We start from the raw sequence: 51,170 nt of genomic DNA on the forward strand, positions 1-51,170 counted from the left end.
CTTGATGGCGAAGATGATCTGCGCCTCGGTGAATTTTGATTTCTTCATGGCAATTCGCTTTTAAGACTATACGATTATTGCCCGCTTTCTCTACTTTACAACGGTCCGGTTTTTCGGGGGGAGGTCATTACAATTCAGAGTTGACAACGCATACTCTGAGCAAGCCATACTCCATGAAAATCAAAAACCGTGTCTGGCTATCGGCAGCGACTACGACGGGGTAGTTGATCCCTTGAATGAATTCCTGATGCAAGAGACCGTTGTGCACCTGGAAGAATTCCTGGAGCGCCATGCCTATAATTATATGGGCAACAGGGGGAAAGAGATACTTAAGCCATACAATCAAATTGATTCAGATGAGATTGTGCAAAGGATATTCCATTCAAATGCCATGGCCTTCATGAGAAAGTATTTTAGATAACCTACGGACGCTCCATACTTAAAAAATTTCTAAAGGAGCCTGATTTAAAGCTCAGCCAGGGAAAACATCCTACTGCACTCATACCAATTATACTTATTTCCAACGACAGCTTCAGACCAGCCAACATGATTGGTTTTGTTCATCCATTTGCCTGCTTGGTAATCCAGGCAGAGGAGATTATACATTCCACACCAGAATAACTGCCAGATATAGTGTACGTTTTTATTGTGCTTTCTTTGTTTCCGTATTCCCAGGCTTCAGATATCTTTACATGAATACCCTTATAAGCCAGGAAGTCAGAACTTATGAAGAATATAAATTGGGCAGGAAACATAGCCTACAGCACAGATAGGGTCCATTTTCCTGCATCAGTGGAGCAGGTGCAGAAAATTGTGAAGGAATGCCGCCATGTTAAAGCGCTGGGTTCTAGGCATTCATTTAACAGAATTGCAGACAACCCGGCAAATCAACTCTCATTAATCCATTTAAACAAGGTTGTCTCTTTAGACAAAAACGCCAGAACAGTAACAGTAGAGGGCGGCATGCGGTATGGTGAGCTTGCTCCTTACCTGCATGAGCAAGGTTACGCCTTGCCTAATTTAGCTTCCTTACCTCATATTTCTATAGTTGGCGCCTGCGCTACTGCCACCCATGGCTCTGGTGTGAAAAACACTAATCTGGCTACCGCTGTTTCGGCTCTGGAATTGGTGGATGCTGCGGGAGAAGTGGTCTCTTTGGAGAGAAAAAAGGATGGGGATTATTTCAGGGGAGCTGTTGTGAATCTGGGAGCGCTGGGCATCGTAACGAAGCTAACACTCGACCTGCAGCCTGCATTTCAGGTGAAGCAGGTGGTATACCGGAACCTGCCGATGGGTGAGCTGGAGCAGCATTTTATGGCTGTTATGTCCGGAGCCTATAGTGTCAGTTTGTTCACCACCTGGCAAAACAAAAGCATTAACCAGGTATGGATGAAGCACGTTGGGAAAAGTGGCCCCGAAGGGGTGAATCCAGATTTTTACGGTGCTACCCTGGCTACACAGCATATGCACCCGCTGGAAGAACTATCGGCTGAGCATGCCACAGAGCAGATGGGTATATCCGGCGCCTGGCACGAAAGGCTGCCGCATTTTAAGATGGGTTTTCAGCCAAGCGCAGGGGAAGAGCTGCAATCTGAGTATTTTGTTCCGATGGAGCATGGTTATGAAGCCATGATGGCCATTGAGAAACTACATGAAAAGATCACCCCATACCTGTTTGTTTCAGAGATACGGGCTGTTGCTGCAGACGATCTTTGGATGAGCCCTTTTTACAAAAGAGCCTGCTTTGCCTTCCATTTTACCTGGAGGCAGGAGTGGTCTGCTGTAAAGAAGCTGCTCCCGCTAATTGAGGAAGTGTTGGACCCGTTTCATGCGCTGCCGCACTGGGGCAAGCTTTTTACCATGGCCCCAGCAGTGCTTCAGTCACGCCTAAGTAAGATGCCTGATTTTAGAGAATTAATGGGGAAGCATGATCCGGCGGGGAAATTCCGCAATGACTTTATTGCCCAGTACCTGTTATGATGGCGTTAAGGCAGGCTGCAATAACCTATGCTGAACAGGTTGTTGCAGCCTGAATAAAACTTCCTGGAATCTCTTAAAAAGGTGTAATACAATTGCGGGTAGAAAGGTAAGGGGCAGGTTAAGGTAACATGTGTGCATGTTATGGCATTAAAAATGAACCAAAACAACCCGTATCTGCTATACAGTTGATATACGGAATTGAGACTTTGCAATACTGCTTTACCGCCTCCCTGAGAACATATCTCACACTTGGACGTTTTCCCTTAGAAATAGTATCGCCAAATTTTTTAGCAATAAAACTATGCCCGAACGACAGGTATACCGCATGCCAAAAGCCGGAAACATCAGGGATCTGCGTCTGACAACGGAAGCAATGCACAACCCTGAAGCGCACGAAGTGTGTGTGAAGGTAAAGGCGGTCGGGCTTAATTTTGCTGACATCTTCGCTATGCAGGGCCTGTACAGCGCCACGCCCGCAGGTTCGTTTATTCCCGGACTGGAATACTCAGGTGAAATTACAGGAGTAGGAAGCGAGGTGACGGAATGGAAGATTGGCGACAGGGTAATGGGGGCTACGAAGTTTGGCGGCTATGTATCTTACATCAACAGCCACCACCGGTACGTAATTCCCCTTCCGGATGATTGGAGCTTCGAAGAAGGAGCCGGGTTCCTGGTGCAGGGACTCACGGCTTATTACGCGCTCACAGAACTGGGGAATCTGCAGAAAGGCATGACGGTGCTTATACATAGTGCCGCAGGAGGAGTAGGTATACTGGCGAATCGCATATGTAAAAAATATGGTGCCTATACCATTGGCACCGTGGGGCAGGCAGGTAAAGTTGATTTCCTGCGGAAGGAGGAAGCGTATGATGCTGTCATTCTTCGCGACAGCTCTTTTTATGATAAGCTGAAAAACACGTTAGCAGACCGCCCGCTTCTGTTGATTATGGAATGCATCGGCGGAAAAATTCTGAAGCAAGGCTGGAAAGCGATGGCACCTATGGGGCGGATGGTGGTGTACGGCAATGCCAGCTTCTCCAGTCACGGTTCCACTCCGAACTATCCCAGGCTCATCTGGAAGTTTCTAAAGCGTCCGAAAATTGACCCCTTGCGGTTACCCACCCAAAACAAGTCACTGATGGGCTTTAACCTCATCTACCTTTACGAGCAAACGGAGATGATGCACCAGATGCTCCACAGACTGCAGGCACTGCAGCTGAGGCCACAGCATATAGGCCACGTCTATGGTTTTGATGAGATGCACGAGGCGATTCAACTCTTTCAGAGGGGGAATTCAGTGGGTAAGGTGGTAGTAAAGGTAACAGACTGATGTTGTCATACACTCAGGTATGAAAGCAGCTAAAAACCTAGCTTAGCTGTTGCAACGGGTACAACCTTAAAACAAGAACATTACGAAAAAGTCCTTACTTGGTTTCCTCTCTCTATCTCTTCTCTGGTACAGTTGCACGGCACCTAAAACAATGGAAAAGCAACCACGGCAGGTAATCCTGTTTTCGAGGGTTGGTATGCCGACCCTGAGGGAATTATCTACGGAGATACGTACTGGATTTATCCAACCTATTCAGCTCCGTTCGATGAGCAGGTTTTTATGGATGCCTTTTCATCTCCTGACCTGGACCCGGCATGAACGGATTATAGATACGGCAGAAGTAAAATGGGCGAAAAGGGCCATGTGGGGTCCAGGCGTTCTTTAGAAAGATGGCAAGTATTATCTTTTCTTTGCTGCTAACGATTTGCATGAGGGAGAAGTAGGAGGAATAGGCGTAGCAGTGGCAGATAAACCAGAAGGACCATTTAAGGACCTGCTAGGTAAACCGCTGATAAACGAAATTGTGAATGTCGCACAACCTATAGACCAGTTCGTGTTCCAAGACGGTGAGGCCTACTACATGTATTACGGTGGCTGGGGGCATTGCAATATCGTCAGGCTGAAGGATGACTTTACGGGTCTGCTTCCTTTTGAGGATGGCACCACCTATAAGGAAGTGTCTCCTGAAGGCTATGTGGAGGGCCCTTTTATGTTTAGGCGGAATGGAAGATACTACTTTATGTGGTCGGAAGGTGGCTGGACCGGCTCAGATTAAAGAGTTGCCTATGCGATAGCTGATTCGCCCTTCGGACCGTTCAAGCGATTAGACACAATTCTACAGCAGGATCCGGATATAGCCAGAGGGGCAGGGCATCACTCTGTTATTCACAATCCTGAAAAAGACCTGTGGTACATGGTCTACCACAGAAGACCTTTAAGTGAAACAGATGGCAACCACAGGATAACCTGCATTGACAAGATGGAATTTTATGAGAACGGACACATTAAGCCATTTAAAATAATGTTCGAAGGAGTGGAAGCGCAGCCGCTGGAGTAAAAGTAGTACGTTCTATGCATGTTTATTCCGGTTTATGGCTGGAGTACCTATGGTAAAAGAAAAAGAACTGGTTAATAAAGCTTTCTGAACAAGCCGATTAACCAGTTCTTTTTCTTTTAATGATTATTCCATTCTATATACTTTCCCGGTATGGCCGTGAGGGCCCGGTGTGTCAGAGGTCATAATGTATACCTCTCCCTCGGAGTCCTGTCCAAATCCCAGTAGGAATGAGTTTAAGTCTCCGGTAGGAGTGTTCTTGAACTTTACCTGATTGAAGTCTCCTAAGACTTCACCCATTCGTGGTTCTGCTATGAACACCTTTCCATTGGGCACATGATGGGAATCGCTCCAGGTGCCAAAGATGTACCGGCCATTCCAACGAGGCAGATTGTCTCCCCGGTATACATATCCACCCACAACCACAAGGCCTACTCCACCAGGCTGTTTTGCGTTTACAAACTGGATGACTGGCTCAAGGAGTCGATCACCCCATGGGGTCACATCAGGACATTGCGCATATGGGTTTTCAGGGTCTGATGCATTGAAGCAGAGCGTACCCTCCTTTACGTTCCAGCCATAATTGCCCCCTTTCACTATCAGGTTAATCTCTTCCCTCATTTCCTGGCCGGCATCCTGCGAGTACATCGCATGGCTACCGCCCATATCGAAGGAGAAGCGGTAGGGGTTGCGTAAGCCATATGCCCAGGTTTCATCCATACCGTCTTTTCCTACAAAGGGGTTACTGCCAGGGATTCCATAAGGCTGTGCTCCGTCCACATCAATGCGCAAAATGTCTCCCTTCAGGTTCTGGAAGATATCCTGCCCATTTCCACCCTCGTTCCGATCGTACCAATCCTCCACATGCCCCATGCCCTGGTCGTCGCGGTTTCCGCCGTCTCCAATGGAGATGTAGAGATAGCCATCCATAGGGCCAAAGGCAAGTGTTCCTCCATTATGATTAGAGTAAGGATGATTTTCGTGAAGAATGATTCTCTCTGAACCTTTGTCGGCCATCATGGGGTTTCCGGATACTTTGTATTCAGCCACTACGTTGGTATGGTCCCAGTCATCGGGCGCATCTGGCCAAAGGGGGGCACTGTAATAAACAAAGAAGCGGCCATTGCTGGCGTAGTTAGGGTGAAAGGCCAAGCCTAACAACCCGCGCTCATCATAATGATCTTGCAGTTCTATTATTTTATCGGAGATGTCGAGGAAAGGCTCTTCCTGTAGGTTACCGCCTTTAATGATTCTAATCTGGCCAGTTTGCTCCACCACAAAGAGATTGCCACTGCCGTCTGGAGCTTCTGTCAAGACAAGTGGAGCTGTAAGCCCTTCTGCCATTAGTTTCAGGCTAGGCTTTTGAGCAGGAATAAAAGGGCCCTCGTCAAAATCATCGAAAAGGTGACAGCCAGGAATAGCTGCGAGAGCAAAAAAGGCGAAAACTAAAAGAATACCGGACGGTTTACGGAGGAGTGGTACCCGCTTGGACCCTTTTCTCCAGAAGTAGTTTTTCATCATGGCTTAATATTTGAAATGTTATATAAAAATGAATATTTATAATGTAGAAGATATTTCTGCTTATTGCCCATTTGTTATATTCCTGCGTTGAACTCCCTTCTGGATTTCTCTAAAATTTAATTATTATAACCAAAATCACAGCTAATCAGGAGCTTTTAGTGTGAATTTTTACTATAACCCTCTTTCGTAACATCATTGTTATTTTAATAAAAAAATTCCTTAAGTCTAATTTTTATATACGCGCCTCATCTTAAGTTGATTAAAAACCTAAGGAAAATGCAGGTTTATGGGGTAAAGCACTAAAAGATTGAAGTGAAGAAGTATAGACTGAAGGTAAAGGAATTCAATAATTTTAATTCTGTTCAAACACAGGTAGAAGCCTGAAGAATGTCATATGAAATCGCTCGTAAACAACATTATATATAAGAGTATATCAGCGCCTGTTTACAAACTTTATCTTTCCTGATCCACCTGCTGAAATAAAAGTTGGTGGCGTTTCTGTTTACAAGCCAAATTGGCATCTAAAGAAGGTCGCTAGGTTTTAGCTGATATATTTTATTATATTAGGCTTATAAAGTATACTCTTATGGCATATTTCCTGAGTTGCGACTGGGGCACTTCTTCTTTTCGACTACGACTTGTTAAAGCTGAAAGTGCTGAGATAGTTGCAGTTAGAAAGTCTGATAAAGGAATAGCCACCACTTTCAATCAACTAGCGGAAAACATTCTTAACAACCCTGAAGCGCGGCTGCTTTTCTACCTGCGCATTATTAAAGAGGCTGTTTCTGAAATAGAAAAGGAAGTAAACATTCTTTTGGATGAAGTTCCGCTTGTTATATCAGGAATGGCTTCTTCCTCTATAGGCATGGCTGAACTGCCTTACCGTAGCCTGCCGTTCAGCATAGATGGGCAGGATATAGAAACAGCCTTGTTCAAAGCAAGCGTCCGCTTTACGCATCCTGTACTACTGATTTCAGGTGTAAGAAGTGAGGTAGATGTGATGCGCGGCGAGGAGACGCAGTTAATAGGCCTAGCCACAGAAAGTACTGCTGCAAGAGGAGAAGGGCTCTATATTTTCCCCGGTACGCATTCCAAGCATATCGAGGTAAAAGACAGGCAGGTTACTTACTTCAAAACATATATGACCGGAGAGTTTTTTGAGCTTTTGTCGAAGCAAAGTATCCTGAAGGCAGGAGTAGAGCCAGCAGGCGATGATTTGGAAAACCTGGGTTGCCTGGAAAGCTTTAAAGAAGGTGTGCTCCATGGCAGAAGTCATAACCTCCTACATGCTGCGTTCCGTGCCAGGACAAATGCTCTTTTTGATAAGCTCACCCGAAAAGAAAACCATCAGTACCTGAGTGGCCTGTTAATCGGGACAGAGTTAAAAGATATAAGAACCTCAGACGCATCGCATGTGTATGTATGCAGTGACGCCAGCCTGAGGTGGAGGTACGAAACAGCGCTGGATGTTTTAGGCCTGAAGGAGAAGGTGCATGTTTTTCCGGACGGGTGGGCGGATAAAGCCGTCGTAAGAGGGCAGTTAAAGATTTATAAACAATTTACCCATACAACATGACTACAGCATTTTCATGGGAAGCTTTCGAAAAGATTCAGGTGGTAGGAATACTACGCAATGTGCCGCCACAGCACATACAAACTCTTTTTGAAGTATACTTGGATGCCGGACTTACCACCATAGAAATCACCATGAATTCTCCGGGCGCTGCAGATACGATCTCCTCACTAAATAAAATCTTTGGAGACAGGTTAAATATAGGGGCAGGCACCGTTTGTACTTCCTATGACCTTGAAAAAGCGCTTGCTGCCGGAGCCCAGTTTATAGTGACACCCGTACTGGCAGAAGATGTTATAAAAGGTTGTGTCGAAAAGAAAGTGCCGGTATTTGCAGGAGCCTATTCGCCAACTGAAATATTCAGAGCCTGGCAGCTGGGTGCAAGTATGGTCAAAGTGTTTCCGGCAGGTCAGCTTGGTGTCCAATATATAAAGGAGGTGCTGGCTCCACTCAATAATATGAAGCTGTTGCCTACCGGCGGCATCACCCAAAGTAATTTCATTGAATTTCTGGAAGCAGGCGCACAAGGGCTGGGTATGGGGAGTCACCTGCTTCCTAAACAGCTTATAGAAGAGGAACGGTGGGATGAATTAAGCAGGCATTTGACTGGGTTTGTAGAGAAGTTTAAAAAATTTAAACAAAATAAAACCTGAAGTGGGGCTGATTGAATTACCCAATAGTCTTACGCTTCTTAACATGGATAAAGCCAGTACGAAGTGAAAATATCCCCAGTGGGGGTAGGGGCCCTGTATGTGGAGATTTTCAGGTGCCGCGGAAGCGGTAGCGCCCTGGCACAGGAAAACTCCCGGCGCGATGCCCTTAAAAGGGCCTCTACTCGCACAACGAGGCCGCCAGGACCAGAGAGCACAAGTTTCTACTATGGGATTATAGGCTTGTTGCCGCTGGATAAGCAGCAGCTATGGCAGCTTATACTTTTTCAACTGAATCAATCATCGAGTGCATCTTTGACTCTTAAAAGCCGCAACGCTAGTCTCGGGTAATTGTAAAGAATAAGAAGAATGAAAATTAAAAACTACGAACTATTCCAGGTGCCGCCGCGCTGGTTGTTTTTGAAAATTGAGACGGATGATGGGATAGTCGGGTGGGGTGAACCGGTAATTGAAGGGAAAGCAGCAACGGTGAAAACAGCCGTGGAGGAGCTGATGGACTACCTGGTGGGGAAAGACCCCATGCACATCGAGGACCATTGGAACGTCATGTACAGGGCAGGATTCTATCGTGGAGGCCCGATTTTAATGAGTGCGATTGCCGGTATAGACCAGGCACTGTGGGACATCAAAGGAAAGTATTTTAATGCTCCGGTTTACCAGTTGATAGGAGGTAAGGCCAGGGAAATTATGAAGGTGTATTCCTGGATAGGAGGCGACCGCCCGGCAGACGTGGGTAACGCAGCAAAAGAAATGGTGGCAAAAGGCTTTAAAGCTGTTAAGATGAATGCTACGGAAGAGCTGCAATATGTAGATACCTATGATAAAGTAGATTTTGCTGTCGCACGTATTGCGGCCGTCCGGGAGGCAGTTGGCCCAGCCGTAGGCATAGGCATTGATTTCCATGGCCGTGTGCACAAGCCGATGGCCAAAATACTGGCAAAGGCGCTGGAGCCTTTCCGGCCCATGTTTATAGAGGAGCCCGTTCTCCCTGAAAACAATGAGGCACTTCGTGAAATAGCCAACCATGTCTCTATCCCGATTGCCACCGGGGAAAGGATGTTTTCGAAGTGGCAGTTTAAGACGCTGTTGAAGGAGGGGTACGCGGACATCATCCAGCCGGATCTGTCGCATGCAGGCGGCATTACAGAATGCAAGAAAATCTTTTCGATGGCAGAGGCGTTTGATGTGGCCGTAGCGCCCCATTGCCCTTTAGGTCCCATTGCCCTGGCAGCGTGCCTGCAGGTAGATGCCACCTGCCACAATGCCTTTATACAGGAGCAGAGCCTAGGAATCCATTATAACCAAGGCAGCGACCTGCTGGACTACCTCGTGGACCAAAGCGTTTTTGCCTACCACGATGGCTATGTGAAAATACCGGAAGGTCCCGGACTGGGTATAGAAGTAAACGAAGCGCACGTCAGGAAAATGGCGGAAACCGGCCACAACTGGAAAAACCCGCTATGGAGGCATCCGGATGGCAGCATAGCAGAATGGTAACAAGATGAGCGAAACAACCTACCTCCTGATTATTACCGTACTGTCCATTCTGTTGCTGCTGGTGCTGGTAATGCGCCTGAAAATCCATGCCTTTATCTCGCTGCTCTTAGCCAGTGCTTTTGTGGGGCTGGCGGCCGGCATGCCGTTTATGGAGCTGATAAGAAGCCTACAGGCAGGTATGGGCAGTATTTTAGGGTTTATTGCCATTGTCGTTGGGCTCGGCGCCATTCTCGGAAAACTGCTCGAAGTATCCGGCGGTGCTGAAACGCTGGCACACTATATTATTAAAGCGTTTGGCGAGAGTAGAACCACCTGGGCCCTCATGCTCACCGGGTTTATCGTTTCTATTCCAGTTTTTCTGGATGTAGGCTTTATCATCCTTGTCCCCATTGTGTATGCCCTAGCTAAAAAGTCGGGCCTGTCGCTACTAACATTTGCTATTCCCCTGTTGGCCGGTATGGCTGTTACTCATTCCTTTATTCCTCCAACCCCAGGTCCGGTGGCCGTGGCGGAAATACTGAATGCCCCCCTTGGTTGGGTCATTGGAATTGGGATAGTGGTGGGTTTGCCGGCTGCCGTTTTAGCGGGACCAGTATTTGGGAAGTACATCAGCAAAAGAATCATAGTAGGGCCGCCAGACTTTGTGGAGTATAATGCGGAGAAGGTGTTGGCAAGCCGTCAGGATTTCTGGACCATCCTGTTCATTATCGTCCTTCCTCTCTTTCTCATTTTGATTGCCACCTCCCTTGATATGGTGGTGGGGATGGGGGAGTTGTCAGGGGAAAACTATTGGGTAACGCTGTTCCAGTTTCTGGGCCATCCCTTTGCCGCACTGACGATTGCCACGTTAGTAGCAGCCTACTTTTTGGGAATAAGAAAAGGTTATAAGGCGAAACAGCTACTGGAGTTCTCTGACAAGGCTTTGGCACCTGCCGGCTTAATTATCCTCATTACAGGAGCCGGAGGAATGTATAAGCAGATATTAGTAGATAGTGGGGCCGGGGAGGCGCTGGCGCAGCTATTTATCACGTATAATATAGCGCCACTCATCATGGCCTACCTCCTGGCAGTCATTATCCGTGTTATACAGGGTTCGGCTACCGTGGCGATGATCACGTCTGCTGGTATGATGGCACCCATTATTGTACAATTGAACATCTCCGACCCTATGAAAGCCCTTATTTGCCTGGCAATAGCTGCAGGAGCCACTATCTTATCTCATGTGAATGACAGTGGTTTCTGGCTGGTGAAAAAGTACCTGGGCTTAACAGAAAAAGAGACCCTGCAGTCATGGACAGTTATGGAGACCATTATCTCCGTATCTGCCTTTGTCTTCATCCTCTTTATTTCATTTTTTATCAGATGAAATTAGTAGGCGTCTCTGTGGAAGCTTTTTGAGTGCTATGTTGACGAGAATAGGAGATAACCAATGTTTACGCTTCCGTAATCTTTTATTTAACCAGGCTTAGAAAGTATCAGCCATAACCTGTAGACACTATGTCACTTGCCGACATTATTACACAAAGAATCCAGCAGGAAGGGCCTGTGTCTTTTAGCGACTTTATGGAAATGGCGCTGTATTATCCTGAATCAGGATATTATACCTCCACAGAAGATAAAATTGGTGTAAAAGGAGACTTTTATACCAGTTCTATTCTTACTCCAGCTTTCGGGGCTATGGTAGGAAGACAAATGGAACAAATGTGGGACTTATTGGGAAGAGAAGCTTTTACTATCGTTGAGTATGGCGCAGGAACAGGTTCACTATGTCATAGTATTCTGGCTTACCTAAAAGGAAATGAGCCTTTATATGATAAGCTGGAATATTGTATCATAGAAAAAAGCCCTGCATTGCGGGAAAAGCAGGAAAAGGCCTTACCTGAAAAAGTAAAATGGTACAATTCTATTCAAGATGTTCCTCCTATTACAGGGTGTATCTTATCGAATGAGGTAGTAGATAACTTTGCTGTCCATCAGGTAGTGATGGAGGAAGAGTTGATGGAGGTATTTGTGGACTATGAACAGGGCTTTGTTGAAGTGCTGAAACCAGCCCCCAAAGCGCTGACTCATTACCTGAACGAATTAAAAGTACAATTGCCGAAAGGGTTTCGCACAGAAATAAACCTGGAGGCCACCAAATGGATATCAGACATAGCAAAAGCCCTGAAGAAAGGCTATGTGATAACGATAGATTATGGGGGACTCTCTTCGGAGTTATACCGGGAGAGCCGGAGCGCCGGCACTCTTGTCTGCTACCATGAACACCAGGTTTTTGATAATCCTTACCAGAATATAGGAGAGCAGGATATCACCACTCATGCTAATTTCTCTGCCTTAATTCACTGGGGTTTGAAGGCAGGCTTAACTTGTTGTGGTATAACCAGTCAGGGTCAATTTCTGACGGCCCTTGGATTTAGTGAGTACCTTATGAATAACACAGACCCAGGGCAGGACATAATCCAGGCGGCAAGGAAAATAGCTTTGATCAACCATACATTGCTGATAGATATGGGCAGCAAATTCAAAGTGCTGATACAGGGAAAAGAGACACCTGAACAGGATCTTACAGGATTAAAGCGTTCTTAGCCCCTCTTTGCACCAATACAGTCCCCTCACTGGTACAAGGGGTGACGCTTCAAAGGAGACTTGCTCCAGCAGTTGCAGATCTGGCATAGCTGAAGCACCTGGATGAGGCGTAAGGAGTTTCCTTTTGAGGATTTCTGAGCTAATCTGCTACCTTCTTATTCACCTGCAACTACTTCCGTTCTGTTCATACAATTAGCGTATAGTTTACATTATACAATAGTATGTGTATCTTACCCGTTGTAAATATCGTTAACATGCTATACTGTACGTCTGGTTTTTCTGGACTTTGTGAATGAACAAGACACACGGAGCAATGAACAACTTTATACCAGCTTTCATAGTAATTGCAATTCAGCTAAAAAATAATACTGCATGTCTGAAACAAAGTTTATGAGTCCCTTTCACCTGCTGCTGCTTTGCATTTTGCTTACCCTGTCTGGATGTTTTAAAAAGCAGAGTGCCGGTGAAGAAGCTGATCCTGCCGCTAATACGACAGAACAAACGAAAGAAACAGCCTCCCCGACAACAGCCACAACAGGAGAAAATGCCGCTCCCTCCAAAGTAAATGTGAACGTGTACCTGGAAATCTCGAATGGGATGAAAGGCTTTATGCCTACAGCCACTGCTGGCAAAGAGGCTACTACCTTCCAGAACAACCTGAACAAGCTCCTTTCGGAAGTGCAGGACGGACGTTACGTGGAGAACAAAGGCTTTTACCTGGCTAAAGAAGACGCGAAGAGCCGCCCGGTGCTGGACAGCGTGTCCTATAATACTATGAAAAGCTATGTTGTGAGTGGTATCAAGGATGATGTGCGTGGGACACCACTTCCGGCCATGCTGCAGGCGGCTTTACAGAAGTCCAACGACCAGGGTGCCGTGAGTATTATCATTTCTGATTTTATACATGGCCCTGACCCGCGTGACCAGGGACAGTTTATCTCCCTTGACTCCGACATCAGGAGTAGCCTGAGAGAAGCAGAACACCAAGGCCTGGCCATTGCCGTACTTGCCAACACCTCCGAATTCTTTGGCACGTATCATCCTGCCGTAAAAACACCTGAAGTAAGGCGAACGCTGAATGGTGAGGAGATACCCTATTATATGTGGGTGATTGGAAAGCAGCAGGACGTACAACTGGTTACTAACAAGGTGCTGCGTAACCTGCCGCCACAGCAGGCTTACTTTGGCTTTGAGTATGGGTCAGTACCATTCTCTGCCCTATTGAAAGAAAAAGCTTTCAAGCCTGCCGGTGTCGTGTACTGCAGCAGTCGCAACGCCGACCCATGCACCTCGGTTAACCTGCAGCCCAATAAAAATGAGCCGGTGGAGTTTACGCTGGGGCTGGACCTGAGCCGCTTACCTATGTCGATGCAAAATGTTGATTACCTGAAGCGCAACCTAAAAGTAAGCGGCAATGGGAGCAGACCAGTTTTAGTGTCTGTTACGGCAGCTGATGAGAGCATCAAAGCAACACCTGACCTGGCAAAGTATTCTCATTTTGTTCGGGTGCGGGTGCCGCAGCTTACGGCCAACTCCGGCTCTATCTCTGTAGCTTTGCCGCAGGTATCCCCGAACTGGATAAAAACCTGGTCCACGGACAACGACAATAACCCGGCAGCGGCACCGAAAAAAACCTACCAGTTCAGTAAAATAGCAGATGGTGTTCAGGCATTATACCGGGATCAGAGTGAGTACGTTTTCAATGCAACCACACAGTTCAACAAAGCAGATTAACCTATATGATACAACAGTTTTTTTCAGGACTCTATGAATTCGTTTTAGGTCGTCCTATGCCTGCCAACTTCACCAACGATTACCGCGAAGTCGTTTTCCCTAACACTGGACTGATGTTATTTATCATTTCGCTGGCGATGGTGCTTTTATATTATTATGTGCTCAACCGCATGATGAGCACCGGGCTTTACAAGCCCCGGCATTGGGTAATATTCCTTGTCCTGAATGCTGTTATTGCCTTCATCATCCCCATTGCACAAGTGAACGGGAATGAAATTGAGACACACTCTTACACGTATATGTTTGCTTTCGTGAACGTGATATACAGCCTGATACTTTTCTTCGTTTTCTCATTACTGCTAAAAAGGGGATCTGTGCAGGCATGGACAACCCCTATGAAATGGCCCAATAAAAAATAACTATGGCAAAACTTTTTGTATTCGGAATAGGTGGCACTGGCTCCCGCGTGATCCGCTCGCTGGTCATGCTGATGGCGGCAGGTGTCAGAATTCAGAACTGTGATAAAATCGTACCCATCATAATTGATCCCGATACGCAGAACGGTGACATGAACCGCACCGTGGAACTGCTCAAAACATACAAGCACATCCACGATGCGCTGGGTCGCCGCGAAGAAGGATTCTTTCACACCGACATCAGCACCCTCTCCAGTATAGCCGGCGATGGCACCTCTAAAATCAGGGATAGCTTCGTTTATGACTTCGGCGGGATAAACAAACCCTTTAAAGACCATGTAGGCTATAATCAGCTCGACATCGAAAGCCAGTCACTGATTGATCTGCTGTTTACACCTGAGAATCTGAATAACAGCCTGGATGTAGGCTTCCGTGGCAGCCCGAACGTAGGCAGTGTAGTCTTGAATGAAATCATCGATTCACCGGAGATGCGCTTTTTTGCTTCGAACTTTCAGGCAGGGGACCGGATATTTTTTGTAAGCTCAATTTTTGGCGGAACGGGTGCTGCCGGTTTCCCGCTGCTGCTGAAGAATTTCAAGGACACACGTACAGGTTTACCTAACGCTGCCAGCCTGAATGCAGCTTTGACAGGTGCGATGGTGGTGTTGCCTTACTTTTCATTGGAGCAGCCTGCAGCCGGCGTAGAAGCCGATTTTATAGATTCCAACACATTTACCACGAAGGCAAAAGACGCGCTGTCGTACTACCAGCACCACCTGAATGGCGTGAATGCGGTCTATTATATGGGCGACACGCCGGACAAGCCGATGGAGAATAATCCTGGTCGTGCCAGTCAGAAAAACGATGCCCACCTGGTGGAGCTGCTAAGTGCTCTCGCTATAGTGGATTTCATGGATTACTCAGACAATGAGCTTTCAGGAAATGAAGTATACCACGAGTATGGCCTGCGGGAAGACGTGAGCAATGTACAGTTCTCGCACCTGGACAGTGAGACAAGGGACCGCATTGCCAAGCAGCTTATCCGCTTCCATTACTTTGAGCGCTACTACACCACCCATTTGCCCGCTGATTCACAGGCGGCTTATGCCAAAGGGGTGGACCTGACCAGCGCCATCCGCAACGAGCCGGTGTTTAAGGAGCTGAACAAGTTCTTGACAAACCCGGAGTTCGGCTACCAGTCGTGGCTGCGCGAACTCAACAGCAAAGAGCGTACGTTTGATGCGCTCAACCTGAACGAGTCTGACTTCAACCGCATGGTATCGGACAAGCATATTGAGACGGGCTTCCTGAACAAAGGCATACATCAGGGATCTTTTGTGAAAGAGCTGAACCGGGCGTCTGAATCCATATCAGACAGAAATGCTTTCAAGGCAACTATAAAAGCCTTCGAAACCGCAACAGGAACGCTGGTGGAAGAGAAGCTGAAGTTTAGTTAAATCTAAAAGCTTAATCGCCCTATCAAGGGTAAATCAGTACTGCAATTTTAATGTGCAAAACCAAGGGATAGCGCCTTGTGCCGCTGTCCAACATTCTTTAACAAACTAAAATAACATGCCGAAAGTACTTCGTCTCCATAAAACTGGTTCTAACGTGGAGGGCTGGGCGAAAACCAGCCAGATCACCAGCACCGAGATAAAAGATATCACCGATGGCGCTGGTGGGAGAGCCTTAAAAATAAATGCATCTATTCCTACGCCATTCGCCCGCATGCACCTGTTCGAAACCGCTTTCGATTTTGTCAAGCGCGGCGTGGCGGATACTAACAACAGCATTTACCATAAATTCGTCACCCACTTCTGGGACCTTTGGGAGCTGCTCTACAACCACCAGAGCTACGCGCAGGCCGGGAATAAGGTCATCATCCGTCGCTGGAACAAGCACCAGCAACTGGGAGCGATGCAGGCAAACCCGAACACGAGCTTGCTGGGCCGTACGCTGGAGCTATTCATGAATGACAGACGCTTTGAAGGCATCGAAGATATTTTCCTGTTCTTCTTTGAGTCTACCAACAGCCGTGGAGAACGTCAAATGCAGCTCATCGGCGGCACGTCACCTTTAACGTTCCTGTTTGTTGCTCCAAACGTGCAGCCCCTCCGTCTGAACCGTGCCCAGAACATAGGCACCTACTTCGACCATAACTATGTGGCGCTGGAGGCGAGGGAGCGGGATTTCAAAGAGTATGTACACAAGCTTTTTGTTTCTGACCCGGCTATGATACAGGCTTTTCCGGCCGTATATAACTCGCTGGATGAGAACCTGCTGCGCAGCATCAACATGGCGGGTGCCGTTGGTCAGAATGCAATTGCATCAGAATACCTTCAACTGGTAGATTTCCAGCAGAACCCGGTGCACGTCGGTCATCTGAACTTCCTTGTGAAAAAAGACCAGACTGCCGTTACCAGCAGCGACCTTTTTATCAATCCTACCCACACTGGTTTTGCTGGTGAGCGGCCAATTGTACTGAAGCCTGAGTTGCGACTGGCGCCAAACATGAAGTATGTAAACAACCTGGCGTGGCCGGCAAATACAGTAGTTGGTTATTCTGATGAAAAACCACTGGAGAACCGTTCTTTGCCAGGTGTTGGCTTCAACTACCCATACCTTACGATCAACGATCTGCTGCAGGAAACGCTGGTGCAGGTGCCTTACGAGGTAAACACCGACCGGTTCTACAGCGGTACGGTGGTATATCAGCCGGGTGTTACGGAGAAATCGTTTAACTACCTGCTGCCGGTTACGAGCCTGTACTTTGAGTTTTTTACACCACAGGATCTGGCGAATCACCTGACTTTCCACATCGACGTGAACCATGTGCGGGTAACACTGCAGGTGCCAACAGAAAGAGGAAATGTGGTGTATGAGCGAAGCTACTATGACAACCCGCTGAACTCGAAAGATGCCAGTGGAAATGTGATTCCAGAGAAAGGCCAGATCCTGAAGTCCAGAGTTGGTTTAGGAGTATTCCCTTTCTACAAGTTCACGGATGCAGTGCAGTACAACGACTTCTATAAGGTGATGCTGGTGGACGAGGACATTGATCCGCTGATGGTGAACAAGAACCACGCCCTGTCCTTTTTTGTGGGAGGCAAGCAACTGGAGTCGAGCGGAGGCATTATTTCTGCAACGGCTCACCGCAGAACCAAAAAGAGCAACAGCAGCGCCGGCAGTACCTACTATGAGATTCGCGGCACTCACTTCGATTTTGCTGAATTGACTCATGCCGGCGTGGATCTGACAGGCAAAGCGTTAATTGTGCCGAAGTTCCAGGAAATGCAGCAGGGGATACACAGCTTCACGTTTGCCGTTGATTTTGGAACCTCTAATACACACATCGCTTATACATCCGGCTCTAACCAACCGCCGCGCGAGTTCTCCATCACAGCCAACGACCAGCAGCTGGTGATGCTGAACAAGCCTTCCGAAGATCCGGCCCTCACAGATTACCAGCGCTTCCATAAGCGGGGCTTCGGCAGATTATTTGCCGTAGAGACCTTGCTGAAGCGGGAGTTTTTACCGCTGATCATTGGCTCGGGTGGTTCTTTGTATAACTTCCCGACCAGGACAGCCACCTGCGAATCGATAGACTTTGAGAACCAGATCACGAACCTGTTTGGTAACATCAACATTGGTTTCTCCATCAATACGGAAGGTACACACCAGAACCAGTATAACCAGACATACCACACCGACCTGAAGTGGAGCGAGACGCTGACCAACACCGGCAAGCGCCGTATTGAGGCCTTCTTTACCGAAGTCATGCTCCTCATCAAGAACAAGGTGGTGCTGAACCATGGCAATGTTGCTAGCACAAAGATTGTGTGGTTTGCGCCGCTGAGCTTTGACGAGTACTCCCGCAACATGTTCCAGAACGTGTGGGACAGCGTGTACCAAAGCGTATTCAAGAATGGCAGAACAACTGTGTGCATCACTGAATCGGTAGCGCCGTTCTACTTCCTGTCCAGAACGGGTGCTGTGGTGCCTAGCCAGGATGAGAACCTGATAAACGTAGACATTGGCGGAGGCACAACGGATGTGCTGCTGTTCACAAACCGTAAGCCATCCCACAGCTCTTCCTTCCGGTTTGCCGGTAACGACCTGTGGGGCGATGGTTTTGCCACCGTGAAGACCAGCAAAGACAATGGACTGCTGCAGTATGGGGTAGACCATGTACTGCGCATTCCGTTGACCGAAGAGGGCCGCGAATACCGTAAGTTCCTGGAAACTGCCTTAGGTAATCCTGATTTCAACTCTTCTGATATCAGCTCTTTGCTGTTCAGCTACGACAAAGAGCTGAACTACAGCTCCCAATTGCTGCAGGCACGCCAGCTAAGGCTGATGTTTTACCTGCACTTCGGCGCGCTGATGTACCACCTGGCGCAGCTGGTAGCGCAATTGGATGTAAAGGTGCCACGTTACATTTCTTTCAGTGGTCGTGGAAGTTTATACATCAAGCTCCTGAGCGCAGGTAACAACCTGTCGAATGTGGAGCGTTATGCCAAAGCTATCTTCCATAAAGTAACAGGGCAGGAGCCACCTGCAAACTTTAAGCTGGTGCTGGTAGATAACCCGAAGCAGGTAACAGCCAATGGTGGAGCCATGGCGCTGGAAGGAGCAGATCTGAATGACCTGACCAACATCCCGATCATGAAACCAACAGGCTCAGCAAACAAGGAAGATGCCCTGACACCTGTTACCAAAACCCAGATAACAGGGGAGTTGCGACAGGAAGTAATGGACAACGTGATGAACTGCCTGCAGCTGCTGCTGGATGATCCGGACATATCACCACTGATGCGCTCCATGGGTGTGGAAGTGGACCCGATGCGGGTGCTTAACTTTATGCGTGCCAACCTGCAGGACAGCTATACCATGGTACTGGAAGATACCGTACGCGGCCTGACAGACAGGGAGCAACTCCACGAAACAATGTTCTTTATGCCGCTGAAGCAGTCGCTATACTTATTGTCAAAAGAACTGTACAAGCAGCAGTCACAGGTAAGCGCTATCTCTTAAGGAGCAGGGAGGAGGACGTCAAACCTCCTCCTGCACCTCCGTTTCACAATGGGAATCCCTATCATTACCCCAGCGACCTTTTATCGGGTAAAGTTGCAGCTCTTTTCCTCCCATACTTTATGAATGCATGTTTACCTGCATTTTTAACCTAATTTTACATCAAGTAGAAATTACAAGAATTTATGGATTATTTAGCAATCATAGTAAGTTTCATATCGCTTGTAGGGGCTGGTTTTGCTTTCCTTAGGGCCAGCAGCTCACACCGCATTTTAATAAAGCGGATAGAGACGCTGAAGGAAAAGAACAACGCGCAGGAGGCGAGGCTCCGTAAGCTGGAGGGTAATTCGGGCAGAGGAAACAAACCAGCCATTGAGCCGAACGAGCCTGGTCGAAGAAACCAACCGAGGCAAGAGCAGCAACAGGAGCCACGACAAAAGCAGCCGCGGCAGGAGCAACAGCAGGAACAGCGACAAAAGCAAAGAGACAGGCAGCAGCAACCACAGCAGGTTTCACCAGCATCTCCAGGAACTCAGGATGTCCCGCAACAACCTCAGCCAAGAAAAAAGAAGGAAAACAGAAGACGCAATGAACCAATGGATAGAACTAACTCACTGGAACAAGGGGAGGAGCGTCCAGTTAGAGCAGCAAAATCTATAAAGCTGGAAATTGCAGAAGGTGATTTTCTGGATAACCTGGAGCGGTCAGCAGAAAATACTCCAACGGCAGTAGTAGCAGAATCTGGAATCAAATATGCCATCATCCCGGAAGACGGTTTGATCAGGATGCACCAGCTGCAGCAGCAGCCGGACTCCGACAGCTACCTAGAGGTAGATGTTCCGGCTGATGGCAGCAACATAACAAATTATCGCTTTAACCTGGCTGGTAATCATGCTTTTGTCATCGCGCAGGGTATTGACCGTTTGGAGAATGCCTTCTCTTTCGAGAAGCCCTCTAACCGCATGGTGAGTTCAGTGGTGCAGCAGCAGGACGGGGTCCTCACTAGAGTGAACAACGGCTGGAAAATTCAGGAAAAGGCAAGAATCGATTTCAGATAAACCCCTTACATGGAAGGCATTTTTATTTTTGAGGCTCTTTTAGTACTGGCTATTCTTGGCTATCAGGTGTATGTATACCGGAACACCAGAAGTAAAATTGAGCTGATAAAGAACCTCTTTCCTTCCGAAGACCAGCTTTCAGTGGGGGAGCATCTGCTCGATAATCCCGCTGCACCTGCCTCAGTAAGGCAAACTTCTGAACAGCTATGGCAGAAACTGCTGGCAGGTCAGCCTTTCAGGGAGTTCAAGTCTTCCAATCCAGTTGTGAAAAGAATTCTTTCTTCCGAGAATGGCGTATTGCACATTGAAGCAAAGGGCGGAGCCGTGCCTTCCTATAAAACTGCTGTCGAGAAATTAGATCAGCTGGTAAAGGGAAATAACATCTACCTGGTGGAAGGAGACCCGGAGGCACTCATCACTACAGTTGGCGCAGGGGGAAAAGGAGCGGCCACTATCGACCTGATTGAAGTCCGCAACCCGTCTGATACCTTCAGCAAGATTATCCGGAACACAAACGCATATCTGAAGCGTAACAAAGGAGCCGCAGCTGACTTTGATATCCTGAAGGATGTGTCGGAGCGTTTTTCAGAAGCTTTGGATGCGGAGGTACAGTCTACCGTAGCTACACCCCTGTATATTGGTTTGCTGGGTACATTTTCCGGAGTTATAATCGGCTTATCGAGCCTTATCTGGTCAGGTTTAGGTGCCGGTGAGGCCGGAGCCGCGACAGATTCCTTTATCACGGATCAGAACATCCCGTCTTTCCTGTTTGGGGTGCTGATTGCGATGGCTGGCAGCTTTTGTGGGCTTCTGCTCACCTTACTGGGTAACAATGCCCTCAAAAATGCCCGCAGCACCCGCGACAGACACCAGAACGAATACTATACTTTCCTGCAAACACACCTGCTGCCGAAGCTGAACTCTGATATGGCTGCCAGCTTGGGCAACCTGAAGTCGGTGCTGGACTCTTTTAACAAGGACTTCCTGGACAAGGTGCTTGGCTTCCGGCCTATTGTGGACACGCTCACGGAGAACATCAGCACCCAGAAGGAATTTATAGAGAAGCTGGACCAGATTGGTTTCACACAAATGGCAAACGCGAACCTGCAGGTGTTTGACAAAATAAAGGAAAGCGAGCACCTGTTCCAGAACTTTATGCAGTACCAGGTGGCATTAAATGAATCGGTGCGAAAAGGGGCGGAGCTAACGCATAGTATAGAGCAGGTGCTGAGCAGGCTGACCAGCCTGCAGGAGGGCTTTGACCAGGTGCCAGGTTATCTGCAGAAGCACGACGAATCTATTCAACGGCAGATAAACTTCTTTGGCCAACACGAGCAGGATTTACGCAACATCGGAGCCCGTGTAGAACAATACTTTGACAAAGCCGCACTGCGGTTAACAGACCTGATGGAGGCGCGGCTGCAGCACCAGGAGCGCGATGCGCAGAACGCCTATGAGAAGTGGCAGGAGCATTTCAGGAGGCTCAACGAAGATAATGTGTACAACCGCATCCTGGAGTACATGCAGCCCTTCGAGAATCTAAACCAGCAGCAGGAAAAGCTGAATGTAACCCAACAGCAACTGTCAGGGGAAATACGCCAGACAAATGAACGTCTGCTTCAGAAAATTGAAACTGATTCAGCCATTCAGCAGCAACTCCTCAGGCAGCTTGAGGCCCTAAATGCGAATATGGTAAAAAGCATGGAGCCAGGCCCGATTAAAGCAACGTTTGATAAGCTGTTTGGCGGAGGGAATAACAGGAGGTAGGGATGAGCAAGGAAAGCAGAGATTTTTTCTGGCCCAGTTACGTTGACCTGATGACAGTGCTTTTTCTGGTGATGCTGGTGCTGTTTGTCCTCAGCTTTAAAATGTTCCAGGGCAAAGACCGGGAGAACCGCGAAAACATTGCCCGTCTGCAGGTAGAAGTACAGGAAAAGCGCAAGCTTGATGAAATCAAGGCCGCACTTGCTCGCCTAGACGACGAATACTTTCAGTACAACGAGCAATATAAACGTCATGAACTGCTGGTAGATGTTGTTTTTGAGCAAAGCAGCGCCGTTATTCCACAGCGCTCCCGAGCACCGCTCCGGAAGGCAGGGGAGAACCTGAGCCAAGTGATTAACTCCATTGACGACAAAGATGTAAAGTACCTCATCGTAATTGATGGCCGCGCCGCCAGCTTCCCGGCAGGAGACCCTCGCAACGTCAGCCAACGGGAATATGCCCTGCAGCTAAGCTACCAGCGCGCCCTGGCCCTGATGGAGTTCTGGCAAAGTGCGGGAATAAAACTGCCGAAAGACCGCATCGAGTTGGTTGCCGCCGGTAGCGGTTTTGGAGGTGCAGGCCGCAAAGGAGACATCCGCGATCGCCGCTTTGTGATCCAGATATTGCCGAAAGTAGGTACACTGGAAACAGGGGAATAATACTCGTAACATAAAGCCTCTTTCATGAAGACACAGGTGACCTATTAAGTATAACTACATCTGTTGGCACGGACTGAAGGAGTTTATAGTCTTTGGGTTGAGCTACTGGGGGTAGGGGCCCTACCAAAGCATGGAGAGCACAAACCTTTACAATGGAATACAGGCTTATTGCAGCTATCTTAGCTGAATCTACGGCAGCTTAGACAGAATTATACTCAATCAATGCTGCTGGATGCTATGGATTACGGTTCAAGAGATAGGGTATAATTCTCCGCTTAATTTGAAGGAGGCGCTATATGTATGTTATGAACCATTGCACTTCTTTTCACCCTTCATCAGATAGATTAGCAATGACACTAGGTAAAAATACTTTTGCTGTTATGCTTTAAAGGTGCTTTCTGCATTCAAATAGCCAGGCATTGAGATGATGCAAATGCCTGACCGGGCAGAAACTTGTTGTAACTTATACTTTAAAAGCTGCTCTTTGCATGGTCTGAAGCCAATCAACTGCATCTGCCCGGTTTGAAAAAAGCTGAACTTCTATTTGAGAACCAATTTTACCCCAAAGCATCGCCTCTCCTGCTGATTCACCAAATGAGCCTGGGCGGGACACATGCGCTAAAAACCTGATACCTGAAGCATAGGCACGTGGCAGCCACTCTTCCGTTATCCAGGTTACAGAGTCAGCCCATGGCCCCGAGAAATCTGTATTATCATTCAGTCTGTAAGCACAATGGGTATGCTCATGCAACTCTAAACCAGCCATAATAGCTTGCTTTAAGTCCTGCTTAGAAGCAGTGCCATTCCATGTGGCTTCCACCAAATTGGCGTCACACTTGTATTCTATTTTGTAAAATGTCCTCCCAAAGACATTTTTTACTTCCTTCAACATAAGATAGGATACAGCTTATACAAGCTGGTTTATATTACCTATAAAGCTAAAGAAAAAAACAAAAACTAAATAAAACTACGGCCATCTACTTTGATGGCAGTTAATAGCAATGCTTTGTTTCTAGGCTCATCCAATTGCTCTCTGTAGTCTCTGCATCAGCCTTTGCTGGTCAATTTGAAAGCATAGGGCGTACCATCCTTTTTCCGGGTTTCAAGGTACTAAAGTAGCACTTACTGGGGCTATATAGTATTATCACTCCACCCACCGCTATTCCGGAACACAACAGCTTTCGCATCAGGGCATGAGGATTAGCTTTCGGATTTTAACCCAGGAAAGGCCTGGGTTACCTTAAACCCTTTCAAGCATGCCTGAACGTGCCCCCTTATGACTTATATGTAAACGTGAAAAATGCACTGGTATTGAAGGAGTACATACGGACTGATGGTAGCGGAGTTGCAGGAGTATGAAGTGTTGCTAGGTAGTGCTGAGAATTTTTCAGGTTTCTTATCAGTAAATGGTATAACTAATTGTTTTCGTTGTTTTACATGCTGCTGGTGCCCGGTCCACTGATTATGAGAAAGAAGGTTGCATGTGAAATTGTCTCCTTTCGGGCAGGGACCTTTCATTCCCGTTATAGATGGTTGAACTTTCTTACCATGGGCAAGCATCCTCGCTCATGTATGCTATTTTTGGGCCTCTGGCCCAATTGGATTGTAAACCTTGCATCATTTTTAAAACTGGTTAAAAAAATGTGCCAGTAAAGCGGAGAATGAAACGGCCCTGACCGCCAGGGAACAGTTTCCGCTACTGATTACTTTAGCCAGGCACCAGTCAACCAATGTGCGTCAGCTTATTTTCTTTTCTTGCCGGAAGATTTAAATCATGCATTCCACAGGCCACTATTTTGTCGCAAAAAGCCCTTCTTTTGTCAATTTTGCACCTCCTCTTTCTGGGTTTGTCCTGCTAAATTTGTAATACTAAACTAGATATCAACATAAAAAAAGATGGACCAATGGAAACAACAGCAGCAATTACCAACATTAAAGTTAGTACTACTATTCAGGCTCCGGTAGAGAAAGTATGGAAATACTGGACTGAGCCACAGCACATCATGCAGTGGAATAATGCGTCTGGTGAATGGCATACCCCTCGGGCAGAAAACGATCTACGAGTAGGCGGGAAATTCCTTTCCAGGATGGAGGCCAGAGACGGTAGTATGGGGTTTGATTTTTCAGGTATTTATACGGCTATTCAGGAGCACAAACTAATAGAATATGCCCTTGAGGACGGACGGAAAGTTCAGGTACTGTTCGTTCCGAACGGCAGGGAAACCAGCGTTACCGAAACCTTTGCAGCGGAGCAGACCCACCCGGTTGAAATGCAGCGAGCGGGATGGCAGGCAATTTTAGATAATTTCAAAAGCTATGTGGAATCTTCAGGCAAACCGGAACGCCTGCACTTTGAGACAAGCATCAGCGCTAAAGCCGAAAAAGTATACCGGACCATGCTGGATGAAAAGCAATATGCTGCCTGGACCGCCGTATTCAGCCCAACCTCCCACTATAGCGGAACCTGGCAAAAGGGGACTAAGATTCTTTTCCTGGGAGAAGACAAAGACGGTAACACCGAAGGCATGGTGAGCAGGATTAAAGAAAACATCCCGAATCAGTTTGTCAGTATAGAGCATCTCGGCCTGGTTAAAAACGGAACTGAAGTTACCAGCGGTGTGGAAGTGGAAGGTTGGGCAGGGGCAATGGAGAACTACACCTTTTCTGAAGATGAGAACACCACCATGCTTTCAGTAGACATAGACATCAACCAGGAGTATAAAACTTTTTTTTCCGAAACCTGGCCTAAAGCACTGCATAAACTAAAAGAAATATGTGAAGCCTGATAAAAAAGGCCGGTTCCATTCATAACCCTGTCTCTTGTCATGATTTTATTGCTTTAAGCAGGCGCAGGGGCCCTTCCTATAGTTGCTGATTTTGATTAGGAAGCTGTACTGCTGCATGTGCAGACAACATACGGTCATTTCTTCACAGGCTGTTTTGAAAAGATGGCTCCAAAGCCTGTACCAACATTTTTGCCAGAAAAGTGAGGCGCCCGTTGTTTTCATGGCTATACTGATTTTCAAACTGATTCATTTTTTATATGAACAAGGCTCTTTATTGTAAGGAGCCTTGTTTGTTTATTAACCTACAGCAGGCGCTCAGTAAGCATATGTGCTCTTCAAAGAAAGAATCTTTCCCTTCCCTCCAGGATGGCTGACCGTGGCTTCACGTTACATGACCAGAGTGTTTTACCTAAGCCTCTTCTGTCTCGTTAACTGATGGCTATATTCAGCACTTTCACTCCGTACAGTAAAATTTAGCGCCCATTCAATAAACTATTGAATAATGGAAGGCAAAGAGCATAGGGACAGCAATGATCGGGACAGCTCAACGGGTATGCGCGGCGTTAACAGGATGTCAGGTCTTTTTAACATTAAATAAACGCTTATCTTTGAACCCACAGTTAATCCGAACGCAGATGGTACTCTTTGACAATAGTCTTATCAGGTTAGATTATAACCCGGCTACCGATATTATGGAAGTGGAGTACCCTAACCTGCATGACTACTTTCTCTCCGATATAAAGCGCAGCATAGACACCTTGCTGGATACCGTTAAGATCTATGATGTGAAGCGGCTCCTGCTCGACTCGACCAGAACCATCGTCTCTGTTGGCAATGTGGAGAGCCGGGAAATTGCCACCTATCTTGCTGCGGGGCTCACGAAAACCCGGGTGCAAAAGTTGGCACGGGTTAAGTCACCAAGTGCCACGGTGGAGAATACTGCGTAGCATAACATCAGGCACATCAGCGAAGTGCAGGCGCTGCCGTTCGAATTGCAGAACTTTAGCAACAAGCACAGGCTATTGAATGGCTGCTGGGCAATTCTTGATCAAGCTTTCATTTAGGCTGTGTACTTCTTATCTTGCGCCCCCACAACTTTTTGCAGGAACAAAAGAGAGATTATAAAAGAAGAGTATATGGAAGATAATCTCACCAACGAAGACAGGATGCATGGCTCTATTTTCGTGCTGCTCAAACGCTTCGTGGAGAGTTTGTACGGGTACAGCACATGGGTGAACCTGCTGGAAACGTCGGGCGTCAGGCATGCTCCCTACCATATGAACGAGATGTACCCCACCAGTGAAATCTTCGCTATTGTAGGGAAAGCCTCTGAACTGATGGGAATTCCACCGCACCAGATAATGGAAATGTACGGGGAGTCTCTTGTGCCTGACCTGCTGTTAATATACAAAAAGTACATGCGCCCGGAGTGGCGCACCTACGACATGCTGCTTAACACAGAAAAGACTGTGCATGCTGCCGTCAGGAAAGAGGACGGCAGGACATCTCCGCCCATGCTACTGGTGACAAAGAAGGGGGAGAGACAGTTGATAGTGGATTACCACTCTAAGCGCAGGATGGGTGGAGTAGCCGTGGGCATAATCAAGGGCATCGCCAGGTACTATGACGAAAGCGACAAAGTAGAGGTCACGCTCATGACGCCGATAGGAGAGGAGAGAGTTCAGATAGTAGTGGATTTCCCGCGGCTGGTTTAGTATGCGCTTTTCTAAAAACAGCCTGAGGCTTCTCCGGTAAGAATGGTGCGTTTGCCCCTTACCACCTCTTTTATTTGACGTTTCCTCTGTTGAGGCGTATATGCCTGAACTCATCAGGGGGTGAGATGTGAAAGAGGGGAACGCCGACAAATCAGGTAATAGCCTGCTGCAACTTCATTGCTTTTGCAGGAACAAGGCGAAGTTGCAGGAGAAGTTTCAGTGGATAAAGGAGAAGATGAAAGAGTGACCTGAACTCTGAGTGGCAGTATAAGAACACCTTTTTGTTTTAATCGTCAGAAATCATTTCAAAATACAACATGGCACTCTTCATGGAAGACAATAACACATTTGGTAGTAACTTTATGGAACAGGTGGCCCAACAGTTCGGGCAGGTGTATTTCAGCTATGACACCAGCAGCAGCGTCTTTACCCATATCGCCCCTGCATTCGAACAGCTTTGGGGGATAAAGCCCGCAGACGTGACCAATCCTGTTGCTTTGCTGTCTTACGTTCATGAAGATGACCGGGAGTTCCTGTCCCACCAGTACCAGAAGCTGAAGATTACGCGGGAGCAGGTTCAAGCGGAGTTCAGAATCGTGCAGGCTGACCAGCGCATCAAGTGGATTCGCCTTTCTGCCTGCTATTTAAGAAGTGAGGAGTGCCCTCAGCACCTGATTGGGGGGTATGCAGAGAACATCACAGAGGAAAAAGAGTACGCTCATAACCTCTTGAAGTACAACAACAAAAAGAACTCTACCCTGGAGATACTCTCTCATGACCTGGCTGCCCCCTTCGCCAACATACAAAGTGCCATCCATGCCCTCGAAGAGCAGATAAAACCGGAAGACCCGGACACCCGCAAATTAATAGAATTCATCCGGCAGGATGCCATCAAAGGCTCTGACATGATTCGGGACTTCGTGGACAACGAGTTCCTGGAATCCTCGCAGGTGGTGCTGCACAAAGAGCAGATGGATGTAGCCAACAGCATCTCTATCATGATGGATAATTACAAGGAGCGGGAAAAGCTGATAGACAAACATTTCAGCCTCATATCCCCTGAAAAGCCTGTATACCTCTACGTAGACACAATGAAGTTCATGCAGTGCATGAACAACCTGGTAAGCAATGCAATTAAATTCACCCACGACAATGGCCGCATCACCGTGTCGGTGGAAGAAAAGGAAGACCACGTGCTGCTGACGGTGGCTGACAACGGCATCGGCATTCCGCCAAAGATGCAGCCTTACCTGTTCGACAGGTTCACGAAAGCACGGAGGGAGGGCTTGCGGGGAGAAAAGACAACAGGCCTTGGCATGTCCATCATCCATACAATTATAGATCTGCACGGGGGGAAGATAAATTTCAAAAGCCAGGAGAATGCCGGCACTACTTTTTATATCCTGATGCCGAAAGAGTAGAGGCCCCGGAGCCGCCGGTTACGCCATGATGCTCCGAAGCTTGTCTTTAGTGAGCGGCTTGTGGAGAAAAGCGGCTGCCGGACTCTTGGCTGCCTTTTCCCTGTCCCATGGGCTTTGAGAACTGCTGAGCAGCACAATCCTGGTGTCGGTGAGGTTCATGTTCAGCTTAACGAGTTCTTCCATAAAAGTAAATCCATCCATTAACGGCATCTTGATGTCCAGCAGGATAAGCTGCGGAAGCCGCCCCTGCGAAGCTGCCTCTCTAATATGTGTCAGCCCCTGTGCTCCGTTGTAGGCAATTTCTACCTGCTTTCCTATTCCCACACTGCTAAGCAGCCGCTTTGTCAGGAAAACGAAGTTTATGTCGTCATCTATCACTAAAACTCTTTCAACTTGTTTCATACAGTTTGGGTGAGCTGATTTTTAAAAAAAGTGTTTAAGATGTTATACCCATCTGTCCAGAATCTGGAGGGGCAAATGAATGCAGGGGCAGTGGTAAATGGCGGTTACTGTTGCCCCTTGAGATACACCTTAAAGCAGGTGCCTTTTCCCAGCGTGCTCTCCACCTTAATCTTACCCCCGGTATCCTCCACCATTCTCTTCACAATGAACAGACCCAGACCTGTCCCTTTCACATCCTTCCTTAGCCTGGTATAACGCTCAAATATTGCCTCCTGCATCCCTTCCTCTATGCCACGCCCGTTGTCGCTGACGGAGAGCAGCGTGTACGTACCTGCCTTTTCTGTTGTGATGCATATCGCTGGTGCCCTGTCCGGTGCTCTGTACTTAATGGCGTTGCTCAGCAGGTTATAGATGATGCTCCTGACATTCTTGCGGGAGAGGTTAATCTCTGTTTCCTTTAATTCACATCTTACCTGCGCACCAGTTTTATGAATCTTATCCGTCAGGGCAAGTTGGGCATCCTCAATCAGGTTCCCAAAGTTCACCCGCTCTGCCTCCCTGGCGAAATTGGTGTCACTGTCCTTTATGTCTGAGAGTTCCGCGACCGTCCTGCGGAGGTTGTCCAGGGACAGGCTCAGCAGGCTCAATAGCTCCTGTGTGTTTTCTTCACTGCCGGATGTAGCCTTCAGCAAGCCAATCAGACTCTTCATATTAGAAAGCGGCCCTTTGATGTCGTGCGAAATACTGTAGATGATGTTCTCATACGTCTTGTTGAGCTTCTCATACTCCTGCAGCACCTCAACGCGGTCGTTGATGTCTATGAAGGTGATGATGACGCCATTGGTTCTGTTCTCTTTCCGGATGATGTAGGGCAGGATGTTCATCTGGTACCACTTTCTGTCGGTCGTCTGGATATCTTTTTCCAGGTCCTTGCTGCTTCCAATAACCTCTTTTATGTTCTCGATGATGGTTGGGAAACGGATGTTACTGGAAAGTTCGTCTATGTGCCTGCCAATGCCGGCCGGGTCTAGCTTAAAGTGCGTCATGGCAGGAGGGGTGAACTTGCGGAGTATCAGATTGGCATCTACAAAAAGCTGCGGAATGGTGGTGTTGCTGAAATAGTTCTCCAACTCATCGTTCAGATCAATAAGCTTTTTTTGTGATTCAGTCTTTTTGGCTGGTTGTCCCATGGAAAGAGAATTTGTACTTATGTTTCTAAATATACATAGAATAATGAAAAAATATACTGCTGCTACTCAGGAGCCAGCAAACAGAATGTTTCCTGCTTTCCTTGCAGATGAGGTGCACACCAGCTCTTATAGAGCCAAAGCAGGTGCTGCGGCAGGTATGCGTACCGGAAAAAAATAACAGCAGCAGCGCCTTTCCTGAGCGGCAGGAATTTCTTGTTGCTCGCTATGGCAGAGCGGACCCTGGAAAAAATTAAATGTTAGTCAGGCTTTGACATGTGGCTGCCACCCAGGGAGATCTTCAGCTGACTAGTCTTCAGGCACAAACAAAATTGGCCTGTTTCCGTTTTTCAATGCATACATTAACTAACTATAGACTATGATTTCAGCAAAGGGATATGCCGCTTATGATCCTGTTCAGCCGTTAGCGCCTTATGATTTTGAACGGCGTGACGTTGGAGCGCACGATGTGATGATAGAAATCCTGTTCTGCGGTGTCTGCCACTCAGACCTGCATACGGTCAGAAGTGAATGGGGTGGGGCCATGTATCCTGTCGTGCCCGGCCATGAGATAGTGGGGCGGGTCGTGCAAGTGGGAACGCAAGTAAACAGGTTTCAGGTGGGCGAAACGGCCGGCGTAGGCTGTATGGTAGATTCCTGCCGCTCCTGCTCCAGCTGCTCAGAGGGCCTGGAACAGTATTGTGAAGTAGGGTTTACTGCTACCTATAACAGTCCTGAACCTGGTATGGAAACGCCTACCTATGGCGGCTACTCGAACCGCATCATCGTGAGGGAAGACTTTGTGCTTAAGATACGGGAAGACCAGGACCTGGCGCGTGTTGCGCCGCTGCTGTGCGCCGGTATCACAACCTATTCCCCGCTTCGCGAGTGGAAGGTAGGAAAAGGCCATAAACTGGCAGTGGTAGGCTTGGGAGGCTTAGGCCACATGGCTGTGAAACTAGCTGCCTCCATGGGCGCTGAAGTTACTGTTTTAAGCACATCACCGGAGAAAGAGGCCGACGCTACAAGTTTGGGAGCACACAAGTTTGTAGTTACCAGGGATGCAAAGGCTTTAGAGAAAGTAAAGAATTCGTTTGATTTCATCATCAACACGGTATCTGCGAAGGTAAGCCTGGACATGTACGCCAGCCTGCTGCGTCGTGACGGCACCATGATACTGCTGGGTGTTCCTCCGGAAGCACCCGAACTCCACGCCGCCACATTGATATTCGGCCGTCGACGCATTGCCGGCTCCCTGATAGGAGGGATTGCTGAGACCCAGGAGATGCTGGACTACTGTGCTGAGCATGATATCCTGTCGGATGTAGAGGTTATTCCGATAGACTACATTAACGAGGCTTACGAGCGCATGCTGAAAGGCGATGTGAAGTACCGGTTTGTGATTGACCTATCGACGCTCTAAAACCAGTCCTGCAAAACCACGAGAAGGGCTTACATTATATCTGTTTGAGAAATATCTTATTCAAAAACAAAAGCCTTTCTTCATTCGGAAGGCTTTTGTTTTTATAGCAGGTGCTCTTGCAAAACCTTTTCTATAAAATAACCTCACTAGCTTTGAAGCCGTTAACAGCGACGCCTTTTCTCTATATCTATGGGTAATGCGTAATCCGCTCGGTACTCTTTTAACTTTTGCATCAGCATCAAGTACGTTTATCGGCCTGGCTGCAAGTTGTATCAGATATGTTTGCTGTACAGTTATACCCCTTCACATAAAGCTACTTCCATAAAGCCAGGTCTTTTCTATTCGTCCGCACGGAGTGAATGAGTTTCCATTTTTTTGGCTGAACGTCTGGGAGCAGGCGTTCTCTGTTGTAAACGTTGCGGTACCGCGGGCTAGAGTGCCGGGTCATCTTTTTTAAATAAACCGAAACTTAATTATTGTGTAATAAGTATATAAGGATAAATATATATAAACTTAAAAATTTAGCGTATGTGCCGGATAGCTGCTGTATAGTTCAATGTAAAACTAGTTATCCATTTGTCAGGTAACTAATCATTCTGTTCAAAGTAAAAGGCCTTTTAGTTGCTTTGCTCAATTGTATGTGATATGCTTTTTAATTCTCTCGAGTTTCTTATCTTCTTCCCCACTGTAGTTCTCCTCTACTTCCTGTTCCCGTACCGCTACAGGTGGGCTGTGCTGCTCATTGCCAGCTATACTTTTTATATGTTCTGGCGCGTGGACTATGCCATTATTCTTGTTATCTCCACCTTAATAGACTACCTGTGCAGTAGGATGATGGACAGATACACAGAAGAAGGCAAGGCAAAGCGGAAGCCCTGGCTCTGGCTGAGCCTTTTGTCAAACTTAGGCATCCTCTTCACTTTCAAATACTACAACTTCTTCAGCAGCGCTGCCCACGACCTGGCAGAGGTTTTAGGGGTGGGCTATGCTGCCCCTGCCTTTGAGTTGCTCCTGCCCATGGGAATTTCCTTTTATACCTTTCAAACCATGAGCTACTCCATCGACGTGTACTATGGCAGAATAAAGGCCGAGAAGCACCTGGGTATCTTTGCACTTTTCGTTACTTTCTTCCCTCAGCTAGTGGCAGGACCTATTGAAAGAGCAGGAAACCTGCTGGGCCAACTCAGGGAGAAACATGATTTTGATTATCATCGTGTAACGAACGGGCTAAAGCTCATGGCCTGGGGTCTGTTCAAGAAAGTTGTTATTGCAGACCGCTTGGCCGTGATGGTGAACCAAGTGTACAACAACCCGACAGACTATGAGGGCATTCCTCTTATTCTGGCAACCGTCTTCTTTGCTTTCCAGATTTACTGTGACTTCTCGGGTTATACAGACATAGCTATCGGTTCTGCCCAGGTAATGGGCTTCAGGTTAATGGAGAACTTCAGGAGGCCATACTTTTCCAGGTCCATCAGGGAGTTCTGGGGCCGCTGGCACATCTCCCTGTCTACTTGGTTCCGGGACTATTTGTATATTCCACTGGGTGGAAACCGTGTGGTGAAGTGGCGCTGGTACTATAACCTCTTCCTTGTTTTCTTGGTAAGCGGGCTATGGCACGGAGCCAACTGGACTTTTATGGTGTGGGGTGCACTGCATGGCTTCTATCAGGTGTTTGGCTTTTTAACAGCAGATAAACGAAGTGAACTGGTGAAACAATTCAGGCTTGATTCAAATAAAAGCTTCTACAGCTTCCTGCAGGTCGCGACTACATTTTCCCTGGTCTGTTTAGCCTGGATATTCTTTCGGGCAAACAGTGTCTCTGATGCCTTGTATATCTCTACCCACATGTTCACCGGGATGTCAGAATCATTGAGCGAGATGCTGACAAATGAAAGAGGCCTGAGGAGAGCGTGGGTTATGTTCAGCCAAGCAGACCACGTCTTTATATTGAGCTGTATGGCACTAGTTGTGTTCGTTATGCTGGAGTTGCTTTCTGAAACAGGCTGGAAAATAGACATGTCCAAGCACAATGCAATAGTAAGAACTACTGCTTATGGGGTGGGGGCGGCTCTTATATTATTAACGGGTCGTTTCGTTGATGCTGAATTTATTTACTTTCAGTTTTAGGAAAATGAAAAGAAAGTTTTTACTTAAGATACTTGGCGTAGGGTTAGCTACAGCTTTAGCTTACTTCGGTATAATATTCCTGATGCTTGCCATAGGAAAAGTAAATTGGCTGCCCAATGCCAGGTATACACATGGCGGGTATGGCCATACTCTTGTCAAACTACAGGAGGCAAAGCAGGTTCAGGGTGTAGACATGTTGTTTATCGGATCATCCCATGTGTACAGAGGCTTTGACCCCAGGATATTTAACCAGCACAACATACGGACGTTTAACTTAGGTACTCCATCTCAAACACCCTTTGTTTCATATTATCTTTTGAAGGAACACCTTCCTGCAATCAATCCCAGATACGTGGTGATGGACTTATACTGGAATGTGTTGTCTATGCCTGCCACAGAGGCTGGAGCCGATGTTATCTCGAACTCTGAAATAAGAGGAACTCTTCTGGACATGGTGTGGGAGAGCCGGGACATAGTGCTGCTGAATAGCTTTCTGATAAGTTATATCAATCAGATGATATCTCCACTGGACACCAGTGCACAGAAAGAAATTCTTAGCGATGAGTATATAGGTGCAGGTTATGTAGCATCTAAAATGGATAGGAATCTAATGAGCGATATAGAACTGGCGCATCAGCCCAAGTACCGCTTTACACCCAATAAACTACAGGTAAATCATCTGAAAAAGATTATTAACCTCTGCAAAAAACATAATGTGGAGCTGATATTTGTTGTTACTCCTGTCACAAAAGAATACTTCAATTCGGTACAGAACTACCAGGAGTTTACAGATTTGGCAGGGGGTATAGCTTCTGATTACAGCATACCGTTAATTGATTATAACACAGAAGAAGGACTCATTTTAGATTCGCAAAGCGACTTCTATGACAAGGACCACTTAAGCCAGGCAGGTGTGGAAAAATTCAACGCTGCTTTCATCAAGAAGTTTTACGATGATTTATATTTAAATAACACTAGCGCATTAAATCAATAAGTTGATTTGTTGCTAGTTCCTTCTGCTCGAGCCTCCAGGGCAATCAACGGCGGCCCTGGTAAAAATTCAGGCTGCTTTTTTCTCCAGTTGACAGTAATCCAAGTCGCCGCAGAGATGTTCGGCAATCTGGGTTTCTCTTGACTGCCCTTTCCCTCATTCCAATTGACTTTGTGTAAACCTATACCTGTGATAAGGCTACTTAAGTCTTGTTGTGCAGGTAATTTAATCATCTAAAACAGCATTTTGGGATGATGCCTTATTTATGCTTCCCTTCATGATGGAGGCACAATGAGTTCTTTTGTCTTCATTCCCTGTCTCTATATCCCTCACAATAATTCATAAATTCCTGTATATATAAATTAAAATTTTAATTGATTCATTTATATTATCATTAAAAAATTAATTTATATTTACACAAATACTTTTATTAATACCACTATATAGTAGATATCATTCCTCTTATATAGTATACCCATCAGAAATTTCTTCTATTCCTGTTTTTCTACTTGGATCCAGCCTAATACCTATGAACACTTATACTAAATTTTTTTTTATGCTTTTGCTTTCTATAGGATGCGTCTTAAAACTTCAGGCACAAACAAACGCGAAGCTTAAAGTAGGGAAAGCGTCAGAGGTCAAAGCGAAATTTGAAGCTAAAGCGAAGGGAAAGCAGGCTAAAGGTACCCATGCTCAGCTAAGTCAGAAAGTGACTCAGGGCCAGCTTGTTCTGAACTTAAAGCGCAGCAGAAAAGAAGGAACAGCAGACATTTTTTATGGTGACGTTGAAAATACAAAAGACGGCACATTTTACCTGAAAATTGTGGGCAATGACGTATCTGGTTCCATCATCTTAAAGGAGCAGAAAAAATACTATGATTATTCGTCCTCATCAGACGGCTCTGTTTATTTGGTAGAGAAGGATATTGACAAGATTCTGTGCATTGAATATCAGGAAAGCCCGGATAAAGTGGCTACATCTGATATGCCGGGCGGCACTGCGGTAGCAGCGGTGCCCGGGTTGGAGAGCCTGCCTGGTGCTGAAGCGGTTGTATTGCTGGATTTTGATGGTCAGACGGTAGGCAATACGTTGTGGAACTCCAGGTTTACCTATGGGGAACCCATTGTTGCAGCTCCAGCATTCCTCACGGATGCCGAAATGGTAGCGGTATGGAAAATGGTAAGTGAAGACTTTCGCCCCTTTGCTCTGAATGTAACTACAAATGAAGCAGTCTTTAACCGTGCGCCTGCAACCAGCCGGATGCGCGTGATTTTTACCCCTACTAATTACTTTTACCCTAATGCCGGAGGAGCTGCGTACGTAAACTCCTTTACCTTTGCCAGTACACATGGCGAAACGCCCGCGTTTGTGTGGAATGGGAGCATAAAAGGAGCAGGAGAGGCAGGCTCTCATGAAATAGGTCATACTTTAGGCCTGTCTCATGATGGAAGGAGCAACCCATATATCGAAGAATATTACTATGGGCACGAGGAATGGGCTCCAATCATGGGAGTAGGCTATTATAGCTCAGTCGTGCAATGGAGCAAAGGAGAATACCCATATGCCAGCAATACACAGGATGACCTTCAAATCATCACCACTCAAAATGGGTTCGGCTACAGGGGCGATGATCACGGCAACACCAGGGAGAATGCATCACCCCTGACCGTGGCTGGGAGTGGCCAGGTGTCGCCATCTGTCAACAAAGGAGTAGTCGCTACACGAACCGATGTGGATGTGTTTTCTTTCACCACCAGTGGAGGCCGTGTCATCCTGCAGGCAGAACCTGACCCCTCGTATCCGAACCTGGACATTTTGCTTACCCTTAAGAATTCTACCGGTGCCACCGTATCCACAGCAAACCCATCTACGCTTGCCGCCTCCTTTGATCAGACATTGGCAGCGGGCACCTACTATCTGGAGATAGATGGATCGAAGGGAGATCTCGGCGCTAACTCAGATTATGCCTCCCTTGGTGAGTACTTTGTTTCAGGCACTGTGCCGAGCAATGTTAGCCCCATAGTAAGCCTTACCTCTCCAACCAACGGGCAGCGCTTTACGGCTCCGGCCACCATTCATATGGCAGCGGACGCTTCCGACGCGGGCGGCAGTGTAACCAAGGTGGAGTTCTTTAACGGCAGCATTAAACTTGGCGAGGATCTTAACGCACCATATACCTACAACTGGGGCGGTGTTGCGGCAGGCTCTTACACTATTACGGCTAAGGCAACTGACAATTTAGGCGCTACCACCACCTCGGCTCCTGTGGCGGTGAGAGTAGATGGCAACTCGCCTCCGATAGTTCAGATCACCTCTCCAGGAAATAATCATACCCTCACGATTCCCCAAAACCCTATACATATTACAGTTAACGCTTCCGACGCGGACGGCAGAGTAGCCAAGGTGGAGTTCTTCAACGGTTCCACTAAGTTGGGCGAGGATTTCAGTGCCCCATACACCTATAGCTGGAGGCAACCACATACAGGCATCTACTACATCACAGCCCTGGCGACCGACAATACCGGTGCTAAAACAGTCTCTGATGCGATAAAGGTAACCGTTGTTAAGCCTGGAAAAGGCAACATGAAAGCAATCTCCAAAGCAAAGTTAGCCGCTGCTGCTACCGACGAAGAACTGGCGGAGCCGGTAATATACCCGAATCCAGTAACGGGTGATAACATGGTGAACATAAACTTGCCGGCTTATAACGCTGAAGCTAGCATTATGCTGCATGAACTGAGCACGGGAAGAAAATTATTCGAGAGAAGTTATAGTAACAGACAAGCTGTGCAGCTCGACGTTTCTGATTTGCCACGCGGAGTATATAGCCTTACAATAGTAGCAGAAGGCAGGATGTGGACAAAGAAGCTTGTTGTAATGCCGTAAACGTAAAGCTTCAGGCTTGCCTGGATAGCACAGATAAAGGCTCACTTTTGTGAAAGAACTGGCAAGGGTTCTAGGTAAATCTCCCATACCGGCCTCTTGAACCTGAAATCAAAAGTCCTGTGAAAATGATGAACTCACGGGCTTTCTCATTGCTATATTTCGGCTGTATAGCCGTCATAATAATTGCTGAAAGCTGTCCTGAACATCTTTGTCCAGGGCCAAATCTGCTGCCGACATACTTGTCCGCGTGTAGAGAAGATAAATGAAAGTGGTCTCCCATCAGCTTCAGGACTTCTTTGCCTTTCAAGGCTTCGGTTATCCAGGGGCTCCCGCAGCGCTGCATGCTTTTCCTGCGCTCTTTCCTTAGAAAAGACAGCAGCCACTCATTTTTTTATTCTTTTCGATGCTAATCCCCTTTAAAGTATCATTGTAATTGCTCCTGCTGACTTTGAACACCGCACATGTGTCTGGAAAACATCAGAAGAGCGTAATCTTTCCTATCTTGTTAATCAGGCAAGGCTTGATTCACTATATTTCTGACCTGCACAGAACTTCAGCCATGTTAACGTGCGGCGACCACTTATTGTAACATGATAACAGTTTCTTCAGAGATTAGCTTTACAGAGGTCTTAGACCTTTTAGGAACGTTTGCCTTTGCCGTAAGCGGCATAAGATTGGCTTCAGGCAAGAACATCGACTGGTTTGGAGCATACGTCATTGGTCTGGTAACAGCGATTGGAGGCGGAACCATCAGGGATCTGCTGCTGGATGTGAAACCTTTCTGGATGCTGGATGCTACGTACCTGCTCACAACAGGGGCAGCCTTACTTGCAGCCATACTCTTCAGGGATAAACTATTAAAGTTAGGAAACACATTGTTCCTGTTCGACACCATCGGGCTTGGGCTTTTCACTACTGTAGGAATAGCCAAGAGCCTAAATTCTGGGCTACCATTCTGGGTCTGTGTCACGATGGGTGCGATAACTGGAACCGCAGGTGGCGTCATCCGCGACGTGCTCCTCAATGAAGTGCCTTTGCTTTTCCGGAAAGACATATATGCGTTGCCATGCATAGCAGGCGGCATTGTGTTCTTTGTGTGCTACCAGTTTGACTTCCTGGTTCCTGTTGTGGAGCTGTTAGCTGCCACAACAGTGATTCTTACCAGGATAGTAGCTGTGAAATTTCATATCCAGTTACCTATTCTGAACCTTGAAGGGAAAGGCAGGAAGGAATAGCAGCATCAGCTTTTCACAGGAGAGGAAGGTAAGGCCCCTGCCACACATTGTTTCTGCCTGCCATTCCACCAGAAACAGGATTCATACTATTACACTGGATTAGCTAGTGCACTTACGCTGTCGGGGGTACGCTCGAGCGAGGAGTGCCTTTTGAAAAGGTTGCATTTAGATGAAGGCGTTATGATGAAATTGTGGCAAAACCGAAAATAGCGTTTGATTTATTCTTTTTGTAAAGTTTTTGCCATTTTGTTGCGAACACAAAAGCTTATCTTTAACATTGCATCATAATCGAGGTCCTTCTCCGGCTACAGCACAACGCAACACTCCTTGCGTCCTGCCGGAAGAGACTGAATTACCAGGTTCTTTAAATAGCGCCTGAACCTTAAAATGAACAGCTGCCAGTCCTATATCGCCACTTTACTTTTGGTGCTCTTTTGCAGGGTACTGGCACCTGAGGCTGCTATACTGGCGCTGCACCAGCACGAACACACAGACGACACATTCACTTCAGAAACCACTATTGGCAAAGCGCACCTGCATTGCGATGTGGCTGATTTCTGCAACAGTGAGTTCGCGCTTCCTGCGTTCTCTTCAGGGCTTGTAACAGCTCCCAAACCAGGCCTCTTCGTATCACCCTACAGTTTCGCCTGGAAATTTACCTTTCCCAACAACACCTACCTGCGTGGGCCTCCAATAGCGTAGCTACTCCTTTATTGCATCAAAACAGCCAGCACAATCCTGTGACAGGTCTTTTGCAACCATGTTCCTGGCTGTAAGAGGAAATTCTGTATTCCTGGCTGTTCCGTAACGCTGTTGCAGATGATGTTTCAGACCGCAACAGGTGAATCTGGTGCATTCTAAAGCAGGAAAAGCACGAAGTTTATTTTTTTCTTAGCCATGCCATACGTAAAGCCAGCAAAGCATTTCAAAGCTTGCCAAGCAGTGCTGTGGCCATACTTTCTTCTGCAAGCTGAGGCGACGCAAGAGGCAAAGTTTGCATTGGCCGGACTTTAAACTTTGCACCGCAAGGATTGGTGCCAACAGCGGTACTAATAACCTTCCTGTGCTTCCTGATATTTTCAACTTATCCGGCTACTTCTTTTCAATTTCATAATGAAGATGAAAATCTTATTCAGCTACTTTTTCTTATTAATTGCATTGTTAACCCATGGCGCGGCATCTGCACAGGTCAGGCCTTTTTCCTTCGCCGGTGAGCAAATAAGACCCGGCACCAGTCGGGCGTTTTTACTGCCGGTAAGCAGTGGGCAGGACAGCACGGTGATACCTGTTACTGTTTTCCATGGGAGCAAAAGCGGACCGGTACTGGGCATTACGGCAGGCATGCATGGCCTCGAATATGCGCCTATCATAGCTGCCCAGCAGCTCCCAAGGCACCTGGACCCTGCAAAAATGAAAGGAACAGTTCTTTTGGTGCACATGGCCAATGTGCCAGCATTTCTGCACAGAACTCTGATGATAAACCCGGTAGACGGCAAAAACCTGAACCGTGTTTTCCCTGGCAAGCCAAACGGAACCATGACAGAGTGTATCGCCCATATTCTCTCCAATGAGGTGATTGCGCGCAGCGACTATTTTGTTGACGTGCATGCCGGCGATGCTAACAATGACCTGAGGCCTTACTCAGGCTACTACAATTATTACGACATGCCGGAGGTGTCGGAAAAGGCCAGGAAAATGGCGGTGGCCCTGGGCTTTGACTTTATCGTGCAGTTCGGCAACGAGCAAACGCTGAAAGAGGAAGCTGTTTACTGCTCCCGTGAGGCCACCAAACGCAACATTCCGGCCGTGGACATTGAGTGCGGCAGGATGGGCATTGTGGAGGAGAAGCCGGTACTTCAAATTCATGATGCCTTGCTGAGCCTGATGCGCCACCTGCATATTCTGGAGGGGAAGCCAGCCTCCGTAAAAAACCCGGTGATGATAGCCCGGCGCACTTCTGTAGAGAGCGGGCACGAGGGGTTCTTTTACAGCGACATTTCCAGCGGCGACTACGTGAAAAAGGGGATGATGCTTGGCTACATCACCGACCTGTTCGGAAATCATGTGGCCGATGTCACCTGCCCGACAGACGGGGTTATACTCTACAAGACATTCAACCCACCTATAAAAAAAGGAGACGGCCTGTTTAGCATCGGGCACATACCCTAACCTTCAAACAAGAAAATGAGAAGCATGCATCCGGCTTTGTATAGCGGGCATAGCATGGCTTGTCACTACCAAATCAATCATATTAAAAGATATACATGTTTATTAATGCTGCTCCTGCTCCGGTTTGCTGCTGTGGCCCAAAACACAGGTTCCATCAGCGGACAGGTAACGGACAACAACGGAAACGGGATTGAAGGCATCACCCTTCTCCTGAAAGAAAACAGTCAGGTTGCAGTCACACAGCCTGATGGGGCTTATACAATCACTAACCTGCCCTTGGGGGAAATTACGGTTATTGTGAAAGGCCTGCTTTAAGGAGGAGATGCGGCAGGTGGTTTTAAACAAACTAGCTCCGCATGCCCATGTTGACTTTCACCTTAAAGCCATATCCAATGCGCTGCAGGAAGTGGAGGTGATGGGCCGGAAGGAAACCACCTATAAGAGCGAATACAGCTTTATCGGCACGAAAACGTCCAGCCTGGTGATAGATGTGCCACAGACTATTTCCACTGTCACCAAGGAGCTAATGGAAGACCAGCAGGCATTCAGGCTGAATGAGGTGGTGCAGAACGTGGCCGGTGTAAACCAGTACTCCAGCTATGATGACCTGACAGTGCGCGGGTTCCGGAACGGCTATGAGAGCGGCTTCCGTTTGGTAAATGGCCTTCGCTCGGGCTACAGCTACGGCAACGGCTTTTTCCGGGTGCCGCTTACAGTTAACCTGGAAAGGGTGGAGGTGCTGAAAGGCCCGGGTGCCGCCTTGTTTGGCGACATTAACCCAGGCGGCACCATCAACATGGTCACTAAAAAGCCGCTGGAGGAAAGCCGCAAGGCCCTAGGCTTCTTAATAGGCAGTTTTCAGACGATGCGGTCAACCTTGGATTTCACAGGACCGTTGAACGAGGACAAAACGATGCTGTACCGCCTTAACATAGGCTACGAAGACACCAAAACCTTCCGGGACGTGAACGACCGGAATTCACTTATAATTGCGCCAACGGTTACCTTCCGCCCCACAGATTACACCACCATCAACGCGGAAGTGGTGTACAGCAGCTTCAACGGGTACCTGGACCGCGGGCTACCTATACAAGGCGGAGACTTATATGCGCTTCCCTTCTCGTTTGCCCTGAACCAGCCCAACGACCATTTCATCGTATATGACCTGTCGCTGAATGCATCGCTGAACCATAAAATCAATGACAGGCTATCGTTTAATGCTGCCTACATGAAGTTTGCTTATGCAGAGGACATCCGGGAGCACCGCACGTTGAACACTTTTGCCGATGCGCCGCTGAACACGGTGATGAACCTGCGTTACTTTGAGCGGCGGGCCAAAGAGTATACCGACAACCTTTCGGCTTACTTCTCTCTGGCGCAGCATACGGGACGAATCAGCCATAAAATAGCGCTCGGAGCTGATTACGTGAAGTTCGATACAGACAAAAACAGCACCATGTTTGAGGCGCGTCAGCAGCTGATAAATGGCGAGGCGGTACCCTTGACGTTTGACCTGAAAAACCCGGTGTACGAGCTGAAGAACGCCAGCAGTTATATCCGTCGTCCGGTACCGCAGTTCTTTATCGATTACAACAACAATGTATACCATACCACCGGACTGTATGTGCAGGACCAAATGGAGGTGACGGAGCGGCTGGGCTTGCTGCTGGGCCTGCGTTACGAGATGTTCCGGGATGAGCGGGACTACGGAGACGGGGAGGAAACGATCCGGCAGAATGTGCTGCTGCCACGGGTGGGGGTAACATACTCGCTGCGCGAAAACCTGAATTACTTTGCCAGCTACAGCCAGGGCTTCAGACCAGTCAATCCACAGTACATCAGGTACCCGGAGCGCTACGGCAGAAGCGAGCCCTTTCAAAACGAATCCAGCTACCAGGTGGAGACAGGGCTGAAAGGGGAGTTCTTCCGGAAAGCTTTGTATGCCACGGTGTCGGTATACCAGATTGAGAAGCAGAATACCCTTGTCAATACATTTCAGCTGACGGAGGAAGGAAATCCCATCTACCGGCAGAACGGCAGAACAAGGTCGCAGGGGGCGGAACTGGAACTGGTAGGAAACCTGATGCCTAACTTCAGCCTTAACGCCAACTATGCCTTCAACCACACAGAAGTGCTGCAAGCCGATTTAAGTGCTGAGAATGGAATGATGGCTGCCAACGCTCCAAAGCATTCGGCGGGGCTTTGGGCAAAATACACATTCATCGTCCCTGCTTTAAGAGGCATTGGTGTGGCAGTGGGTGGCAGCCACGTCAGCCGCCGGCGCATGGAGGTGCAGGTAAACCAGGTAAACACAGGCGAACTGATGTGGGACTACTGGCCTGCATATATTGTGGCCAATGCAGCGCTTTTCTACAACGTCAATAAGTTTAAGTTCAGTTTTAACCTGAACAACGTGCTGGATGCGCAATACTTTGTCGGAGGATACGATTACTTCCGCTCAAGCCCGGGAGCTACACGCAATTTCATGACAACTATTGGCTATACTTTCTGATGGAGTAGCTTTCAAATCAAATCACATTATCAAGCAACTTAAAAATTATTAAATGGATATTATCCTAGAAGCAAAGCAACTCAGAAAAGCTTACCAGGACAAGCTGGCGCTGAAGGGCCTGAACCTGCAAATACGGGCCGGTGAAATTTTCTGCCTGCTGGGGCAGAACGGCGCGGGGAAATCAACCACCATCAACCTGTTTCTGGGGTTTATCACGCCTACCTCGGGCGCGGCCTACATAAACGGATTGGAAGTAGCTAGAAATATTACGGAAGTAAAAAAGTACCTGGCTTACATACCCGAGAACGTGATGCTGTACCCCAACCTGACGGGGCTGGAGAACCTGGCCTTGTTCAGCAGCCTGGCAGGGTTTGATTACTCAAAAGATGAACTGATGTACTACCTGGTGCAGGCAGGCTTGCCTGCAGAAGCCGCCAGCCGCAGGGTGGGAGGTTACTCCAAAGGTATGCGCCAGAAGGTGGGCATTGCCATTGCGGTGGCCAAACACGCCAGGGTGCTGCTGCTCGACGAGCCAACCTCAGGCCTCGACCCGAAGGCGAGCAACGAATTTTCAGAGCTGCTGCTGCAGCTTAGCGACGCAGGCACCGGCATCTTTATGGCCACGCATGATATTTTCCGGTCAAAGGAAGTGGGCACAAGAGTCGGCATTATGCGGGAGGGTGAGCTGGTGGAGGTGTTGCCTGCCGCCGACCTGGAGGCAAACGAGCTGGAAAAATTATACCTGAACCACATGCATATATAAGTATGGTAAAAAGTATCGCAAAGAAAGAATTCATCAGCACCCTCCGCGACAGCCGCTTTATGGCCTTAAGCGTCATCGTGCTGCTGCTGTTGCTCGCTGCCACCATCGTGGGGCTGCACAGCTATAAGACTTTACAGGCCGAGCGCGACGTGGCACAGGAAACAGTAAACAACCAGTTCGCCAATGCCGCAGACCGCCACCCGCACCGCATGGCGCACTATGGCTCCTATGCTTTCCGGCCAATGTCCAGCATCAGCTTCCTGGATTTCGGTATGGATTCCTATACAGGGTCCTCCGTGTACATGGAGGCGCACCGTCAGAACAGCGCCAACTTCAGCCAGGCGCAACAGTCTTCTTCGCTCATCCGGTTTGGTGAGATGACAGTGGCTTTTGTGCTGCAGATGCTCATTCCGCTGCTCATTATTTTCCTGTGCTTCGGAGCCTTTACGCAGGAGAAAGAGACAGGTACTTTAAAGATTCTGCTGAGCCAGGGTATAGCGCTCCGGCAGGTGGCCTGGTCCAAGATAGCAGGCTATAGTAAAGTGGTGGCGCTGGTGGTGGCACCTGCTTTAGTGTTGGCCAGCCTGCTGCTGTTTGGCAGAGGCGGCTTCGAACTGGGAGGGGATGTAGTGGTCAGGCTGCTGCTGTTTATGGTCTTTTACCTGGTCTACTTTTTTATTTTTATTGTGCTGTCGGTGGTGGTGTCGGCGCTTCACTAGCGTTCCAGTACAGCGCTTGTCACCTTGCTGGGTATCTGGATTCTCTTCTGTGTCATTACGCCAAAGGCCGCAGCCAACCTAGGAGCGAATTTATACACCACTCCCACCAAAGCACAGATGGAGGCCGATGTGCATGAGGAAGTGGCCAAGGGCATAGACGGACATAACTCGCAGGATGAACGGGCGGAGGCCCTGAAACAAGAGCTTTTGAAGAAGTATAAGGTGCAGACACCGGAGGAGTTGCCCGTGAACTTCGACGGTATTTTGATGGCAGTAGGAGAGGAGCAGAGCAGCCATGTATTTCAGGAGCATTTCGTAGAGCTGACAGGCACCTTTGAGAAACAGAACAGTATCTCGGAATATGCAGGCTTGTTGAACCCTTACCTGGCCGTGCGCCACTTATCCATGGGCATGGCGGGCTCCGATTTCAGCCATTACATACATTTCCAGAAGATGGCCGAGCAGTACCGCTACAATCAATCCCAAAAGCTGAACCACATTCAGGCTACACAGATAAAGTACGGCGACAAAGAAACGCGCCTGAGCGGCGAGACCTGGAAAGCTTTTACCCCTTTCACTTATGAAACGCCGCCTGCGGAATGGGCGCTCGGCAACCACATAGTATCCATAGCTGGCATGCTGCTGTGGCTGGTGCTGGTGAGCACAGTGGGAACTAGGCTGATTGACAAAACAAAAATTGCTTAAACGATGAGGACTTTCCGGATACTGATAAAATACGAATGGCTCAACTTCAGGGCTGATAAGGGGCTGCTGATTCTGACGGCCCTCACTCTGTTCGCAGGCCTGTACGGTATTTATTACGGCACCACAGAAATAGAAAGGCAGCGGGAAAACATAGCGGCCCTGGATGTGCTGACGGAGCATAACGTGGAAGAGATGAAGGTGAAATTCCCGGGGGATGCCGACGCAGGTGACATTGGTTACTACCACTCCACCTTTGCCGTAAATCACCCGGACTCCTGGGCCAGCCTCTCCATGGGCCAGCGCGACGTGAACCCTTACTACCTGAAACTGCGCCTGCTCAACCTGCAGTCGCAGTTGTACGACACAGAGAACATCAACCCGCTCAAAGTACTGTCCGGTAACTTTGACCTGGCTTTTGTGCTGGTGTACCTGTTTCCTTTGCTCATCATCGGACTTTGCTTTAACATCCTCTCAGCGGAGAAGGAGCAGGGAACGTTGCCCCTGTTGCTGTCGCAGCCTGTAGGTTTGCCTATGGTAGTGGGAGCCAAGCTGACATTCCGGCTGTTGCTCGTGCTGGGGCTGGCGCTGCTGCTTTCGGTAACAGCCATAGTATGGGGGCAGGTAGTGCCCGATGTGCGGGTAGGCATGTGGCTGGCGGTGGTGCTGCTTTACTGCCTCTTCTGGTTTGGCGTGGCCTACCTGGTGGCAGCGCTGCAGAAGAACTCAGCTTTCAACGCCGTAACCTTGTTGGGCGTGTGGCTGCTGCTGACCATTATTATACCAGCCCTGTTGAATGTGTATGTGGCCGTGAAGCAGCCTGTGCCGCAGGCACTGGAGTTAACCATCAAACAGCGCGAGGTGGTGCATGGGGGGTGGGATAAACCAAAGCGGGAAACAATGAACAAGTTCTTCGCCCTGTACCCGCAATGGGCCGACACTACTGAGATTCAGGGGCGCTTTGCCTGGCGCTGGTACTATGCTTTTCAGCACCTAGGTGACGTGGCGGTGGAGGACCTGGCAAGGGATTACCAGCTGAGCCTGCAGGCACGGCATCAGTTGGTAGCGCAACTGAATGTGCTGTCGGTGCCCGTGAATGTGCAGGGTATTTTTAATGCCATGGCAGGCTCAGACCTGCCGTCACACCTGGCTTTCCTGCAGAGTGCTACCCGACACCACGATTCGCTCCGGCAGTATTATTACCCTTTCCTCTTTAACCAGGTAGCTTTCACGCATGCCGATTACGAGAGAGAGCCAAGGCATACTTTTACAAGTACACCTGATTTTGCTACTGCTCTCAGCGGGCTTGTAAAACTATTCTTGAGCGTGCTGCTGGTGTTTGCCGTAGGTTTTTTGCTTTTCAGGGTGAAGGTAGCAGGGAGGAGTTCAGTGGCCATCGCCTGAAAGAGGCGTATTAAATCAATAACTAAAAATCTGTCTATCAGAAGCCTTTTGCTTTAGGTGAGAAGACCATTTATACCCAAGTTGTTTTGTGGCACTGCTACTTCAGTAGCAGTGCCACAAACCTTACCGGGCTTTCACCAGCTTATACTGCCTTGCCTCCCTGCCTGTGCTTACCTGCAGGATATATACGCCAGTAGCAAAGTCTTTCCCGAGCGAGAGGGGCTTATCAGCCGCTATGTCCTCCCGGTGCCACACTTCCCTACCGCTTACATCGTACACTTTCAGGCTGTACTTCTCTTCCTTCTTACCGTGCAACTGCAGCGTTACCTCCTCTTCGAAAGGATTCGGATAGTAGCTGATGAGCAAGCTTTCTGACCCCGGCTCGCTTCCAGATACTACCTGTGCGGAGGCAGCCTGGCTCTGCAGTACAGGCGAAAGCCTGCTGCCCGGTATGGGCGCCTCTATTGCACCACTCGGCAGCTGCCAGGCCACCGCCAGGTTGTCGAGACCCCAGTCTTCCTTGTGCAGGGCCTCGATGTAGTAGCGCTTACCTGCCTCCAGCCACACTTCCACAGATTTCTGCGAGGCGTACTTGTCCCACTGCCGGGGGTACGTCCAGCCTGATACAGAGGCAATCTTCACTTTGTCTGCAGGGTTGTCGGTGGTGCTCAGCCATAGCTCAGACTTATCATCTGATGCCAGGTAAAAGGTATAGTTGCCAGAAACTGGCGCACAGATATAGCCTCTGAGCCGCTGCCCATAGTTGTCAGCAACATTGACGGGTGCTTCGAATGAGGAAAGCTGGGAAGTGAAGGTAGGCACACTGGAAACAGGTATGGATGCAGTGGACTCACCACGCACATTTTCCCAATATTCTCTTAGGATGCTTCCCGTTGCAGTGCAGTTAGCTATTGCTGTGTTGACCACTGTAAACGTGATTGTTTTAGCAGTCCCGACTGTTCCTGTTGCGCCAGCACCGGAAAAGGGTGTTCCTGTAAGCGTATGGCTTCCTTCATGGAGTGCCCAGGGTAAATAATCAGCATTTCCCTGGTCTCCACCAATGCAGTATGGTGAAAAGCTTTCGGTTCTGTAGTTCTCTGTGCCATCAAACGAAAAACGGACACTCCCCACATTAGCAGGGGTGGTGTTAGCGCGAATGTTCAGGTTTTGAGTGGGAAGATCAGCCAGATTGAGTGTAGCACCCGTTGCAATGGGATCATAGCCCGCAATGGGCTGGTCTGTATCAGCATTCATCAGTGTAAAGCCGCTAAGCTCCTGGCTTCTGTCCGGGCTATAGCTGGCAGTGTAAGTGGTGTTCACATCCGGGACCGTTATTTTTCCGCCAGCAACTGTTCCAGGAGACCAGTTGCTGAACTGATACGATACGCCATCATAGGTCTGTGTTGGGAGAGCATGCAAAGGAATGGACATGCCGGATACAAAGTTCTGTGTGTAAGGTGTGGTTCTCGGCTGGTTGTTTAAGCTTAACGGTAGCCCCACGGGGCTGGTAGCAAGACTTACAGCAACTACCTTTGGAGTCAGATCTATATAGTTACTGTGCTTCAGGCCTTTCGAGTCAGTGACGGTAAGAATGAGCCGGTACCATACATTCACAGCCGTTTCTCCCTCGTCTGGTATAGTAAAGGTACCGCTTTTTACCCCACTCGCCACGGGTGGTCCATCGTGCTTGTGTGTGTCGTGGTGGAATTCTACCGACCAGCTAAAAGCACTTGCTGGCAAAGTGCCGTCTTCTGGGTCAGTTCCTGTTCCTGTAAAGGAAACTACGGTCCCTGCGCGGTACAGTGTTTGGTGAACCGGTGAAGTAACTTTAGCTGTTGGAGCGGCATTGTAAGTAGTAACGGTAAGAGTCGCTGCATTGCTGGTGACACTCCCCGCTTCATTGCTGACTAAAACCCGGTATTGTCCGGCACTAGCCGGGGTGGTGCTGGCAATAGTATAAGTAGCCCCCTTAGCGCCGGAAATGTTGGCGCCATTCTTTTGCCACTGGTAATTGAGCGGAGCCGTGCCTGACGCACTCACGCTGAAGGTGGCGGACTGCCCCTCCGTAACGGTAACGTCGGACGGCTGTCTGGTGATAGAAGGCGCACTTGTGTTTACGTAGATGATTTTGTAGAGAGCTCCGGCGCTGCGGCTGAGGTAATACAGGTTACCGTCATTGCCCAGTGTAAGACTGAGCGACTGGCCGGGTAGCCCGGAAGCGAACTTTGTTTGCACAGCTGTGCTGCCGGATATATCGATATAATTAATCCAGTTGCTGCAGTAGTCGTGGTAAAAGTACTTGCCGGTGTAGGTGGCCGGGTAGTTAGAGGTGGTAGGGTTGTAGAAAGCGCCTCCGGTAATGGCACATCCACTTTCAGTGTCGGACCTGCGATTGTAAGCATGAACAGGATTTTCATAAGCCGGATTGGTGCTGTTTCCTTCGGCACCTGGCCAGCCAAAATTCAACCCACCTGTGCTCGCATCATTGATTTCTTCCCAGCTGCCTTCTCCCACGTCGTTCACAAAAAACCGCCCGGTGCCTGTCTGAAAGGTAAAGGTGTATGGGTTTCTAAGTCCGAAAGCCCACACCCTTTTTCTCTGCTCCGTTCCGGAAGTAAAGGGATTTCCTGTCGGCACACTACCATCGGCATTAATTCGTAGCACTTTTCCATGGTAAGTGTCAAGTTCTTGTGCATTGGCGCTGTTAGCATTATCCCCCACGGCAATATAAAGCTTGCCATCCTTCCCGAATTGCAGCGCTCCTCCATTGTGATTGGTGGCGCTGCTCAGGGGGTCCAGTTCCAAAATTATCTTTTCACTACCAGCCAGAACAACATCACCATTTGCTGTAAAGCGGCTTACGCGGTTATGAATCGTTCCGGAGGAGACGGTGTAGTACAGGTAAATGAACTGATTAGATTTGAAATTTGGATCGAGTGCAATGCCAATTAAGCCCCTTTCACCGGAGGAGTTAACCTCTAACTGCATGAAGGGGGTTGCCAGCAGAGATCCGTTTTTAATTACACGCAAACGTCCACCCTGCTCAGCTATAAAAATCCTATCATCCGGCGCGAAGGCAAGTACTGTAGGCTTGCTGATGCCATCAGCAACACGTACCTGGCTAAAGCCGGAGGGAAAGGTTTGTGCGAATGAAGAAAAGGAAATAGATATGAAAGAAGTGAAGAGAAAAAGAAATGAATTTAAAAGGGGCCTTTCAAGCCTTTTGAAAATAGGTGCTGAAGGAAAATTTTTCATAAAAGTTTAGTCATATAGGTTTCTTGAAGATAGGAGAATAGTGAAACGTATAGGGTTGGATGTAAGCTGATTATGTATCAGATGCAGTTCTATTTTACGAGGGTGTCGCAGAATAGTGAGGTTGTGCTTACTACTAGTCAGGTGAAGATAGTGTTGTACTAAGGGAGGTTCTTTTTTGTAATCGCCCTATTCCTTTAGCCTGCATACTCTTTCGAGGGGATGAATGAGAAACTAAAATAAAATGTATGTTCTAAAATCTTACCTCTTTCCAGTCCAAATAATGAAAAATCAACCCACTGTAAATGAACCTTATTTTGGTTTGGCACCTCATCTTGTACAAAATCTTTTCAACATACTTATGATCTAAATTGAACAAAGCACATTTTCAAAAACAGGAAAAGGCTCCCCGGGATGAGGAGCCTTTAACAGGAGAATCATGTAATTGATAAGACAACAGAAAAACGAAAGCCGAGGCTTTCAGCTGTACTACAAGCAACCAGCCTTATGTTCATGCTTATTTTGCTTTGACTAATTTGTATTGCTTCGCCTCTTTGCCTGTACTCACTACCAGGATATACACTCCCGTGTTGAGCTC

Annotated in this window: 40 protein-coding genes and 1 pseudogene; 36 read left to right on the top strand and 5 right to left on the bottom strand. The window is 48.0% G+C overall.

Features of this window, described 5'->3' with window-relative positions:
* Positions 1–247: 247 nt before the first annotated feature.
* From ACFS7Z_RS24105 to ACFS7Z_RS24120, 4 genes and pseudogenes are all read left to right on the top strand, one after another.
* Positions 248–421, top strand: a complete 174-nt coding sequence (locus ACFS7Z_RS24105) for a hypothetical protein (protein ID WP_377490861.1) — start codon at positions 248–250, stop codon at positions 419–421.
* Positions 422–726: 305 nt separating this feature from the next.
* Positions 727–1,980, top strand: coding sequence for an FAD-binding protein (locus ACFS7Z_RS24110; protein WP_377490864.1), 1,254 nt, complete (start codon positions 727–729; stop codon positions 1,978–1,980).
* A gap of 301 nt (positions 1,981–2,281) precedes the next feature.
* On the top strand, positions 2,282–3,310 hold the full coding sequence (locus tag ACFS7Z_RS24115; protein ID WP_377490867.1) for an alcohol dehydrogenase catalytic domain-containing protein: 1,029 nt from the start codon (positions 2,282–2,284) through the stop codon (positions 3,308–3,310).
* A 165-nt stretch (positions 3,311–3,475) separates the two neighbouring features.
* Positions 3,476–4,367 (top strand): annotated as a pseudogene (locus tag ACFS7Z_RS24120) (glycoside hydrolase family 43 protein); the annotation flags it as partial.
* Between the two features lie 123 nt (positions 4,368–4,490).
* On the opposite strand, the gene ACFS7Z_RS24125 reads toward ACFS7Z_RS24120, so the two are convergent.
* Positions 4,491–5,885, bottom strand: a complete 1,395-nt coding sequence (locus tag ACFS7Z_RS24125) for a PQQ-dependent sugar dehydrogenase (protein ID WP_377490870.1) — start codon at positions 5,883–5,885, stop codon at positions 4,491–4,493.
* A 586-nt stretch (positions 5,886–6,471) separates the two neighbouring features.
* Here ACFS7Z_RS24125 and ACFS7Z_RS24130 point away from each other — a divergent pair.
* The 13 genes from ACFS7Z_RS24130 (at position 6,472) to ACFS7Z_RS24190 (ending at position 22,874) form a co-directional block, all read left to right on the top strand.
* Positions 6,472–7,461: a 2-dehydro-3-deoxygalactonokinase gene (locus ACFS7Z_RS24130; RefSeq protein ID WP_377490873.1), complete on the top strand. Its 990-nt coding sequence runs from the start codon at positions 6,472–6,474 to the stop codon at positions 7,459–7,461.
* Positions 7,458–8,111, top strand: coding sequence for a bifunctional 4-hydroxy-2-oxoglutarate aldolase/2-dehydro-3-deoxy-phosphogluconate aldolase (locus ACFS7Z_RS24135; protein ID WP_377490876.1), 654 nt, complete (start codon positions 7,458–7,460; stop codon positions 8,109–8,111). Before ACFS7Z_RS24130 ends, ACFS7Z_RS24135 begins: the two co-directional genes overlap by 4 nt.
* Before the next feature lie 63 nt (positions 8,112–8,174).
* Positions 8,175–8,459 carry a hypothetical protein gene (locus ACFS7Z_RS24140; RefSeq protein WP_377490879.1) on the top strand — a complete coding sequence of 95 codons (285 nt, stop codon included), beginning with the start codon at positions 8,175–8,177 and terminating at the stop codon, positions 8,457–8,459.
* A gap of 18 nt (positions 8,460–8,477) precedes the next feature.
* Entirely contained in the window at positions 8,478–9,626 is a 1,149-nt protein-coding gene (dgoD, locus tag ACFS7Z_RS24145) for a galactonate dehydratase (RefSeq protein ID WP_377490882.1), read from the top strand.
* Positions 9,627–9,630: 4 nt separating this feature from the next.
* Positions 9,631–10,992: a GntP family permease gene (locus ACFS7Z_RS24150; RefSeq protein ID WP_377490885.1), complete on the top strand. Its 1,362-nt coding sequence runs from the start codon at positions 9,631–9,633 to the stop codon at positions 10,990–10,992.
* Between the two features lie 131 nt (positions 10,993–11,123).
* Positions 11,124–12,212, top strand: coding sequence for a class I SAM-dependent methyltransferase (locus ACFS7Z_RS24155; protein ID WP_377490888.1), 1,089 nt, complete (start codon positions 11,124–11,126; stop codon positions 12,210–12,212).
* 372 nt (positions 12,213–12,584) lie between these two features.
* A complete protein-coding gene (locus tag ACFS7Z_RS24160) occupies positions 12,585–13,946 on the top strand; it encodes a hypothetical protein (RefSeq protein ID WP_377490891.1) in 1,362 nt (453 codons plus the stop codon).
* 5 nt (positions 13,947–13,951) lie between these two features.
* A complete protein-coding gene (locus ACFS7Z_RS24165; protein ID WP_377490894.1) occupies positions 13,952–14,365 on the top strand; it encodes a hypothetical protein in 414 nt (137 codons plus the stop codon).
* A gap of 2 nt (positions 14,366–14,367) precedes the next feature.
* Positions 14,368–15,819, top strand: a complete 1,452-nt coding sequence (locus tag ACFS7Z_RS24170) for a hypothetical protein (protein ID WP_377490897.1) — start codon at positions 14,368–14,370, stop codon at positions 15,817–15,819.
* A gap of 115 nt (positions 15,820–15,934) precedes the next feature.
* Positions 15,935–19,396: a hypothetical protein gene (locus ACFS7Z_RS24175; RefSeq protein ID WP_377490900.1), complete on the top strand. Its 3,462-nt coding sequence runs from the start codon at positions 15,935–15,937 to the stop codon at positions 19,394–19,396.
* A gap of 182 nt (positions 19,397–19,578) precedes the next feature.
* Positions 19,579–20,451 carry a hypothetical protein gene (locus tag ACFS7Z_RS24180; RefSeq protein ID WP_377490903.1) on the top strand — a complete coding sequence of 291 codons (873 nt, stop codon included), beginning with the start codon at positions 19,579–19,581 and terminating at the stop codon, positions 20,449–20,451.
* A gap of 9 nt (positions 20,452–20,460) precedes the next feature.
* Positions 20,461–22,218, top strand: a complete 1,758-nt coding sequence (locus ACFS7Z_RS24185) for a hypothetical protein (RefSeq protein ID WP_377490906.1) — start codon at positions 20,461–20,463, stop codon at positions 22,216–22,218.
* Between the two features lie 2 nt (positions 22,219–22,220).
* Positions 22,221–22,874 (top strand): hypothetical protein, encoded by a 654-nt coding sequence (locus ACFS7Z_RS24190; protein ID WP_377490909.1) that lies wholly within the window; start codon positions 22,221–22,223, stop codon positions 22,872–22,874.
* A gap of 463 nt (positions 22,875–23,337) precedes the next feature.
* Here ACFS7Z_RS24190 and ACFS7Z_RS24195 read toward each other — a convergent pair whose 3' ends face one another.
* Positions 23,338–23,766: a hypothetical protein gene (locus ACFS7Z_RS24195; RefSeq protein ID WP_377490912.1), complete on the bottom strand. Its 429-nt coding sequence runs from the start codon at positions 23,764–23,766 to the stop codon at positions 23,338–23,340.
* A gap of 1,012 nt (positions 23,767–24,778) precedes the next feature.
* Here ACFS7Z_RS24195 and ACFS7Z_RS24200 point away from each other — a divergent pair.
* From ACFS7Z_RS24200 to ACFS7Z_RS24215, 4 genes are all read left to right on the top strand, one after another.
* Positions 24,779–25,660 (top strand): SRPBCC domain-containing protein, encoded by an 882-nt coding sequence (locus ACFS7Z_RS24200; RefSeq protein ID WP_377490915.1) that lies wholly within the window; start codon positions 24,779–24,781, stop codon positions 25,658–25,660.
* Positions 25,661–26,268: 608 nt separating this feature from the next.
* The gene (locus ACFS7Z_RS24205) at positions 26,269–26,607 is read left to right on the top strand and encodes a hypothetical protein (protein ID WP_377490918.1); all 339 of its coding nucleotides are present in this window, start codon (positions 26,269–26,271) and stop codon (positions 26,605–26,607) included.
* 189 nt (positions 26,608–26,796) lie between these two features.
* On the top strand, positions 26,797–27,375 hold the full coding sequence (locus ACFS7Z_RS24210) for a heme NO-binding domain-containing protein (protein ID WP_377490921.1): 579 nt from the start codon (positions 26,797–26,799) through the stop codon (positions 27,373–27,375).
* 317 nt (positions 27,376–27,692) lie between these two features.
* The gene (locus tag ACFS7Z_RS24215) at positions 27,693–28,796 is read left to right on the top strand and encodes a PAS domain-containing sensor histidine kinase (RefSeq protein WP_377490924.1); all 1,104 of its coding nucleotides are present in this window, start codon (positions 27,693–27,695) and stop codon (positions 28,794–28,796) included.
* 18 nt (positions 28,797–28,814) lie between these two features.
* On the opposite strand, the gene ACFS7Z_RS24220 is transcribed toward ACFS7Z_RS24215, so the two are convergent.
* Both ACFS7Z_RS24220 and ACFS7Z_RS24225 read right to left on the bottom strand, forming a co-directional pair.
* Positions 28,815–29,198: a response regulator gene (locus ACFS7Z_RS24220; RefSeq protein ID WP_377490927.1), complete on the bottom strand. Its 384-nt coding sequence runs from the start codon at positions 29,196–29,198 to the stop codon at positions 28,815–28,817.
* A 104-nt stretch (positions 29,199–29,302) separates the two neighbouring features.
* Positions 29,303–30,388 (bottom strand): sensor histidine kinase, encoded by a 1,086-nt coding sequence (locus tag ACFS7Z_RS24225; RefSeq protein ID WP_377490930.1) that lies wholly within the window; start codon positions 30,386–30,388, stop codon positions 29,303–29,305.
* On the opposite strand from ACFS7Z_RS24225, the gene ACFS7Z_RS24230 reads away from it, so the two are divergent.
* The 14 genes from ACFS7Z_RS24230 (at position 30,387) to ACFS7Z_RS24295 (ending at position 47,320) form a co-directional block, all read left to right on the top strand.
* Positions 30,387–30,566 (top strand): hypothetical protein, encoded by a 180-nt coding sequence (locus tag ACFS7Z_RS24230; protein ID WP_377490933.1) that lies wholly within the window; start codon positions 30,387–30,389, stop codon positions 30,564–30,566. The two genes, ACFS7Z_RS24225 and ACFS7Z_RS24230, sit on opposite strands and share 2 nt — an antisense overlap.
* Positions 30,567–30,764: 198 nt before the next feature.
* Positions 30,765–31,808 carry an NAD(P)-dependent alcohol dehydrogenase gene (locus ACFS7Z_RS24235; protein ID WP_377490936.1) on the top strand — a complete coding sequence of 348 codons (1,044 nt, stop codon included), beginning with the start codon at positions 30,765–30,767 and terminating at the stop codon, positions 31,806–31,808.
* Between the two features lie 645 nt (positions 31,809–32,453).
* Complete coding sequence (locus tag ACFS7Z_RS24240; protein WP_377490939.1) at positions 32,454–33,938, top strand: MBOAT family O-acyltransferase; 1,485 nt, start codon at positions 32,454–32,456, stop codon at positions 33,936–33,938.
* A gap of 4 nt (positions 33,939–33,942) precedes the next feature.
* Complete coding sequence (locus ACFS7Z_RS24245) at positions 33,943–34,932, top strand: hypothetical protein (RefSeq protein WP_377490942.1); 990 nt, start codon at positions 33,943–33,945, stop codon at positions 34,930–34,932.
* A 553-nt stretch (positions 34,933–35,485) separates the two neighbouring features.
* On the top strand, positions 35,486–37,816 hold the full coding sequence (locus ACFS7Z_RS24250; RefSeq protein ID WP_377490945.1) for an Ig-like domain-containing protein: 2,331 nt from the start codon (positions 35,486–35,488) through the stop codon (positions 37,814–37,816).
* Between the two features lie 590 nt (positions 37,817–38,406).
* On the top strand, positions 38,407–39,051 hold the full coding sequence (locus ACFS7Z_RS24255) for a trimeric intracellular cation channel family protein (protein ID WP_377490948.1): 645 nt from the start codon (positions 38,407–38,409) through the stop codon (positions 39,049–39,051).
* Positions 39,052–39,438: 387 nt separating this feature from the next.
* Positions 39,439–39,753, top strand: a complete 315-nt coding sequence (locus ACFS7Z_RS24260) for a hypothetical protein (protein ID WP_377490951.1) — start codon at positions 39,439–39,441, stop codon at positions 39,751–39,753.
* A gap of 417 nt (positions 39,754–40,170) precedes the next feature.
* Positions 40,171–41,220, top strand: a complete 1,050-nt coding sequence (locus ACFS7Z_RS24265) for a succinylglutamate desuccinylase/aspartoacylase family protein (RefSeq protein WP_377490954.1) — start codon at positions 40,171–40,173, stop codon at positions 41,218–41,220.
* A 105-nt stretch (positions 41,221–41,325) separates the two neighbouring features.
* Positions 41,326–41,535, top strand: a complete 210-nt coding sequence (locus ACFS7Z_RS24270) for a carboxypeptidase regulatory-like domain-containing protein (protein WP_377490957.1) — start codon at positions 41,326–41,328, stop codon at positions 41,533–41,535.
* Between the two features lie 16 nt (positions 41,536–41,551).
* Entirely contained in the window at positions 41,552–43,732 is a 2,181-nt protein-coding gene (locus tag ACFS7Z_RS24275) for a TonB-dependent siderophore receptor (protein WP_377490960.1), read from the top strand.
* Between the two features lie 52 nt (positions 43,733–43,784).
* A complete protein-coding gene (locus tag ACFS7Z_RS24280) occupies positions 43,785–44,495 on the top strand; it encodes an ABC transporter ATP-binding protein (protein ID WP_377490963.1) in 711 nt (236 codons plus the stop codon).
* 2 nt (positions 44,496–44,497) lie between these two features.
* On the top strand, positions 44,498–45,214 hold the full coding sequence (locus ACFS7Z_RS24285) for an ABC transporter permease (protein ID WP_377490966.1): 717 nt from the start codon (positions 44,498–44,500) through the stop codon (positions 45,212–45,214).
* A 24-nt stretch (positions 45,215–45,238) separates the two neighbouring features.
* Positions 45,239–45,919, top strand: a complete 681-nt coding sequence (locus ACFS7Z_RS24290) for a DUF3526 domain-containing protein (RefSeq protein WP_377490969.1) — start codon at positions 45,239–45,241, stop codon at positions 45,917–45,919.
* 3 nt (positions 45,920–45,922) lie between these two features.
* Positions 45,923–47,320: an ABC transporter permease gene (locus ACFS7Z_RS24295; protein WP_377490972.1), complete on the top strand. Its 1,398-nt coding sequence runs from the start codon at positions 45,923–45,925 to the stop codon at positions 47,318–47,320.
* A 123-nt stretch (positions 47,321–47,443) separates the two neighbouring features.
* On the opposite strand, the gene ACFS7Z_RS24300 is transcribed toward ACFS7Z_RS24295, so the two are convergent.
* Positions 47,444–50,419 carry a PQQ-dependent sugar dehydrogenase gene (locus ACFS7Z_RS24300; protein WP_377490975.1) on the bottom strand — a complete coding sequence of 992 codons (2,976 nt, stop codon included), beginning with the start codon at positions 50,417–50,419 and terminating at the stop codon, positions 47,444–47,446.
* On the opposite strand from ACFS7Z_RS24300, the gene ACFS7Z_RS24305 reads away from it, so the two are divergent.
* Positions 50,307–50,585, top strand: coding sequence for a hypothetical protein (locus ACFS7Z_RS24305; RefSeq protein WP_377490978.1), 279 nt, complete (start codon positions 50,307–50,309; stop codon positions 50,583–50,585). The two genes, ACFS7Z_RS24300 and ACFS7Z_RS24305, sit on opposite strands and share 113 nt — an antisense overlap.
* Positions 50,586–51,170: the final 585 nt, after the last annotated feature.

It is taken from the genome of Pontibacter toksunensis (assembly GCF_042686245.1).
In the GTDB taxonomy this organism is placed as follows: Bacteria; Bacteroidota; Bacteroidia; order Cytophagales; family Hymenobacteraceae; genus Pontibacter; species Pontibacter toksunensis.

Bases quoted from the DNA above. Each gene is read 5' to 3' on its own strand.
- ACFS7Z_RS24190 (WP_377490909.1), top strand. From the start codon at position 22,221: ATGAGCAAGGAAAGCAGAGATTTTTTCTGGCCCAGTTACGTTGACCTG.
- ACFS7Z_RS24225 (WP_377490930.1), bottom strand. From the start codon at position 30,388: ATGGGACAACCAGCCAAAAAGACTGAATCACAAAAAAAGCTTATTGAT.
- ACFS7Z_RS24115 (WP_377490867.1), top strand. From the start codon at position 2,282: ATGCCCGAACGACAGGTATACCGCATGCCAAAAGCCGGAAACATCAGG.
- ACFS7Z_RS24180 (WP_377490903.1), top strand. From the start codon at position 19,579: ATGGATTATTTAGCAATCATAGTAAGTTTCATATCGCTTGTAGGGGCT.
- ACFS7Z_RS24165 (WP_377490894.1), top strand. From the start codon at position 13,952: ATGATACAACAGTTTTTTTCAGGACTCTATGAATTCGTTTTAGGTCGT.
- ACFS7Z_RS24260 (WP_377490951.1), top strand. From the start codon at position 39,439: ATGAACAGCTGCCAGTCCTATATCGCCACTTTACTTTTGGTGCTCTTT.
- ACFS7Z_RS24250 (WP_377490945.1), top strand. From the start codon at position 35,486: ATGCTTTTGCTTTCTATAGGATGCGTCTTAAAACTTCAGGCACAAACA.
- ACFS7Z_RS24245 (WP_377490942.1), top strand. From the start codon at position 33,943: ATGAAAAGAAAGTTTTTACTTAAGATACTTGGCGTAGGGTTAGCTACA.
- ACFS7Z_RS24285 (WP_377490966.1), top strand. From the start codon at position 44,498: ATGGTAAAAAGTATCGCAAAGAAAGAATTCATCAGCACCCTCCGCGAC.
- ACFS7Z_RS24305 (WP_377490978.1), top strand. From the start codon at position 50,307: ATGAAGGGGGTTGCCAGCAGAGATCCGTTTTTAATTACACGCAAACGT.
- ACFS7Z_RS24195 (WP_377490912.1), bottom strand. From the start codon at position 23,766: ATGTTGAAGGAAGTAAAAAATGTCTTTGGGAGGACATTTTACAAAATA.
- ACFS7Z_RS24265 (WP_377490954.1), top strand. From the start codon at position 40,171: ATGAAAATCTTATTCAGCTACTTTTTCTTATTAATTGCATTGTTAACC.
- ACFS7Z_RS24135 (WP_377490876.1), top strand. From the start codon at position 7,458: ATGACTACAGCATTTTCATGGGAAGCTTTCGAAAAGATTCAGGTGGTA.
- ACFS7Z_RS24295 (WP_377490972.1), top strand. From the start codon at position 45,923: ATGAGGACTTTCCGGATACTGATAAAATACGAATGGCTCAACTTCAGG.
- ACFS7Z_RS24185 (WP_377490906.1), top strand. From the start codon at position 20,461: ATGGAAGGCATTTTTATTTTTGAGGCTCTTTTAGTACTGGCTATTCTT.
- ACFS7Z_RS24235 (WP_377490936.1), top strand. From the start codon at position 30,765: ATGATTTCAGCAAAGGGATATGCCGCTTATGATCCTGTTCAGCCGTTA.
- ACFS7Z_RS24220 (WP_377490927.1), bottom strand. From the start codon at position 29,198: ATGAAACAAGTTGAAAGAGTTTTAGTGATAGATGACGACATAAACTTC.
- ACFS7Z_RS24200 (WP_377490915.1), top strand. From the start codon at position 24,779: ATGGAAACAACAGCAGCAATTACCAACATTAAAGTTAGTACTACTATT.
- dgoD (WP_377490882.1), top strand. From the start codon at position 8,478: ATGAAAATTAAAAACTACGAACTATTCCAGGTGCCGCCGCGCTGGTTG.
- ACFS7Z_RS24210 (WP_377490921.1), top strand. From the start codon at position 26,797: ATGGAAGATAATCTCACCAACGAAGACAGGATGCATGGCTCTATTTTC.
- ACFS7Z_RS24155 (WP_377490888.1), top strand. From the start codon at position 11,124: ATGTCACTTGCCGACATTATTACACAAAGAATCCAGCAGGAAGGGCCT.
- ACFS7Z_RS24270 (WP_377490957.1), top strand. From the start codon at position 41,326: ATGCTGCTCCTGCTCCGGTTTGCTGCTGTGGCCCAAAACACAGGTTCC.
- ACFS7Z_RS24175 (WP_377490900.1), top strand. From the start codon at position 15,935: ATGCCGAAAGTACTTCGTCTCCATAAAACTGGTTCTAACGTGGAGGGC.
- ACFS7Z_RS24230 (WP_377490933.1), top strand. From the start codon at position 30,387: ATGGAAAGAGAATTTGTACTTATGTTTCTAAATATACATAGAATAATG.
- ACFS7Z_RS24240 (WP_377490939.1), top strand. From the start codon at position 32,454: ATGCTTTTTAATTCTCTCGAGTTTCTTATCTTCTTCCCCACTGTAGTT.
- ACFS7Z_RS24130 (WP_377490873.1), top strand. From the start codon at position 6,472: ATGGCATATTTCCTGAGTTGCGACTGGGGCACTTCTTCTTTTCGACTA.
- ACFS7Z_RS24150 (WP_377490885.1), top strand. From the start codon at position 9,631: ATGAGCGAAACAACCTACCTCCTGATTATTACCGTACTGTCCATTCTG.
- ACFS7Z_RS24110 (WP_377490864.1), top strand. From the start codon at position 727: ATGAAGAATATAAATTGGGCAGGAAACATAGCCTACAGCACAGATAGG.
- ACFS7Z_RS24280 (WP_377490963.1), top strand. From the start codon at position 43,785: ATGGATATTATCCTAGAAGCAAAGCAACTCAGAAAAGCTTACCAGGAC.
- ACFS7Z_RS24255 (WP_377490948.1), top strand. From the start codon at position 38,407: ATGATAACAGTTTCTTCAGAGATTAGCTTTACAGAGGTCTTAGACCTT.
- ACFS7Z_RS24215 (WP_377490924.1), top strand. From the start codon at position 27,693: ATGGCACTCTTCATGGAAGACAATAACACATTTGGTAGTAACTTTATG.
- ACFS7Z_RS24125 (WP_377490870.1), bottom strand. From the start codon at position 5,885: ATGATGAAAAACTACTTCTGGAGAAAAGGGTCCAAGCGGGTACCACTC.
- ACFS7Z_RS24170 (WP_377490897.1), top strand. From the start codon at position 14,368: ATGGCAAAACTTTTTGTATTCGGAATAGGTGGCACTGGCTCCCGCGTG.
- ACFS7Z_RS24105 (WP_377490861.1), top strand. From the start codon at position 248: ATGCAAGAGACCGTTGTGCACCTGGAAGAATTCCTGGAGCGCCATGCC.
- ACFS7Z_RS24160 (WP_377490891.1), top strand. From the start codon at position 12,585: ATGTCTGAAACAAAGTTTATGAGTCCCTTTCACCTGCTGCTGCTTTGC.